43 protein-coding genes are annotated in these 46,921 nt (G+C 61.1%); 25 read left to right on the plus strand and 18 right to left on the minus strand.

Features of this window, described 5'->3' with window-relative positions; all coding sequences use genetic code 11:
- The first annotated feature begins 132 nt into the window (after window positions 1-132).
- Window positions 133-1,485, plus strand: a complete 1,353-nt coding sequence (locus I3J13_RS24550) for an LLM class flavin-dependent oxidoreductase (RefSeq protein ID WP_196380558.1) — start codon at window positions 133-135, stop codon at window positions 1,483-1,485.
- A gap of 16 nt (window positions 1,486-1,501) precedes the next feature.
- Here the strand turns inward: I3J13_RS24550 and I3J13_RS24555 are convergent, their stop codons facing one another.
- The 7 genes from I3J13_RS24555 to I3J13_RS24585 form a co-directional block, all read right to left on the minus strand.
- A complete protein-coding gene (locus I3J13_RS24555) occupies window positions 1,502-2,473 on the minus strand; it encodes a LysR substrate-binding domain-containing protein (RefSeq protein WP_196380559.1) in 972 nt (323 codons plus the stop codon).
- A gap of 37 nt (window positions 2,474-2,510) precedes the next feature.
- A complete protein-coding gene (locus I3J13_RS24560) occupies window positions 2,511-3,749 on the minus strand; it encodes an acyl-CoA dehydrogenase family protein (RefSeq protein WP_196380560.1) in 1,239 nt (412 codons plus the stop codon).
- Window positions 3,750-3,818: 69 nt separating this feature from the next.
- Window positions 3,819-4,874, minus strand: a complete 1,056-nt coding sequence (locus I3J13_RS24565; RefSeq protein ID WP_080857360.1) for an aldo/keto reductase — start codon at window positions 4,872-4,874, stop codon at window positions 3,819-3,821.
- 18 nt (window positions 4,875-4,892) lie between these two features.
- Complete coding sequence (locus tag I3J13_RS24570) at window positions 4,893-5,828, minus strand: ABC transporter ATP-binding protein (RefSeq protein WP_196380561.1); 936 nt, start codon at window positions 5,826-5,828, stop codon at window positions 4,893-4,895.
- A complete protein-coding gene (locus I3J13_RS24575) occupies window positions 5,806-6,804 on the minus strand; it encodes an ABC transporter ATP-binding protein (RefSeq protein ID WP_174057852.1) in 999 nt (332 codons plus the stop codon). Before I3J13_RS24575 ends, I3J13_RS24570 begins: the two co-directional genes overlap by 23 nt.
- Window positions 6,801-7,796, minus strand: a complete 996-nt coding sequence (locus I3J13_RS24580; RefSeq protein ID WP_196380562.1) for an ABC transporter permease — start codon at window positions 7,794-7,796, stop codon at window positions 6,801-6,803. The genes I3J13_RS24575 and I3J13_RS24580 overlap by 4 nt, the downstream gene beginning before the upstream one ends.
- Entirely contained in the window at window positions 7,793-8,782 is a 990-nt protein-coding gene (locus I3J13_RS24585; protein ID WP_080837719.1) for an ABC transporter permease, read from the minus strand. The genes I3J13_RS24580 and I3J13_RS24585 overlap by 4 nt, the downstream gene beginning before the upstream one ends.
- A gap of 269 nt (window positions 8,783-9,051) precedes the next feature.
- Here I3J13_RS24585 and I3J13_RS24590 point away from each other — a divergent pair, with 269 nt between their 5' ends.
- The 3 genes from I3J13_RS24590 (at window position 9,052) to I3J13_RS24600 (ending at window position 12,933) form a co-directional block, all read left to right on the plus strand.
- Entirely contained in the window at window positions 9,052-10,659 is a 1,608-nt protein-coding gene (locus I3J13_RS24590; RefSeq protein ID WP_196380563.1) for an ABC transporter substrate-binding protein, read from the plus strand.
- Between the two features lie 67 nt (window positions 10,660-10,726).
- The gene (locus I3J13_RS24595) at window positions 10,727-11,758 is read left to right on the plus strand and encodes an ABC transporter substrate-binding protein (RefSeq protein WP_196380564.1); all 1,032 of its coding nucleotides are present in this window, start codon (window positions 10,727-10,729) and stop codon (window positions 11,756-11,758) included.
- A complete protein-coding gene (locus tag I3J13_RS24600; protein WP_196380565.1) occupies window positions 11,755-12,933 on the plus strand; it encodes an acyl-CoA dehydrogenase family protein in 1,179 nt (392 codons plus the stop codon). The genes I3J13_RS24595 and I3J13_RS24600 overlap by 4 nt, the downstream gene beginning before the upstream one ends.
- 60 nt (window positions 12,934-12,993) lie before the next feature.
- Here I3J13_RS24600 and I3J13_RS24605 read toward each other — a convergent pair whose 3' ends face one another.
- Window positions 12,994-14,064 (minus strand): LLM class flavin-dependent oxidoreductase, encoded by a 1,071-nt coding sequence (locus I3J13_RS24605; protein WP_196380566.1) that lies wholly within the window; start codon window positions 14,062-14,064, stop codon window positions 12,994-12,996.
- Window positions 14,065-14,476: 412 nt separating this feature from the next.
- On the opposite strand from I3J13_RS24605, the gene I3J13_RS24610 reads away from it, so the two are divergent.
- From I3J13_RS24610 to I3J13_RS24640, 7 genes are all read left to right on the plus strand, one after another.
- A complete protein-coding gene (locus I3J13_RS24610; protein ID WP_196380567.1) occupies window positions 14,477-15,067 on the plus strand; it encodes an alpha/beta hydrolase in 591 nt (196 codons plus the stop codon).
- 262 nt (window positions 15,068-15,329) lie between these two features.
- On the plus strand, window positions 15,330-16,259 hold the full coding sequence (locus I3J13_RS24615; RefSeq protein ID WP_196380568.1) for a sulfurtransferase: 930 nt from the start codon (window positions 15,330-15,332) through the stop codon (window positions 16,257-16,259).
- A 78-nt stretch (window positions 16,260-16,337) separates the two neighbouring features.
- Complete coding sequence (locus I3J13_RS24620; RefSeq protein WP_196380569.1) at window positions 16,338-17,519, plus strand: YeeE/YedE family protein; 1,182 nt, start codon at window positions 16,338-16,340, stop codon at window positions 17,517-17,519.
- A 208-nt stretch (window positions 17,520-17,727) separates the two neighbouring features.
- Complete coding sequence (locus tag I3J13_RS24625; protein WP_003524684.1) at window positions 17,728-17,925, plus strand: hypothetical protein; 198 nt, start codon at window positions 17,728-17,730, stop codon at window positions 17,923-17,925.
- A 167-nt stretch (window positions 17,926-18,092) separates the two neighbouring features.
- Window positions 18,093-19,262: an FMNH2-dependent alkanesulfonate monooxygenase gene (ssuD, locus tag I3J13_RS24630; RefSeq protein ID WP_020808882.1), complete on the plus strand. Its 1,170-nt coding sequence runs from the start codon at window positions 18,093-18,095 to the stop codon at window positions 19,260-19,262.
- A 189-nt stretch (window positions 19,263-19,451) separates the two neighbouring features.
- Window positions 19,452-19,997 carry a flavin reductase family protein gene (locus tag I3J13_RS24635; protein ID WP_003524682.1) on the plus strand — a complete coding sequence of 182 codons (546 nt, stop codon included), beginning with the start codon at window positions 19,452-19,454 and terminating at the stop codon, window positions 19,995-19,997.
- Window positions 19,998-20,047: 50 nt separating this feature from the next.
- Window positions 20,048-20,992 carry an acyl-CoA dehydrogenase family protein gene (locus I3J13_RS24640; RefSeq protein WP_196380570.1) on the plus strand — a complete coding sequence of 315 codons (945 nt, stop codon included), beginning with the start codon at window positions 20,048-20,050 and terminating at the stop codon, window positions 20,990-20,992.
- A gap of 31 nt (window positions 20,993-21,023) precedes the next feature.
- Here I3J13_RS24640 and I3J13_RS24645 read toward each other — a convergent pair whose 3' ends face one another.
- Entirely contained in the window at window positions 21,024-21,473 is a 450-nt protein-coding gene (locus tag I3J13_RS24645) for an RrF2 family transcriptional regulator (RefSeq protein WP_059753414.1), read from the minus strand.
- A 302-nt stretch (window positions 21,474-21,775) separates the two neighbouring features.
- Between I3J13_RS24645 and I3J13_RS24650 the strand changes: the two genes are divergently transcribed.
- The 7 genes from I3J13_RS24650 to I3J13_RS24680 all read left to right on the plus strand — a co-directional run bounded on the left by I3J13_RS24650 (window position 21,776) and on the right by I3J13_RS24680 (window position 29,824).
- Complete coding sequence (locus I3J13_RS24650; protein WP_196380571.1) at window positions 21,776-22,780, plus strand: LLM class flavin-dependent oxidoreductase; 1,005 nt, start codon at window positions 21,776-21,778, stop codon at window positions 22,778-22,780.
- Window positions 22,781-22,802: 22 nt separating this feature from the next.
- Window positions 22,803-24,143: an LLM class flavin-dependent oxidoreductase gene (locus I3J13_RS24655; RefSeq protein WP_196380572.1), complete on the plus strand. Its 1,341-nt coding sequence runs from the start codon at window positions 22,803-22,805 to the stop codon at window positions 24,141-24,143.
- 82 nt (window positions 24,144-24,225) lie between these two features.
- A complete protein-coding gene (locus I3J13_RS24660; RefSeq protein WP_196380573.1) occupies window positions 24,226-25,413 on the plus strand; it encodes a M20 aminoacylase family protein in 1,188 nt (395 codons plus the stop codon).
- A gap of 21 nt (window positions 25,414-25,434) precedes the next feature.
- Complete coding sequence (locus I3J13_RS24665; protein ID WP_196380574.1) at window positions 25,435-25,989, plus strand: GNAT family N-acetyltransferase; 555 nt, start codon at window positions 25,435-25,437, stop codon at window positions 25,987-25,989.
- A 13-nt stretch (window positions 25,990-26,002) separates the two neighbouring features.
- A complete protein-coding gene (locus tag I3J13_RS26000; RefSeq protein WP_196380575.1) occupies window positions 26,003-27,796 on the plus strand; it encodes an amino acid ABC transporter permease/ATP-binding protein in 1,794 nt (597 codons plus the stop codon).
- Window positions 27,797-27,819: 23 nt separating this feature from the next.
- Window positions 27,820-28,758 (plus strand): ABC transporter substrate-binding protein, encoded by a 939-nt coding sequence (locus I3J13_RS24675; protein WP_196380576.1) that lies wholly within the window; start codon window positions 27,820-27,822, stop codon window positions 28,756-28,758.
- A 130-nt stretch (window positions 28,759-28,888) separates the two neighbouring features.
- Window positions 28,889-29,824, plus strand: a complete 936-nt coding sequence (locus I3J13_RS24680; RefSeq protein ID WP_196380577.1) for an ABC transporter substrate-binding protein — start codon at window positions 28,889-28,891, stop codon at window positions 29,822-29,824.
- A gap of 67 nt (window positions 29,825-29,891) precedes the next feature.
- Here the strand turns inward: I3J13_RS24680 and I3J13_RS24685 are convergent, their stop codons facing one another.
- Window positions 29,892-30,815: a LysR family transcriptional regulator gene (locus I3J13_RS24685; RefSeq protein ID WP_065657182.1), complete on the minus strand. Its 924-nt coding sequence runs from the start codon at window positions 30,813-30,815 to the stop codon at window positions 29,892-29,894.
- Between the two features lie 113 nt (window positions 30,816-30,928).
- Between I3J13_RS24685 and I3J13_RS24690 the strand changes: the two genes are divergently transcribed.
- From I3J13_RS24690 to I3J13_RS24700, 3 genes are read left to right on the plus strand one after another with little or no spacing between them, the layout of a single operon-like run.
- Complete coding sequence (locus tag I3J13_RS24690; RefSeq protein WP_196380578.1) at window positions 30,929-31,240, plus strand: (2Fe-2S)-binding protein; 312 nt, start codon at window positions 30,929-30,931, stop codon at window positions 31,238-31,240.
- The gene (locus I3J13_RS24695) at window positions 31,219-32,601 is read left to right on the plus strand and encodes an FAD/NAD(P)-dependent oxidoreductase (RefSeq protein WP_196380579.1); all 1,383 of its coding nucleotides are present in this window, start codon (window positions 31,219-31,221) and stop codon (window positions 32,599-32,601) included. The genes I3J13_RS24690 and I3J13_RS24695 overlap by 22 nt, the downstream gene beginning before the upstream one ends.
- Window positions 32,594-33,745: an NAD(P)/FAD-dependent oxidoreductase gene (locus tag I3J13_RS24700; RefSeq protein ID WP_196380580.1), complete on the plus strand. Its 1,152-nt coding sequence runs from the start codon at window positions 32,594-32,596 to the stop codon at window positions 33,743-33,745. The genes I3J13_RS24695 and I3J13_RS24700 overlap by 8 nt, the downstream gene beginning before the upstream one ends.
- Window positions 33,746-33,752: 7 nt before the next feature.
- Here I3J13_RS24700 and I3J13_RS24705 read toward each other — a convergent pair whose 3' ends face one another.
- Window positions 33,753-35,078 carry an NAD(P)/FAD-dependent oxidoreductase gene (locus I3J13_RS24705; RefSeq protein ID WP_196380581.1) on the minus strand — a complete coding sequence of 442 codons (1,326 nt, stop codon included), beginning with the start codon at window positions 35,076-35,078 and terminating at the stop codon, window positions 33,753-33,755.
- A 230-nt stretch (window positions 35,079-35,308) separates the two neighbouring features.
- Between I3J13_RS24705 and I3J13_RS24710 the strand changes: the two genes are divergently transcribed.
- The gene (locus tag I3J13_RS24710; RefSeq protein ID WP_003506856.1) at window positions 35,309-35,785 is read left to right on the plus strand and encodes an Lrp/AsnC family transcriptional regulator; all 477 of its coding nucleotides are present in this window, start codon (window positions 35,309-35,311) and stop codon (window positions 35,783-35,785) included.
- A 217-nt stretch (window positions 35,786-36,002) separates the two neighbouring features.
- On the opposite strand, the gene I3J13_RS24715 is transcribed toward I3J13_RS24710, so the two are convergent.
- The 7 genes from I3J13_RS24715 to I3J13_RS24745 all read right to left on the minus strand — a co-directional run bounded on the left by I3J13_RS24715 (window position 36,003) and on the right by I3J13_RS24745 (window position 44,449).
- Complete coding sequence (locus tag I3J13_RS24715) at window positions 36,003-37,658, minus strand: ABC transporter ATP-binding protein (RefSeq protein ID WP_196380582.1); 1,656 nt, start codon at window positions 37,656-37,658, stop codon at window positions 36,003-36,005.
- On the minus strand, window positions 37,658-38,509 hold the full coding sequence (locus I3J13_RS24720) for an ABC transporter permease (protein WP_196380583.1): 852 nt from the start codon (window positions 38,507-38,509) through the stop codon (window positions 37,658-37,660). The genes I3J13_RS24715 and I3J13_RS24720 overlap by 1 nt, the downstream gene beginning before the upstream one ends.
- Window positions 38,509-39,459, minus strand: coding sequence for an ABC transporter permease (locus tag I3J13_RS24725; protein WP_196380584.1), 951 nt, complete (start codon window positions 39,457-39,459; stop codon window positions 38,509-38,511). Before I3J13_RS24725 ends, I3J13_RS24720 begins: the two co-directional genes overlap by 1 nt.
- 92 nt (window positions 39,460-39,551) lie before the next feature.
- The gene (locus I3J13_RS24730; protein ID WP_196380585.1) at window positions 39,552-41,162 is read right to left on the minus strand and encodes an ABC transporter substrate-binding protein; all 1,611 of its coding nucleotides are present in this window, start codon (window positions 41,160-41,162) and stop codon (window positions 39,552-39,554) included.
- 93 nt (window positions 41,163-41,255) lie between these two features.
- Window positions 41,256-41,969, minus strand: a complete 714-nt coding sequence (locus tag I3J13_RS24735; protein ID WP_003524662.1) for an HAD-IA family hydrolase — start codon at window positions 41,967-41,969, stop codon at window positions 41,256-41,258.
- Between the two features lie 255 nt (window positions 41,970-42,224).
- Window positions 42,225-43,598, minus strand: coding sequence for an aspartate aminotransferase family protein (locus I3J13_RS24740; protein ID WP_020813308.1), 1,374 nt, complete (start codon window positions 43,596-43,598; stop codon window positions 42,225-42,227).
- Between the two features lie 14 nt (window positions 43,599-43,612).
- Window positions 43,613-44,449: a GNAT family N-acetyltransferase gene (locus I3J13_RS24745; protein WP_142780511.1), complete on the minus strand. Its 837-nt coding sequence runs from the start codon at window positions 44,447-44,449 to the stop codon at window positions 43,613-43,615.
- Between I3J13_RS24745 and I3J13_RS24750 the strand changes: the two genes are divergently transcribed.
- From I3J13_RS24750 to I3J13_RS24760, 3 genes are read left to right on the plus strand one after another with little or no spacing between them, the layout of a single operon-like run.
- Window positions 44,414-44,764, plus strand: a complete 351-nt coding sequence (locus tag I3J13_RS24750; RefSeq protein WP_196380586.1) for a hypothetical protein — start codon at window positions 44,414-44,416, stop codon at window positions 44,762-44,764. The two genes, I3J13_RS24745 and I3J13_RS24750, sit on opposite strands and share 36 nt — an antisense overlap.
- Window positions 44,765-44,771: 7 nt before the next feature.
- The gene (locus I3J13_RS24755; protein WP_035221404.1) at window positions 44,772-45,440 is read left to right on the plus strand and encodes a haloacid dehalogenase type II; all 669 of its coding nucleotides are present in this window, start codon (window positions 44,772-44,774) and stop codon (window positions 45,438-45,440) included.
- Window positions 45,441-45,455: 15 nt separating this feature from the next.
- Complete coding sequence (locus tag I3J13_RS24760) at window positions 45,456-46,730, plus strand: NAD(P)/FAD-dependent oxidoreductase (RefSeq protein ID WP_196380587.1); 1,275 nt, start codon at window positions 45,456-45,458, stop codon at window positions 46,728-46,730.
- The last annotated feature ends 191 nt before the right edge of the window (window positions 46,731-46,921 follow it).

Below are 46,921 nucleotides of genomic sequence, written 5' to 3' on the forward strand. Positions count from 1 at the left end.
GGCAGCGTGCGCATCAAGGATTATGCGACAGGCGCAGAGGGGCTGAGCGGCAATCTCGCCAAGGCCTGGGTGACGAAGGAGGCGTGAGAGCCTTCTCCCCCTTCGGTTCAGAGCGAATAAGAGGTCATTTCCATGAGCAGAAAATCCGAGAAGCTGGTTCTTAACGCCTTCATCTATCCGGGCGGACATCACGAGGCGGCCTGGCGGCATCCGGACTCCGAGCCGCATCGCGTCACCGATATAAAGCTCTATCAGGATATCGCCCGCAAGGCCGAGGCGGCGAAGCTCGATGCCATCTTCTTCGCCGATGCGCCGGTGCTGGACGCCAATATCCGCTATGCAGCCCGCCACCGGCTGGAGCCTATCACCATGCTTTCGGCTCTCGCCGCCGTCACGGAGAAAATCGGTTTCATCGCCACGGCCTCCACCACCTATTACGAGCCATATAATCTCGCGCGGCTGTTCGCGTCCGTCGATCATATCAGCGGAGGCCGCGTGGGCTGGAACATCGTGACGACTTCGGCGGATGCTGCGGCGGGCAACTTCAATCTCCAGAAGCATCCGCCGCATGCCGATCGTTATCGTCAGGCGATTGAGTTCGTGGATGTGGTGACGAAGCTCTGGGACAGCTGGGAAGATGACGCCATTGTTGCGGATAAGGAAAGCGGCCTTTTCGCCGATACCGACCGCATCCATCCGGCCAATCACGACGGCGAATTTTATCGGGTGCGGGGCGCGCTGAACGTGCCGCGTTCACCGCAGGGCCGGCCGGTCTATGTGCAGGCTGGCTCCTCGGAGGAAGGGCGCGGTTTCGCCGCCCATTATGCCGAGGCAATCTTTACCGCGCATCAGACTCTGGAGAGTGCGCGGTCTTTTTATTCCGACATCAAGCGGCGCGTCGCGGCCACGGGGCGCAATCCCGCCCATGTGAAAATCCTGCCGGGCATCAGCCCCTTCATCGCGTCAACCGAAGAGGAGGCACGCAGGCTCGAGGCTTCTTTCAACGATCTCATCCAGCCGGCCTTTTCGCTCGGGCAATTGCAGCGCATCACCGGCATCGATCTCTCATCGGCCGATCTCGACCAACCCTTGCCGAAGGAGGCCGTGGAAGCGACGCGGGCTCAAGCGGATAGCAGCCGCCATCAGCTGGTTCTCGATGTCATCGACCGGGAAAATCCGACGATCCGGCAATTGCTGCACCGGCTTGCCGGCGGACGTGGCCACAAGGTGATTTCCGGAACGCCGGAGCAGGTGGCGGACTGGATAGAGACCTGGTTCCGCGATGGCGCGGCCGATGGCTTCAATATCATGCCGCCATGGCTGAATGGCGGGTTCGACAACTTCGTCGACGGGGTTGTGCCGATCCTCAAACAGCGTGGGCTGTTCCGCGAGGATTATGAGGGCGACACGCTGCGCGACCATTATGGCCTGCCTCGGCCGGAAAATATCTACACGGCCAGAGAGTTGCAAAGGGAACGCGCCTGAGGTGGGACGGGCGTGTTCAGGCGGCGGCCTCGAGAGAGCGCATATCCTCGCGCAATAGGGCGAGTAGAGATGCGACCTCCGGCAGCCGCCGCCTGTCAGGACTGGTCAGCAGGTGATAACGGCTGGCGGTCGGTTGCGGTGCGCCAAAGGGAGCGATCAGCCGGCCGTTTTTCAGCTCTTCCGAAATCAGCGAATGGCGCACGAGGCCGATGCCGTGGCCGGATGAGATTGCCTCTATCAGCGCTGTCTGGCGTGAAAAACGCGGACCGGTTGCCGAAAGCCTGAGCGGAATGCGGCAGGCGCGAAGCCAGTTCGCCCATTCGAAGGCCGGGTCCAGGCCATTGCCACGCAACATCGCAAAGCTGAGATCCCGCAGCCGCTCCGGCTCGTCTGCAAGCCCATGGCGGGCAGCGAATTCCGGGGTGCACACGGCGCTGACGGTATCGGCGAAAAGCGGCTCATGAATGAAGCCCGGAATCTGCGCATGGGTGGCGACGATGGCGCAATCGGCATCGAAATGGGTGAGGTCGATGGTTTCGCTTTCAAGGGATTCAATGGAAAGCTCCACGTCTCCGAGCGCCGGAACGATACTGCCCAGCCGCGGCGCCAGCCAGCGGGCGGCAAAGCAACCTTCCGCCAGAACCTTCAGCTGCGGCCGGGCGTTTGAAACCATCAGGTCGGAAAGACTGCCGATCATGGTCTCGAAAGCATCGGCAAGCCCGGGATAAAGCGCGCTGCCGGCATCGGTCAGCAGCAATTCACCGCGCTGGCGGCTGAAGAGCGGCTGGCCGAGATGGGTTTCGAGAATTCGCACCTGCTGTCCGATGGCGGCGGTCGAGACATGCAGCTCCTCCGCCGCCCGCGAGAAGCTCGCATGGCGGGCGGCGACGACAAAGGCGCGTAAGGCGGTCAGCGGCGGCAGCCGGGAAAGTGTCGGCAAGCGAAAAGCCGCCCGGTTCCCGGCGGGAGCGATAAACTCCGTTCTCATTGCTGTTTCTCCTTTGCCGCCTGCATCTTCCGCATGGTCAGAACACCCGGCCTTCCCGGAGATGCGTCGTGGTGCCGTTCAGGTAATAGTCCCCAATCACCCGCGCCTTGTGGGCAAGCGGATTGTGATTGTAGACCGTGCGGATATTGCGCCAGTGGCGGTCGAAATTCCGCTCGCTCGATGTCGCCGAACCGCCGCCGAGTTCATAGAGATTGGTGGCGACCGTGAGCGAAAGCTGCGATGCGATGATCTGGGTACGGGCGGTGGCGAGCGAACCTTCCAGCAGGGCCGCCTCGATCGCCTCTTCGTCCCCGGTGGCGAAGGCGGCCGCGGTGCGGTCGAGCGTTCTTGCCGCTTCGCGGATCAGGGTCTTCACGGCGAAAGCGCCGGCGCTGATTTCGCCGAGCATCTTCTGCACGAAGGGGTCCTGATTGGCGGTTTCGGCGCTGCTGTGAAGTGTGGTGCGTGCCTGGCGCAGAACATACTCCACGCCGTCCTTCAGCGCCCCCTGAACAGCGCCGGCGGCCGAGGCGGCCAGATGCAGCTGCCGCATGGCCGAGCTGTGGCGGCCGATCTGGGTGCCGAGCTTGCGCGTCGTCAATTCATGCGGCATGACCTCGACATTCTCAAGCAGCACCCCGCCGCTTGCCGTCATGCGCTGGCCCATGCTGTCCCAGTCGTTGAGAATGGTGATGCCGGCGCGATCAAGCGGAATGAGCACGCCGATCGGTTGTTCGTCATCGCCAATGGCGCTGAAGGTGCCGAAATCGGCAAAGGCCGTGCCTGTCGCATACCATTTGCGGCCGTTCAGCCGGTAACGGTCACCATCCGCAATCAGCCGCGTGGTGATTTCGCCGGGGCGTTTGGTGCCCTGTTCAGTGCTGGCGCCTGCGAAGAGCTTGCCGGCAAGCACATGTTCGAGATGCCGTCGGTCCTCCAGCTCAATGGGTGTCAGAGCGAGGTTTTCGGTGAAATTGAAATGGCTGCGCAGCGCGTGTGGAATATTGCTGTCGGCTTCGCCGAGGATCATCAGCACTTCGATGTAGTCGGCAATCGAACCGCCCGGTCCGCCCTTGGCTTCGGGAACGCGCAGCGTGCCGATCTTCGCCTCCTTGATAAGGGCGAAGATATCGAAGGGCAGTTCCCGCTGGCGTTCGCGACGGGCGGCATCCTTGGCCGCGATGGCCGCAATGTCCTTTGCCCGGGCCAGAATCTCGTCACGGCTTGGCACGCCGGCATTGTCGGTGGTGGTTGTCTGCAGTTTCGGAGTGGACATTGCGGTTTTCCCTGAGCGGATGTGAGGGCCTGCGGCACGGGCGCGCCGCAGGCATGGTCTTCTGGACGATCAGGCGACCGCGCGCGGCTTGAGCGCCGGGCGGTGTGCGGGTTCGAGATTGCGCGGCACGCGGCCTTCGACGGGATGGCTCGGATCGTTGAAACCGGGTGTGGAGGGATGGCCGGTGGTGACGAGGCTGTCGACCAGCGCTTCATCTTCCGCATCGATCTTCACATCGAGCGCGCGGATATATCCGTCCCAGTGCTCTTCGGTGCGCGGGCCGGTGATGGCGGCGGTGACGAACTTGTTGTTCAGCACCCAGGCAAGCGCGAAATCCGCCGCCGAAACACCCTTCGAGGCGGCATGGGCTGCGACCTTCTGCGCGATCTCGACCGATTCCGGACGCCATTCCGTTTCCAGAACACGCTTGTCGCCACGGCCAACGCGGGTATCGGCGCCCGGCTGTTCGCCCGGCTGGTATTTCCCGGTCAGCACACCGCGTGCGAGCGGTGAATAGGACACGACACCAAGGCCATAATGATTGGCCGCAGGCAACTGCTCGGCTTCGGCCGTGCGGTTGACGATATTGTAGAGCGGCTGGCTGGCAACGGGCCGGTCGATGCCGAGCTGGTCGGCCAGATGCGAAATTTCGGCGATGCGCCAGCCACGGAAGTTCGACACGCCGAAGTAACGCAGCTTGCCGGCGCGGATGAGATCGGCGATGGCGCGCACCGGCTCTTCCAGCGGCGCATCGAAGACGGCGCGGTGGAAATAGAGGATGTCGATGTAATCGGTGTTGAGGCGGCGCAGCGAATTCTCGACGGTTTCGATCACCCATTTGCGCGAATGCCCGCCGAGGTTCGGGCCCTTGGTGTGGGAATTGACGAATTTCGTCGCCAGAACCCAGTGATCGCGCGTGGACTTGATGCCGCGGCCGACGACTTCTTCCGACTTGCCGTCGTGATAGACATCGGCGGTGTCGATGAAATTGATGCCCTGCTCGCGCGCCTTGTCGATGATGCGGAAGGCCACGTCATCCGGCGTCGGGCCTCCGAACATCATCGTGCCGAGGCTCAGCGGTGAAACTTTCAGCGCGCTGCGTCCGAGATAGCGATAGTCGACCATTATGGTTGCTCCTTCAGTTTATTGGGCATGGTGGCAGGCCACGGCGTGGTTCTTGCCGAAAAGGGTGTAATCCGGCGCTTTTTCGCGACAGAGATCGGTGGCGAGCGGGCAGCGGGTGTGAAACCGGCAGCCGGATGGCGGGTTATGCGGGCTCGGCAGGTCGCCGGAAATGGGGGCCGCCTGCTTGCGGCGAGCGGGATCGGGAACGGCGGCAAGAAGCGCGCGCGTATAGGGGTGCTTCGGGGAAGCCCAGAGTTCCGATGTCGGCGCGCTTTCGACGATCTTGCCGAGATACATGACCAGCACGCGGTCGGAGAAATAACGCACCACGGACAGATCGTGGGAAACGAAGAGATAGGAGAGCGAAAGCCGCTTCTTCATCTCCACCAGAAGGTTGAGGATTTGCGCCTGTATCGAAAGATCGAGCGCCGAAACTGGCTCGTCGCAGACCACCAGTTCCGGTTCCAGAACCAGCGCGCGGGCAATGCCGATGCGCTGGCGCTGGCCGCCGGAAAATTCATGCGGGTAACGGTCGAGCGAATCCGCCGGCAGGCCCACCTGTGCCACGATGGCCTCGATGATCTCTCGTTGGCGCGCCCGGTTACCGATGCCATGCACATTCAGCGGCCCGGTCAGGATGGTGCGCACCGTCTGGCGCGGGTTGAGCGAGGCGAAGGGGTCCTGAAAGATCATCTGGATGCGGCGGCGGATGCCGCGCAGTTCGGACGATGTCATTGCCGTGACGTCGGCACCCTTGAAGGTGATCCGGCCGGAAGACGGCTCGACCAACCGCATCAGCGATTTGCCGAGCGAGGACTTGCCGCAACCGGATTCACCCACCAGCGCCACGGTCTCGCCCGCCTCGATATCGAGGGAAACGTCATCGACAGCGCGCACGGTGCCGCGTCCGCCCGCATAATGGGTGGAAAGACTATGCACTGACAAGAGCGCCATCGGGTACCTCGTGGGAAGTGGGAGCAACGAAGGGGCAGGCGGCGTAACGGCCTTGCGAGATTTGCCGCAGCGGCGGTACGAACTGCCCGCAGAAGCCGCGGGCGCTCGGACAGCGCGGCCGGAAGGCGCAGCCGCGTTCCCCCGTGGCGGAAACGATGGAGCCCGGAATCTCGATGAGCGGCCCGTCGCGATAATGCTGCCCGTCTTCCGCGCGCGGCGAGGCGGCAAGCAGGCCGCGCGTATAGGGATGATAGGGATTGGAGAAAACCGGTTCCGGCAATCCCTCTTCCACCTTGCGGCCGGCATACATGACCATCACCCGGTCCGCCCATTGTGCCACGATGCCGAGATCGTGGGTGATGAGGATGACGGCCATGTTGAGGTCACGGCGCAGATTGTCGAGCAGTTGCAGGATTTGCGCCTGTATCGTCACGTCAAGCGCCGTCGTCGCCTCGTCGGCGATCAAGAGTTTCGGATTGCAGGCGACGCCGATGGCGATCATCACGCGCTGGCGCATGCCGCCGGAAAGCTGGTGCGGATAATCGTCCACCCGGCGGCGGGCGTCTGGAATATTGACCAGTTCCAGAAGCTCGATGGCGCGTTTGCGCGCCTGATGCCGGTCGATCTTCTCATGGATGCGCAGCACCTCGATGATCTGTTCGCCGACCGTCAGAACGGGGTTGAGCGAGGTCATCGGCTCCTGAAAGATCATGCCGATATCCCGGCCGCGAATGCCGCGCCACTGACGCTCGGAAAGCGGCAGCAGGTCGCGACCCTCGAGCAGAACCCGCCCGCCGGTCTTGGCGTGGGAGGGCAGGAGGCCAATCAGGCCAAGCGCCGTCAGGGATTTGCCGGAGCCGCTTTCGCCGACGATGGCGAGCATTTCGCCGGGGCTGACATCGAAACTGACGCCTTTGACCGGTTGGGCGGAGCCGAAGCTGACGGAGAGATCATGGACTTCAATCAGTTTGCTCATCGGCGTTCCTCCGAAAAACGGGGGTTGAGCGCATCGTTGAGGCCATCGCTGATGAGGTTCAGCGAAATGACGGTGAAGACGATGGCAAGGCCGGGTAGGGCGGTCAGATACCAGGCGGTGCGGATGACATCGCGGCCGGAACCGATCATCGAACCCCAGGACACGCGGTTTGGATCGCCAAGCCCCATGAAGGACAGTGCCGCCTCCATGAGGATCGCGCCCGCCACCATGACCGAGGAGGTGACGATGATCGGCGGCAGGGCATTGGGCAAGATTTCCTGAAATACGATGCGCGCATGGCCGTAACCGAGGCTGCGGGCGGCGAGCACATAGTCCTTCTCGCGGATGGCGCGGAATTCGGCGCGGGTGAGGCGCGCAACGAGCGGCCAGGTGATGATGCCGATGGCCGATGTGACCGTGGTGACGGACGGCTGGGCGATGGCGACGAGCACGACGAGCAGCACGAAATTCGGCAGGGTCTGGAAGATTTCGATCAGCTTGACGAGGATATCGTCAATGACGCCGCCGAAATAACCGGCGAAGGCGCCGACCGCGATGCCGATCGTCAGCCCGATCAGCGTCGCCACGACCCCGACGGTGAGCGAGATGCGCGCGCCGTGCACGATGCCAGCCAGAACATCCCGGCCCATGGAATCGGTGCCGAGCGGATAGGCGGCATTCTGGCCGGGCCACAGGAACGGGCGCGCCACCATTTCCAGGGGATCCCCGGGATAGATCAAGGGGGCGATCAGGGCGGTGACGATGACGGTTGCGAGAAACAGCAACCCGACGATGGCGTTGGGATTGGTAAGGAAGATTTTCAGTTCCCGCCGCAGGCCGCGCCGGGGCACGGAGATGGAGCGGGCCGAAAGCGCATCCGGCGCATGGATATAGGGCCAGGCTTTTTCTTCCGGTTTCTTCGGTTTGGGATTGTTGTCTTCGGCGCTGAGTTCGGCTGCGCCGAGGACAGCGGTGGTCTGGGAGGAATTCATCGGCTTTCTCCGATGCGGGGGTCAAGCCATGCCTGCAACAGGTCCACGGCTGCATTGACGATGATGACGACGAGGGAGGAGAGAAGCAGAATGCCGAGCAACACGCTGAAATCCCGCGCCATCACGGCTTCGAAAGCCAGACGGCCAAGGCCCGGCCAGCTGAAGACCGTTTCGACCACGACCGCGCCGCCGAGCAGGCCGCCGATATGCATGCCGGCCATGGTGGTGATGGGGATGAGCGCATTGCGCAGGATATGGCGCGTGGTGAGCCGGAGCGGAGAAACGCCCTTGGCGCGCGCCGTGCGCACATAGTCCTGGGATTTCACTTCCAGCATCGCCGCGCGGGTAAGGCGGGCATAGATCGCCAGAAAATAAAGCGCCAACGAAAGGGCAGGGAGAACGATATAACGCAGCCTGTCCAGCAGGGCGTCGAGACCGGTGAGGCTGCTGCCGATGGTGCTGTCGCCGCCGGAGGGAAGCCAGCCGAGCTTCACTGAGAACGTCAGGATCAACATCAGGCCGATCCAGAAACCCGGCACGGAATAAAAGATCAGTGAACCGATGGAAATGATCCGGTCCGGCAGCTTGCCGGAGAAAAGCGCCATGATCGAGCCGAGAAACACGCCGACGAAAATCGCAATGCCAAGTGCGGCGCCCATCAGGGCGAGTGTGCCGGGCAGACGCTGGCCGATGAGGTCTGCCACCGGCATGCCGTAACGTGGCGAAAAACCAAGGCTGAATTGCGCGAGATTGCCGAGATAGTTCATCAGCTGATGCACGACGGGCAGATCCAGCCCGAAGCGGTTGCGGATTTCGGCCATGGTCTCGACGGTCGCTGAACCCGCTTCCGCGGCCAGTACATCGGCGGCATCGCCGGGCGCCAACTGCAGCAGGAAGAAGTTCAGGATGACGATACCGAGAACCGTCGGAATGGCCTGAATGGCAACCCGCCTTGCCTGCGATAAAATCCGTTTCGAATTCGACATCGGCTCCAGTCCGTAAGCGTGGAAATATGAAATCGGCCCCTGAAGGCGGTGGTATTAGTTGACTAATTTTATGGAATTTGTCAAAGAGTAATAGAATTATTTTCTGAAATTTACGGAAATATGCGCCATAAAGAAAAGATAATTCCTGTTTATGAGAATGGTTGGTTCTTCATGCCAAGCTCGCTCTCGTCTGCGGAACAAACTTCTTCCTAAACGCGGCCGTTCAGTTTGCCGGTTTTTCGCCGGTTCAATCAAGGAGAGGGTATCGCATGACTATTTTCAACCAGACGACGCGGCGTGGATTTCTGCTGGCGTCCGTGGCGCTTGGCGTGGTGTCGTTGCCGGGGCCGAAGCTCAACGCGGCGGAGCCGGCAAGCGGTGGCACGGCTACCCTGCTCATCTCATCGGAACCGCCGGTGCTGACGACGATCGCACACACCGCCTATAATTCCGTCTATATATCACCCAAGGTCACCGAAGGGCTGTTGACCTATGATTTTGACCTCAATCCCAAGCCGCTCTTGGCCAAATCATGGGAAGTGAGCGCGGATGGTCTGCGTTACACCTTCAAGCTGAGGCCCGGCGTGAAGTGGCATGACGGCAAGCCCTTCACATCCGCCGACGTGGCCTTTTCCATCAACACCATCAAGGAAGTGCATCCGCGTGGACGCAATACATTCCTGAACCTCACTGCCGTCGAGACGCCGGACGAGCTGACGGCGGTCCTGGTTCTCTCCAAACCCGCGCCCTATCTGATCACGGCGCTTGCCGCCGCCGAAACGCCCATCGTGCCGAAACATCTCTATGAAGGTACGAAGGTGACCGAAAATCCGGTCAATCTCGCACCCATCGGCACCGGTCCGTTCAAGTTCAAGGAGTGGGTGCGCGGCAGTCACATCGTTTTTGAGCGCAATGCCGATTATTGGGATGCGCCGCGCCCCTATCTCGACAAGCTGATTGTTCGCTTCATTCCTGACGCGTCGGCCCGGGCGATTGCCATCGAAACCGGTGAGATCGATCTCGCGCCCAGCACGCCGGTCGCCTATAGCGATCTCGACCGGCTGAAGGAACTGCCGAGCCTCGGCTTCGAAACCAATGGCTATCAATATACCAATTCGATCAGCCGCGTGGAATTCAACCTCGAAAAGGACGTGTTCAAGGATGTCCGCGTCCGCCGCGCCTTCGCGCATGTGATTGACCGCAACGTCATCTTCAACACGGTCAATTTCGGTTACGGCGCGACGATCACCGGGCCGATCAACCCGAAGCTGACCAAATGGTTCGTGGACGATCTGAAGACCTATCCGATCGATCTGAAGGCAGCGGAAGCGCTGCTGGACGAGGCCGGATACAAGCGCGGTGCGGATGGCATCCGTTTCAAGCTCAATCTGGATTACGTGCCGAGCACAGAAGCCTATCCGCGCGGCGCGGACTATATTCGCCAGGCGCTGGCGAAAGTCGGCGTGGATGTGACGGTGCGGACGCAGGATTTCGCCACCTATACCAAGCGCATCTACACGGATCGCGATTTCGATTTTGCCTATGAGGGCATGAGCAATCTCTTCGATCCGACCGTTGGCGTGCAGCGGCTCTACTGGTCGAAGAACTTCAAGAAGGGCGTGCCCTTCTCCAATGGTGCTGCGTATAGCAATCCGAAGGTGGATGCGCTGCTGGAGGCCGCCGCCATCGAGATCGATCCGGACAAGCGCGTCGCGCAATGGAAGGAAATCCAGCAGATTCTCGTCGAGGACGTGCCGGCCATCGACATCGTCGCAGCGCCGGAGATCACCATCTACAACAAGCGCATTGCCGATCACACCATCGGCGCGGAAGGCGTGGCGGGAAGCCTCGCCTTCGCGCATATCGCCGCATCCTGATCGTCTCGCCAGACCCGGCCCCCTCTACGGCGGGCCGGGACCTTTCCTTTTCATCGAGGCCAAAGCCATGAGCACGACACTTTCTGAAATCTGGTACACACGCTGCCCGGTGCCCACACCCGTGGGGCTGGCGGCACAGCTCGGTTATCTCGAGCAGACCTTCGAGGAGGTCGGCATAGCGTTGAAATCCATCATCGATTCGCCTGACCGTTCCGTCCGGCAGAGCCATTTCAACCACACTCTGGAATGGTCCTTCCGTCATGGCGGCAATGTGCCACCCATCCGCGCCCGCTCGGAAGGACGCAATACGCGTCTCATCGGGGTGACCTGGACGGATGAGTTTCAGGCAATCATCACCCTGCCGGAGACCGGTATCCGCTCGCTTTCCGATCTCGTCGGCCGCCGTTTCGGCGTGCCGCGCCGGCCGGAAGGCATTGTCGATTTCATGCGCGCGACGGCGCTGAAGGGCATTGTTTCGGCGCTTTCGCTGGAAGGGCTAAAGGTCGAGGATGTCGAGCTCAAGGACATCGTCATCAAGGATTCGGTGCTGGCCTCGCAGGAAGGGCCGTCGCTATTCGGCCTGAAGCGCCGGCAATCCTTCGGCGAGGAAATCATTGCGCTGCTGCGGGGCGAGGTCGATGCGATTTTCGTCAAGGGAACGGCGGGCATCGCCGCCGCGAACCTGATCGGTGCGGTGCAGGTGGCGGAGTTCGGTTTTCATCCCGATCCCAAGATACGCATCAATTCCGGTTCTCCGCGGGTGCTGACGGTTGACGGACGGCTTGCCGATGAGCGCCCCGATCTGGTGCAGCGGCTGGTTGGCGCCATTGGCCGGGCCTCGCTATGGGCGGAACAGCACCCGGAAGAGACGCGCCGTTTCATCGCGCGCGAGGCCGGCGCGACGGAGGAGCAGGTTCTGGCCGCCAATGGCGCTGAGGTTCACCGCCATCTCGGTCTCGGCCTCGATGCCGATCTTGTCGGCGCCGTCGGCCATTACAAGGACTTCCTGCATCAATGGGGCTTCCTTGAAAACGACTTCGATCTTGGCGACTGGATCGACGACCGTTTCGTCACGGCAAATGAAAGGGCGGTGGCATGAGCGTTGCACTTTCCGCCGTTGCGAACGAGCCGGCGCAGCGGCCAGATCCCGTCGCCGTTGCAACCGCGCTGGCCGGGGATTTCAGCCTGACCGCAGCGGACCATGATAAAAGCGGCGAATTCGCCGCCGGTAATTTCGAGGCGCTTTTCAAGTCCGGCCTGCTGGGTCTCGTCACGGCTGAAAAGGATGGCGGCTGGGGCGAAGGCATGGAAACGGCACATGCCGTCATTACGGCCATTGCCAAGGGCGATCCATCGACCGCCCTCATCCTTGCCATGCATTACAGCGTTCATGCCGCGATCCGGCGCGGCAAGTGGCCGGCAGCACTTGCTGCAAAGGTACTGGCCGCCAATAGCAGGGAGCCGGCGCTCCTGAACAATGCGCAGGCGGAGCCGGGTGTCGGTTCGCCGGCCCATGGCGGCCTGCCGGAAACGACGGCGCGGATCGAGGGCGAATTCTGGGTGGTCAATGGCCGCAAGAGCTTCGTCACCGGCCTGCCGGGCCTGAAATGGGCAATCGTGCTTGCCGTGACGACGGAAGAGGCGCCCCGCCTCATCCAGCTTCTTGTTCCCCTCGATGCGGCTGGCATCGCTCAGGAAAAAGCATGGGAGGCGACCGGCATGTACGCCACGGCCAGCCATGATCTGGTGCTGGAAGACGTGCAGGTGCCGCTTGCCGACATTGTGGCCGAGCAGCCGGCGGATGAGCCGCTGCGGCGCGATGAAGCGGACGGGTATAATTTCTTCGTGCTACTGGCTTCCGTCTATCACGGTGTCGCGCTTTCGGCGCGGGACGATCTGTTGCGCCATCTGAATGGCCATGTTCCGGCAAGTCTTGGCGCACCTCTGTCCTCCATCCCCCGCATTCAGGAAGGTCTCGGCCAGATCGAGGTGCTGCTGGCGGCGAACCGACGCCTCCTTCTCTCGGTCGCCCGCGATGTCGATGCGGGGGAGCGGGTGGGAACCGATGCGCTGGCCGTTCGTCATGTGGTCATCGACAATGCAGTGGCGGTGACGGATCTGGCGCTGGAGCTTGGCGGCAATCGCGGCCTGCGCCGGGATTACGACCTTGAGCGCCATCACCGTGACGCGATAACGGCAAGGGCGCATGCGCCGCAGAGCCATATGATCCGAACGATTCTCGGTCGTCAGAGCATCAAGGCGGCGGGCGGTTGACCCATGAAGCAAAAGGGCGGCCTTGTCCGAGGCGGGCCGCCCATCTTCAAGCCACGCCCATCAATCCCGCAGCAGCGGCAGCAAGCTGTCGCCCTGCCGTTCGATTTCCTTGAGATAGGGCGTGTCGGAAAGCACGAAATGGCTGATGCCCAGCGCGCGATATTTGCGCAGTGACGCGGCGACATCTTCCGCCGAGCCGACAAGCCATGTGGTTCCCGCCCCGCCGCCGCCGAATTTGCCCGGCGCGGTATAGAGATTGTCGTCCAGCACGTCGCTCTGACGGTGCAAATCCAGCAGGCGGCGCTGGCCGACCGCCACGGCCTGAAGATGGTCGTTCCAGCGTACGCCATTATTTGCGGCCATTTCGGCAACTTTCGCTTCCGCATCGCGCCATGCCTCGGCCGTGGTTTTTCGCACCAGCGTGGTGATCCGCAGGCCGAATTGCAGCGGCGGCAGATCGCGGCCGAGCTTTTCGCTGAAGTTTCTCAGCCGCTCGATCCTTTCACGCACGCCGGCGAGCGGTTCTCCCCAGAAAAGCTGCACATCGGCCTCGGTTGCGGCAACCTGCTCGGCTGCTTCGGAAGCGCCCCCGAAATAGAGTTTGGGATGCGGCCGGCCTTCGCGCGCGGCGATGCGCGGCGAAACGGTGGAGTTCGTGACCCGGAAATGATCGCCATTAAAAGTGACGTTCTCCTCGGTCCAGAGCCGCCGCACCAGCCGCATGAATTCTTTCGTGCGGGCATAGCGCTGCGCCTGATCGCCTTCTTCATCGCCATAGGCGGCAAGCTCATCCCTGCCGGAAACGATGTTGATCCGAACTCTACCGCCGGAAAGCTGGTCGAGCGTGGCGGCGGCGGATGCGAGGTTGGCGGGCTTCCAGTAGCCGGGACGGATAGCGATCAGCGGCTCGAATGTGGTGGTGCGGGCCGCAAGCGCCGCCGCCACCGTAAATGTATCCGGACGTCCCCAGCCGGTGCCGAGCAGTGCGCCTTTCCAGCCATGGGTTTCAAGCGCTTTGGCATGGCTCGTCAATGTATCGAGACTGTTGTGATTTTCGCTGACGGCGTCGCCCCGGTGGCCGGGTTTGACGTCATTGGGGATGTACCAGAGAAATTCGCTTGTGCTGCTCACATTATCCGCCTGAATTTTCGTTTTATGGTGCGGTGGAATGGCCCTGCTGACGTTTGGCCTTCACCGCTTGTCGCTCCCGGGAGGCGCAAACCTCCGCAGGTGCGAGAATGGCAAAGCGGCGGCGGCCCGGCGAAGCAGCGACGTTTCTTTTGTCATGCGGCGGAGGAAAAGCTTTCCGTCTGGAAAGCCTATATTGCACATATTTTCTATATAAAAAATTTGAGGAAATGATTCCCTCTGGACGAAATTATTTCCGCCATGGAGAACGCATTTTCTGCATGATCGAAATTGTCTGGATCGATTTTTCGCAAGGCTTCGAAAGGTGAGCAAGGCAATAGTCGACGGAAATCGCGAAATTCACCATGCTTGCGACATACCGCCCACAACCCATGGAGCAGGCAAGTGTACCACCTTGATTGTCCCTGGCCTGAATGGTTCGGATGAAGGACATTGGCAGCGGCACTGGTTGCTGGATGATCCCGACTCGCGGCTGGTCGATCAGGACAATTGGCAATGCCCGGTTCTCAAGGACTGGCTCGATCGTCTCGAGGTAGCGCTGGCGACAGTCGAAAGCGCTTATATCGTCGCCCACAGCCTCGGTTGCCTGCTGGTGGCGAATATGGCCTCTCGCCCTTCGGCCACCAAAATCAAGGGCGCGCTTCTGGTCGCACCCGCCCATCTCGACCGCGTTGAGGCGATGCATCCCTGTATCGTCCGGTTCGGCGCGTTTCCGCAGCAACCGCTTGCGTTTCCCAGCCTCGTCGTGGGCAGCATGAACGATCCCTATATGGATTGCGAAGAGCTCGCGCGCAGTGCGAGCCTGTGGGGGAGCGATCTCATCAATCTCGGCGCCGTCGGACATATCAATATTGCCAGCGGCTACGGACGATGGCCTGAGGGTTATGCTCTTCTCGAACGGTTGAAGGCAGAGGGCGCGCCTGCAAAGGCGGTGACCGGATCGAGACTACACAGATTGACTGCCCTGGGCGATGCGCATTTTTAGAGAAAGGCCGAGGCTTTCCAGCCTCCTTGCCGAATGGGATGAGTGCGGGTTGGTTGATCGCTTCTTTTGGTTTTGGCATCGTTTACAACCTTTGAGAGATTTATTGGCGATTTTTACCGATGGAATTTTGAATTTCTCCTGAAGATTGTTTTTGAGTGGCCGCATTTATTTTCTATAAAAAATATAGAAAAGCATTTCTTCGCTCCGGTCGGTTTTGCCGTCACCTTTCATTGGTCATCAAATCAGGGAAAGGGGTAAGGAAATGTCCAGGATCAAGCTTGCAACGTCGGCTCTCGGCGGGTTGTTTTTGTCGGCGGTATCGTTGGCCACGGCTGGGGCTTCGGAAGCGCTGGTAACGGCCGACTGGCTGAAGGAAAATCTCGACAATCCGAAAGTTCGGGTCTTTGAAGTCAGCGTCGATACGGGTGTCTATGAGCGCGGGCATATTCCCGGTGCGGTGAACCTCAACTGGCATACGGATCTCGTCGACAAGGAAAAACGCGACATTGCCGCGCGCGACAATTTCCAGTCCCTGCTGCAGAAGGCGGGCGTGGGTGACGATACGACGATCGTTCTATATGGGGATAATAACAACTGGTTTGCCGCCTGGGGGGCATGGATTTTCGAAACCTACGGTCTGGGCGACCGGGTGAAATTGCTGGATGGCGGTCGCAAGCTCTGGGAAGCGCAGGGACTGCCTTTCGACACATCCGCACCGGCAACGGCCGAAACGAAACTGAAGCTTGCCGAGCCCGACACCTCGGTCCGGGCGCGCTTTGTGGACGTCGTTGCGGTGGCCGAGGGCAAGCACAACATCAAGCTGGTGGATATCCGCTCGGCGGATGAATATTCCGGCAAGATTTTCGCGCCGGATGGCGTCAAGGAGCTGTCCGTCCGGGCCGGCCACATCCCCGGCGCCGTCAATGTTCCGTGGGGCACAATCGTCAACAAGGATGGAACCTTCAAATCGGCCGAAGAGATCAAGGCGATCTATGCCGAGAAGGGCGTCGACGGCTCGGCGCCCATCATCACCTATTGCCGCATCGGCGAGCGTTCCAGCCACACCTGGTTCGCGCTGAAAAAGATCCTCGGTTACGACGTCCGCAATTATGACGGTTCCTGGACCGAGTACGGAAATGCGGTGGGTGTGCCGATCAGCAATCCGACGGGAACGGTCTGGACGGGCAAATAAGCCTTAGCTGCCTTCATCCGTGAGCCGGCGCGTCGGGTGGCGCGCCGGCATCCTTTTTTCCGACATTGCCGGTATTCCATGCGCTCGACCCTTTCCCGCCTCCTGGCGCTTGCCATCTTATGTGCCGTGACGGTTGCTGCTTATCGAGTGGAGCTGCTTGAGAACGGCAGGCCGCTTGCATTTTCCCTTCTGGCCGGGGCCGCTTTCGGCATCGTGATGCAGCGCGGACGGTTCTGCTTTCTCTGCAATTTTCGTGACTTCATCGACGGCAGGCGTTCGGACGGTGTTGTGGCCATTCTCGTCGCCCTGCTGGCGGGGGTGGTGTTTTACCAGATCGTCACCGCAGCGTGGATGCCGGTGCCGCAACCCGGCCGCCTGCCGCCCAATGCGCATATCGGCCCCGTCGGCTGGATTCTGGCGGTGGCGGCGACCGTCTTCGGTTTCGGCGCAGCGCTCTCCGGCTCCTGCCTGTCAGGGCATTTTTACCGGCTAGGCGAGGGGGCTTTCGGTTCCGTGCTTGCCATAGTGGGAGCGGGGGTCGGTTTCCTGCTGGCGTTTCTCAGCTGGAATTTTCTTTATACGGTCAGCATTTTCGACGATTGGCCCATCTGGTTGCCGCATCATCTGGGATACGGCCCGGCGCTGCTGATCGCCTGCACTGTGTTGATCGTTCTGATCCTTCTCGTTCTGTTTTTCGATAAAGCCGCCCCCGCTTCTGCGACTACGGCCCCGGAAAACCGGCTACAACAGGCGTTCCGAGGCGTCTTCATCGACCGCTGGCCACCCGTCGTCACAGGGGTTCTCGTCGCGGTCATCAGCGCCTTCTCCTATTTCCGTGTCGCGCCGCTCGGGGTGACGGCCGAACTCGGCAGCATCGTCAGAACGGCAGGGGCTGCGGCGGGCTGGGTGCCGGAAACGCTTGCGGGGCTGGACACGGTGCGGGGATGCATCAGTGCCGTTAAGACGACTATCCTGTCGCCGAATGGTCTCTTCGTTTCGGGACTGATATTTGCGAGCCTCGCGTCCGCGCTTTCATCAGGAAAATTTCAACCCGCATGGCCTTCCGCCGGTGGGTTGGCGACACGGTTTGCCGGTGGCGTGCTGATGGGCTGGGGCGGCATGACCTCGCTTGGCTGCACCATTGGCGTGCTGCTGTCAGGCATTCATGCGGGTGCGCTTTCCGGCTGGGTATTTCTTGTTTTTTGCGGTTTGGGCGCATTTGCCGGCCTTTTTCTCAAGCGCCGGTTTGCCTTGCCGTGAGGCCGGACACCTGAAAATTACCGCCGTCGCCAGATGAAGCGGCGATGGCCCCATTATCGGTGGTCGGAAACGGATTTTTTCCCGCTGCGGCAACCTTAGTCCACATTTGCCGGCGATCCTCCAATTATAGAATAGTAATTTTATGGAAAATATTGACGATTTCGGACGGTCGCCTGAGGATAAGGGGAGTTGAGCAAAGGAGGCGCACATGCCGCAGGGACTTCATGCGTTTACTTTCGATCTGTTCGGTTTGACCCGGCGTCAGCCGCGGGAAGAGGAACAGGTCAGCCTTCATCCTCTGGATCATTCCGGACGCATCAGGCAGGAGAAAAGCGATCTCGAACTCGAACGGGAAGAGATCTGCGAAATGAACTTTGCGATGCTCGGCCTCTATCCGGTCTTCTGACGACCATCATCGAGGGCTCCTTTTCCCTTCGCAGCGCGGTTTATCCGGGAGAGAAACTCTCCTCGCCGGATGGAAATTGGAACAAAATTTCTTAAACGCGCCGAGGAATTGGCTACCCTTTTATCATCAAGCGCATTGCCCGAGGGCAGATTGCAAAGGACCTGCCGATGAGCACATCCGATAAACCACTCGATTTTCTGTGGTTCATACCCACCTCAGGCGATGGCAGCTATCTCGGCTCGGATGATCTTTCGCGTCCTGCCGATCCCGGCTATTTTCGGGAAATAGCCCAGGCCGCCGATCGGCTCGGTTATTCAGGCGTACTCATCCCCACCGGTGTCGCCTGCGAAGAATCCTTCATCCTTGCGGCCAATCTCGCTGCCTATACCGAAAAGCTGAAATTCCTCGTCGCCATCCGTCCGGGCGTCGCTTCGCCCGCCTATTATGCGCGGCTTGCTTCGACGCTCGATCGCGTTTCCCATGGCCGGCTGCTTCTCAACATCGTGGTTGGCGGCAGCGCGCAGGAATTGGCCGGTGACGGCATTTTCCTGCCGCATGACGAGCGTTACGATCACGCCGATGAGTTCTTCCAGGTGTTCAATTCGCTGATCGAAACCGGCAAGGGAAGCCTCGACGGCAAATATATCAAGGCGGTGGACGCGAAACTCGGCCTGCCGCCGGTGCAGGAACCGCGCCCGCCGCTTTATTTCGGCGGCTCTTCCGATGCCGGCATCGAGTTTTCGGCCGGTATCACCGACAAATATCTCACCTGGGGCGAACCGCCGGCGCAGGTGGCGGAAAAAATCGCCAAGGTGCGCGCCGCTGCCGCCAAAAAGGGGCGCAAGGTTACGTTCGGAATCCGTCTGCATTTCATCGTGCGTGAGACCGACGAGGAAGCATGGGCCGATGCCGAGCGGCTGATCTCGAAGCTCTCCGACGAAACCATCGCATCCGCTCAGGAGGTTTTTTCCAGGGCTTCGGATTCCGTCGGACAGGCGAGAATGCAGGCGCTGCACAATGGCCGGCGCGACCGGCTGGAAGTCTCTCCGAATTTGTGGGCGGGCATCGGTCTCGTCCGTTCGGGTGCGGGCACGGCGCTGGTCGGTTCACCGAAGACGGTGGCGGCGCGGCTCAGGGAATATCAGGCGCTGGGCATCGATACCGTCATCGCCTCGGGTTATCCGCATCTGGAGGAAGCCTATCGGCTATCGGAACTGCTGTTTCCGGAAATCGGGCTCGGCGGACCCCGCAACCAGATACGATCTTCTTTCGGCGCGAAACAGGTTTTCGGCGGCGGCGGTCATGGCGGCAACGTCAAGCTGGTGTCCGGATCCTGATCCTTCGACGGGAGGCGACCTGTGCCTCCCACCTTTTCGGCAGATATCCTTCCAGCGGGGCGAAATCGGACGGCGGCACATAAAACATTATTTCTATAGAATATTAGCATTATGGAAAACGATGTCTATTTCACCCCCCGCCGCCGCTGCTAGCTATTGAACAATTCAGCTGTTTTCAGGAGCGACCCGATGACATTGCAATATGCGGCCAAGGATCAACAATTCATCAACCTCCGCGACCCGGTCGCCGGCAAGGCGGCGGATGCCGACAGCCTCAAGGCGGCGCTGAGAACGCTGGGCGGCGGTGTCAGTGTGATTACGGCGGGTGAAGGCGACGAACGAACGGGCGCGACCGTGACCTCGGCCACCGCTTTGTCGGTCGATCCGCCGCGCATTCTGGTGGCGCTCAACCGATCCTCATCCACATGGCCGGTGGTGCAGCGTTTCGGTCATCTCGCCGTCAACATCGTTGGGGCGAACCATCAGTTTGTCGCCAATCAGTTTGCCGGCATCGGCGGCCTGAAGGGCCCGGACCGGTATCGCGGTGCGGAATGGACACGGCTGTCGAGCGGTGCGCCCATTCTCGAAGACGCTGTTGCCGCGATCGATTGCACCATTGAAGAGACGATCGAACGGCACAGCCACGTCATCGTCATCGGTAAGGTGGAGGCGATCCGCATCGGCTCCGGCCATTCGCTGCTCTATCAAAACGGGCGTTATCATTCTCTGGACTGAGCGTCGGCCGTTCGGCGCTTTCACTTTGTCATTCTTTGAGGGAGTTGAGCATGGGATCCGTCACGCCTCTCGGCGAAAGACTTCGTTTCGTTCCTCCACGCCTCGGCGCGGATGTCGATGTGCTGACCGTTGCCCGGACGATCGCCGAAAACTGCGCCGTTGAAAGTCCCGGGCAAATCCATGCGCGGATCGCCCGTTCCGGTCTTCTTGCTCTTTCCGTTCCAACGGAACTGGGCGGGACGGACATCACCAATGATGTTCTCTCGCAGGCGCTCGCCATCATTTCCGCAGCCGATGCGGCGGCGGCGCATGATCTCGTCGAACATTTCACCGCGCTTGAATTCATCAGGAATGCGGGCAGCGAAGACCAGCGCAAGGCGCTTTTCGCCCGTCTCGATCTTGGCGAGACCTTCGCACTGGCAATATCTGCCGCGGATCTGGATCAGGCGGTTACGGTGACGGAAGACGACTACGCCCTGCGGCTTCCCGATGACGTTGCGGGGTCGGTGAAGGGCGACGCGGACTGGATCGTCGTGCCGGCCGTCAATACGGCCGGGCAGCCTTTGCTCGTCGTTCTGCGCAACCGCCCCAATACGTCATGGGAAGGTCTGTTACGCGCCGATCAGGTGGTGTTCCTGGCTCAGGGTGCCGGAAATCTGGCCGTTTCCGTTTCTACCCTTTTGAAAGCCGCCGTGGCTCTGGGGCAGAAGCAGCGTGAACTTTCGGCGCTGCTGGTCGACAGGCTGGCCGGCGATGGCGCGGCGCGACCCGTGATAGGCGAAATATTTCTCGCCATCGAACTCCTGAAGGCGCAGATATCCAGCCTTGCGGCCAATATCGATGCGGCGCAGGTGGGAGCGGAAAACGTCACCTTTCGTTCGGTTCGCAACAATGCCATCACGCTTGAAATCCTGATGGCGCGCCTCGGCCTTGTCGAAGGCGTCAGTGAAGCCGGGCTGATCGCGTCGCTGGACGACGATCTGCGCAGGCAATAGGCAAAGCTCGAATGAAGGGCCGTGCGGAATCCTATTCGCCGGCCGGAATGGAGCGGGCGTTCTGCCCGTCCTTCGCCACGAATTGCGCAAGCGTCATATTGTCCAGAATGGTTGCGATGGCGTCACGCACGTCCGTCATCGAAACCCTGACCTGACAGGTCTCCGGATCATCGCAGTCGTCACAGGCTTCAAAGGCCGTGCGGCTTGCACAGCGGATGGGGGCCAGAGGTCCGTCCAGCGTGCGGATGACCTGCCCGATCATGATTTCGGATGGCATTTTCGACAGCGAATAACCGCCATTCGGGCCCTTCTTGGAGCGCAGAATGCCGCTATTGCGCAGCTCCAGAAGAATAGTATCCAGGAATTTTTTCGGGATATTGTTGCGGGTCGCAATTTCGGTCACGAAGGCGGTCTCGCCCTGGGGCAGCCGCGCCAGATCGACAAGAGCCTTTAATCCGTATTTGCCTTTTTTGGTCAACATCGCATGATCCGAAAAGAGAGTCGGCACGTTTTGCAGCGCCGGGCCATATTATTCCTAACTTACTAAGTAGTTTTTAGCGAATTCCGGCGCAAGCCCGTTTCGTCCGGGTTTGGCGTTGAAAGCGGCCTGTTGCAGCCTTTTTGGGCCATTCCTCCCGCCTTGCCGATGGCTTTGTCAGGGCTGGCTTCCGAAAACATCACTGAAAACAATATTTTCTCTGATCGCGCTGCAACGTGGAACGATCATCCTTTATTAGAATATAAAATCGGTAGACAAAGTATGCATCAAAGACACACGAGGTGATGATGTATACGCTCAGTTTGCTGGACAAGAGCCCGGTTCCGACGGGTGAGGACGCGGCGAGTGCATTCCGCGACACGATCAATCTTGCCAGACGCGCCGAAGAGCTGGGTTACCGCCGTTTCTGGGTGGCCGAACATCACAATTCGCCGGAGCTTGGCGGCTCCGCGCCGGAAGCGCTGGTTGCATGGATATTGGCGAAGACCTCCCACATTCGCGTCGGCTCGGGCGGCGTCATGTTGCAGCACTATAGCCCTTACAAGGTCGCCGAGGTTTTCAACGTGCTGTCGTCGCTCGCGCCCGGCCGGGTCGATCTCGGCATCGGCAAGACACCGGGCGGGTTGCCGCTGGCGACGTCGGCCTTGCAGCAGGCCTATGATCCTGCCCGTAAACCCGATTTCGAAACGGCCTTTAGTGAACTCACCATGTTTTTGTCCGGCGCCGCGCCGCAGGACCACGCACAGGCCGGGCTGCGGGCAACACCTGCGCCGCCGGTCGCTGCGGAACGATTTTTGCTCGGCGCCAGCCCGGAAAGCGCAAGGCTTGCGGCTTCAAGGGGATGGAATTTCGTCTTTGCCGGCCACCTCAATGGCGATGCGGAGGTTCTTCGCCGCAGCCTCTCGGCTTTCCGGGAAGAAAGCGGCGGAAGCGCTCCAATCCTTGCTTTGTCGGCTTTTGCGGCCAGCGACCCCGCCCATGCCGCGAGACAGGTGGAAGGTCAGCGCATCTACCGGGTATTCCTCAGCGACGGCAGGGCGTTCAACCTCGGCCGCCGAGAACAGGCGGAGGAATTCGCCCGCCAGTCCGGCGATACCGATTACCGCATCGAAGAGCGAAAACCCAACGTCCTGCATGGCGGGCCGGAGGATATTCACAAGGCGCTTCGTGCGCTTTCCGAGGAGCACGGCATCGAGGAATTCATCATCGAGCCGCCGCATGTCGGTGCCGATCAGCGGCTTGCCTCGATAGAACTGCTTGCCACGCATCGCCTTTCCCGGGCGGCGTAATTTTCTCTGAGGAGGGAATGACATGACGAGAAAGAAAATCCGTTTCGGCATCATGCTTCAGGGCCCCGGCGGGCACATGAATGCCTGGCGGCACCCCAAAAGCCCGGTGGATGCCAGCGTCAATTTCGACTTCTTCAGGAAGACCGCGCTGAAGGCGGAAGCGGCGGGTATCGCCTTCGCTTTCGTGGCGGATGGGCTCTATATCAATGACAAGTCGATCCCGCATTTCCTCAACCGGTTCGAGCCGCTGACGATCCTTTCGGCGCTGGCCTCCGTGACCTCGAAGATCGGTCTCGCCGGCACCGTTTCGACCTCCTATAGCGACCCCTTCACCATTGCCCGCCAGTTCGCCTCGCTCGACCTCCTGAGCGGCGGCCGCGCCGGGTGGAATGCCGTGACGACGCCGCTCGAAGGTACGGCGAAGAATTACAGCCGCAACCACCCCGAACATGCGCTGCGTTACGAGATTGCCGACGAATATCTCGAAGTGATCAAGGGCCTGTGGGATAGCTGGGACGACGACGCTTTCCTGCGCAACCGCGAGACGGGACAGTTCTTCGACCGCGCCAAACTCCATACGCTCGGCCATAAGGGCCGTTTCTTCCAGGTGGAAGGCCCGCTCAATATCCAGCGTTCGCCGCAGGGGCAGCCGGTGGTGTTCCAGGCCGGCTCCTCCGATGCCGGCATCGGTCTTGCGGGCAAACATGCAGATGCCGTCTTCACCAATTCCGCTTCGCTGGAGGAAAACCAGACTTTCCTCAAGCGTGTGAAACAGAGCGCCGTCGCGCAGGGCCGGTCGGCTGCCGATGTGAAGATTTTTCCCGGTATCGGCCCGATTGTCGGCGAGACGCAGGAGGAAGCGGAGGCGAAATACGACGTCATCCGCAACCTCATCACCATCGAGGATGCGCTGGCCTATCTCGGCCGTTTCTTCGATCATCATGATTTCAGCGTCTATCCGCTGGATGAGCCTTTCCCCGAACTCGGCGAGATCGGCAAGAACAGTTTCCGCTCCACGACCGACCGCATCAAGCGACGCGCCAAGGAAAAGAACCAGACGCTGCGCGAGGCGGCGCTGGAGGCAGCGACCCCGCGCGAAGGTTTCATCGGCACCCCTGACAAGGTGGCTGACGAAATCATCCGCTGGGTGGAGCACGATGCGGCCGATGGCTTCATTCTGGGCTTCCCGGTGATTGCCGAGGGACTGGACGATTTCATCCGTCTCGTCATCCCGGTGCTGCAGCGGCGCGGTTATTTCGACCCGCATCTGGAAGGGGCGACGCTGCGCGACCATCTCGGCCTGCCTTTCAGGGAAAGCGTCTATTCCCGACGCGAAAACGGGTCGGACAAGGCCATCGCCTGAGCTTGCAGCCGGGCGGAGACGATTGCCGTCCGGTGCAGATTTCAAGACGCGGCGCGTAGCGAGCCGCGCAGGAGACAGAACCATGAATATCCGCATTGACGGCGCGCGTCCGCAGGACGACGCCGAACGGGGAATCCTTGCCTTCATCGACGAGAGCATCGCCATCCGGCATGATCTCCACCGGCATCCGGAGCTTTCGCTCAAGGAAAAACGCACGGCGGCGCTCATTGCCCGCTATCTGTTGTCGTTCGGATATGAGGTGACGGAAGGTGTCGGCGGCCACGGCGTTGTCGCCACGTTGAAACGCGGTCATGGCGACAAGCGCGTCGGCATTCGCGCCGATATCGATGCCCTACCGATTATCGAGGAAACTGGCCTTGCCTATGCCAGCCAGACGCAGGGTGTCATGCATGCCTGCGGTCACGATGGCCATACGACGATCCTGCTTGCCGCCGCCCGGTATCTTGCCGAAACATCGAATTTTTCCGGCACGCTGACGCTGATCTTCCAGCCGGCCGAGGAGATCGGCGCCGGGGCAAGGGCGATGATAAAGGACCGGCTTTTCGAGCGGTTTCCGGTCGATGCGGTCTTCGGGCTGCATAATTGGCCGGGTGTCGACACCGGGCAGTTCGGTTTCGTCGAAGGCCCGGCCATGGCCTCCGTCGACAAGGCGAAGGTGCGGATCGTCGGCAAGGGCGGGCATGGCGCCGCGCCGCATGAGACGGTCGATCCGGTTCTCGCCTCGGCAAGTTTCGTCACCGCCCTGCAGAGCATCGTTTCGCGCAATGTCGATCCGCGCGAGATGGCGGTGCTGACGGTCGGTTCCATCCATGGCGGAACCGCCTCCAACGTCATTCCCGAGAGCGTCGAGCTTCAGATCACCGCCCGGGCTTTTTTGCCTGCCGTGCGTGACAGGCTGGAGGAGCGGCTTCCGGCGCTGGCCAAAGCGCAGGCCGAGAGCTTCGGCGCCAAGGCCGAGGTCGCCTATTCCCGTGGTTTCCCGCCGGTCATTAATCACGTCCCTCAGACGGCGTTCGCTCGTGATGTCGCCAAACGGCATTTCGCCGCCGGGCAGATCGCCGAAGCGTTCCAGCCGCGCACGGCGAGCGAGGATTTCGCCTTCATGCTGCAGGAGCGGCCGGGCTCTTATCTCTTCGTTGGCAATGGCGACACCGCGCCGCTGCACAGCCCCCACTACGATTTCAACGACGCGATCATCGCGCCGGCAGCACGCTTCTGGGTGCGGCTGGCGGAAGCCTATCTCTCCTGACGCGAAAATTAGGACAAGGACATGAGCGACAGTTTTTTCTACACATCGGTCAAGGATCCGCTCGCAACCCCGCTTCTGGAGGAGTTGCTGTTCGAATATGACAGCCGCTACGGCACGTTCTTCAATGCGGAAGGGGCCAAGGCGGAGCTGAACAAATATCCGCCGGAAGCCTTCAGCCCGCCATCGGGCAATTTCCTGCTGCTTCTGCGTGACGGCAAAGCGATCGCCGGCGGCGCCTTCATGCGCTACGACGAGGAAACGGCGGAATTCAAGCGAGTCTGGACCCATTCCGCCCATCGCCGGCAAGGGCTTGCGAAAATCGTGCTCCGGGAACTGGAGCAGCAGGCGATCCGGCAGGGTTATGCCCGCGTTTATCTGACCACGGGTTTCCGTCAGCCGGAAGCGGTCGGTCTTTATCTCACCAATGGTTATCGCGCCTTGTTCGATACCGCGGCCGATCCCGAGACGATCCGGTCCTTGCCCTTCGAAAAATTTCTTTCCGACACGGCCACCTCCATCCCGGACGGTGCGCCAATACAGGCCGCCCGGCCGCAACTCTCTCCGGTTCATCCCTGAAAGGCTTTCTCCGATGACAATAGCCTCCGATTTTCCGCATGTTGCGGTGAGCGAACAGAAGGATGAGCCGGCCAGGCACGGCTATGCGCATTTTCGCGTCGTCCCCGCCCGTTATCCGCTGCGCACGGCGGGCACCGTTCTCGCGGTTCTCATCATTGCCGCCATCCTGCACTCCGTCTTCGGCAATCCCCGCTGGGGATGGAACGTGTTTGCGGAATGGTTCTTTGCCGAACCGGTGCTTGTGGGGCTCGGCCGGACATTGCTGCTGACCGTGCTCGGGGCTTTTCTGGGTTTCGTGCTCGGCACGGTTCTGGCGCTCGCCCGCGTTTCGGGTTCGCCCCTGCTGGTTGCGATCTCCTGGACCTATATCTGGATATTCCGTTCCATTCCGCTGATCGTGCTTTTGCTGATCCTCAACAATCTCGGTTATCTCTACGAGACCGTGACGATCGGCGTGCCTTATACCGGTATCAATTTCTTCAGCTGGAATACCACGCAGCTCATGACGCCCTTTGCCGCAGCGGTTCTGGGGCTGACATTGCATGCCGCGGCTTTCTCATCGGAAATCGTGCGTGGCGGCATCCTCTCGGTGGAGCAGGGTCAGCTCGAAGCGGCGGCCTCCCTCGGTCTGCCGCGCCGCCGACAGTTTTCCCGGATCGTGCTGCCGCAGGCGATGCGGACCATTTTGCCCAATGGTTTCAACGAGATCATTCTGCTCGCAAAGGGCACGTCGCAGGTCTATATCCTCGCGCTGCCGGAGCTGTTCTATACGATCCAGATCATCTATCGCCGCAATCTGGAAGTGATCCCGCTGCTGATGGTCGCCACCGTCTGGTATCTGGTGATCCTGACCGCGCTTTCCATCGTTCAGCACCACATCGAACGGCACTTCTCGCGCGGCGCGCTGCGCAATCCGCCGCCCTCACTTTTCGCCACGATCTTTCGCACCTTTTTGCCGCGTAAACCTGTGCCTGATGTGGTGGAGACGGCAGCTGTCAGGCCCGAGCATGCGGCGTCCGCCCGCGCCAGCTTCCAGCTCGGCAATCGTGGCGGTTCGGTCAATATCCACGGCGTCTCCAAGTCCTTCGGAACACTGAAGGTGCTGGACGATGTCACGCTCTCCATTCCGGCAGGCAGCGTCACCACCATTCTCGGTCAGTCCGGTTCCGGCAAATCCACCTTGCTGCGCTCCATCAATCATCTGGAGCGTGTCGACGACGGTTTCATCGCCATCGACGGTGAACTGGTCGGATATCGCCAGAAAGGCGACACGCTTTATGAGCTGAAGGAAAAGGACATTCTGAAGCGCCGCGTCGAAGTGGGCATGGTATTCCAGAGCTTCAACCTGTTCCCGCATCTGACGGCGCTTGAAAACATCGCCGAAGCGCCGGTCGTGGTTCGCGGCATATCGAAAGAACAGGCGGAAGCCGAGGCGCGCGATCTTCTGGCCCGCGTCGGACTGGCCGAAAAGGCAGGCGCTTATCCCCGTCAGCTTTCCGGCGGGCAGCAGCAGCGCGTGGCGATTGCCCGGGCTCTGGCGCTGCGGCCGAAGGTGCTGCTCTTCGACGAGCCGACATCCGCGCTCGACCCGGAGCTGGTCAATGAGGTGCTGGATGTCATCAAGGAGCTGTCCCGCTCCGGCGTCACTCTCATCATCGTCACCCACGAAATCGGCTTTGCCCGCGAAGTCTCCGACAGGGTCGTCTTCATGGAACAGGGCCGCATTCTCGAAACGGGCACGCCGGAAAAGGTGTTCAACAAGCCGGACCACCCGCGCACGGCCGAATTTCTCGCAAAAGTTCTCTAATCAACAACAAAGGAAACACTCACATGGCATTTTCATCGAAATTATTGTCCCTGCTTGCCGGCGGTCTTTTCACCGCCACCGCTGCGCTCATCCCGGCCGCGCATGCGCAGGAGGTTGACCTGTCGCCCGAACAGAAGGGGCGGGTGCGTGTCGAAAAGGTGGAAGAGGCAATCAAGCTTCTGCCCGCCGGCCACAAGTTCATTGCACAGGGAAAGCTGACGGTCGCGACCGTTCCCTTCCGCCTGCCGCTGGTGGATTATGCAAGCGACACGAAAACGCCGATCGGCGTGGAGCCGGATATCGCCCAGCTGGTCGCCGACAGCCTTGGCCTTGAGCTGCAGCTTGTGCCCATCGCCTGGGCGGACTGGCCGCTCGGTCTTGCATCCGGCAAATATGACGCCGTTACTTCCAACATCACGGTGACGGAAGCCCGCAAGGAAAAGTTCGATTTTTCCAGCTACCGCAACGATCTGCTCGGCTTCTACGTCGGCAATAACAGCAAGGTCACATCAATCGGCAAGCCGGAGGATGTCGCAGGGCTGAAGGTCATCGTCGGGGCCGCCACCAATCAGGAGCAGATCCTGCTGAAATGGATCAAGGACAACAAGGCGAAGGGGCTGGCCGATACCGAGGTGCAATATTACGACGATCAGGCCGTGCTTGACGTCGCCCTGCAATCCGGCCGCGCGGATGCCTATCTCGGCCCCAACGCGACCTCTGCCTTTCAGGCGGCGAGCCAGAAGAAGACGAAGCTTGTCGGCACCTTCTCCGGTGGCTGGCCGGAAGCGGCCGAGATCGCCGTCGCTTCGAAAAAGGACGCAGGCATAGCGGACGCCATCACCGCCGCGCTGAACGCCCAGATCAAGAACGGCAATTACGGCAAGGTTCTTGCCCGCTGGAATCTCGGTTCCGAAGCCATCACCGAATCCCGCACCAATCCGCCCGGCCTGCCCAAGAGCTGAGCGTGAAAGCTGAGTAGCCAAAAGCTGAGTTGAAGGTGGGACATCACTCAGCCGGTAGCGCGGGCATCCTCCCGTCCGCGCTACCTCCGTCCCGCAGTCATTCTATCGGGCATTCTATCGGGAAACCACAATGACCTTCACCTCTCGTCTCGCCACGGCCACGCTCGGCGTCGTTCTCTCCATCGCCGGTCTTGGGTCGGCTTTCGCAACCGATGTCTTCGACCTGTCGCCGGATCAGCCCGGCCGCATCCGGGTTGAGAAAGACCCCGGCGCAATTGCCGCCGTTCCGAAGGATTTCAAATTCGTCACACCGGGCAAACTCACCGTCGCGGTCGCACCCGGCGGACCGCCGCTCGCGACCTATGCGACGGATGCAAAAACGGTGGTCGGCGCAGATCCCGATTATGCGCTTGCGGTGGCCGACAGCCTTGGCTTGGAGCTGGAACTGGTGGCGGTGGCCTGGGCGGATTGGCCGCTGGGGCTTGCCTCCGGCAAATACGATGCGGTGATCTCGAATGTGGGCGTCACCGAGCAGCGCAAGGAGAAGTTCGATTTCTCCACCTATCGTCAGGGCCTGCACGGATTTTTCGTCAAGGCAGACAGCGGCATAACCGCCATCCGCGAGCCGAAGGACGCGGCCGGCCTGAGGATCATCGTCGGCGCCGGCACCAATCAGGAGCGCATTCTGCTGAAATGGAGCGACGAAAACGTCGCCGCCGGATTGAAGCCGATCGAGCTGCAATATTACGATGATGAAGCGACCCGGCTTGTGGCGCTTTCAGCGGGGCGGGCGGATGTGATCGTTCAGCCGCATGCGCAGCTGGTCTTCATCGCCGCGCGCGACAAGACCATCAAGCGTGTCGGAACACTCTCGGCCGGCTGGCCGGAGCGGTCCGATGTCGCCATCACCACCCGCAAGGGATCGGGACTGGCCGATGCGCTGACGCTTGCCACCAACGATCTGATCAAGAGCGGCGCTTACGCGAAGATTCTGGATCGCTGGCAGCTATCGGAAGAAGCCCTGCCGGAATCGCGGACCAACCCGCCCGGCCTGCCGAAAAGCTGACCGTTCGAACACATGCGGCGGACTGCAATACCCGCAGGCTCAGGCCTTGCGGGTATTGTTTTGTCCGTCAATTCTGCGCGGGAAGGGCGCGGAAAAGCTTTCGCAATTCACCGACGAAGGGTTTGAAGAAGCGCGAGAGCGGCCGGGCCGTGTTGGTGGAAACGGCGACATTCATCGTCACTTCAGGCATGAAAGGGCGTACCGTCACCCCCTCGAAACTGTTCCAGCGCACCAGGCCGTCGACAAGGGCGATGCCGATGCCGCCGCGCACAAGCGGCACGGCACCGACCGATGAGGTGACCTGCACCGAGACATCCCGCATAAGCCCGTCGCGTTCGAAGACCTCGTTCAGCTGCGGGCCGATCTCGTCCGCATGGTTGCCATAGGAAATCAGCGGCCTGCCGGCGAGGTCGCGGGGCGTCACCGTCATCATTTCGGCCAGGGCATCGTCATGCCGCATCACCGCCACGACCGGTACGGAGGCGAGAATTTCGCTGCGCACCGTTGGCGCCTGAATGGTGGACAGCGTTACCGCAAAATCGATGTCGCCCAGCAGCAATTGCTCGGCAATCTCTTTTTTGGGCAGGGCGTTGAGGTGGATTTTGACGGTCGGATGCGCCTGCCGGAAGGCAAGCAGCGCCTCCGGCAGCACGGAATAGGTGACCGGCAGGCTGGCCCCGATGCGCAGAAGGCCGAGCTTGCGCTCGCCGATGGTGCGCGTCAGCTTTTTCAGAACCTCAAGTTCGCGAAAAACCCGGTCGGCATCCTCATAGATCAGATGTGCTTCCATCGTCGGCACCAGCCGCCCGCCAATGCGCTCGAACAGCTTGTAACCCAGTTGGCTTTCCAGATGATGCAGCACCTTGCTGACACCGGGCTGGGAAACGGCAAGCGAATTGGCGGCCGCCGTCACGGAGCCGTCGCGCATGATGGCGCGGAAAATTTCAAGCTGTCGGGCGTTCATGGAAACCTCCAGCGTCATCTCTTCCATAACCCAAGGTTCTGTTCAAGCGACCATTTGCGATTGGCGGCAAACCTTCTGCCGTGGAAATCTGTGAGGGTGCAGGAGAGGTGCCTGCGAAGGTTTCGGGAAAGGAAACGCGGATGCTGGCCAGATTCAGGCGCATCGCCGAAGAGCGACGCGCGGCTTGCCCTGTCCTGATCGACGGCTTGCCGGTCGAGGCGCTGGAGGGCGACACAGTGCTGACGGCGCTGATGCTCTCGCGCGGTTTTGCCCGCTTGTCCGAGTTCGCCGATGGCGAGCGGGCGGGGTTCTGTCTGATGGGCGCCTGTCAGGATTGCTGGGTCTGGACGGGTGAAGGCGAGCGGCTGCGCGCCTGTTCCACCGCCGTACTCCCGGGCATGGATATCAGAACCGAGGTTCCGGAGGGGTTATGGCAGATTTGCGCGTCGTGATCGTGGGCGCCGGCCCCGCCGGTACGCGTGCCGCCGAGGCGTTGGTGCGGGCGGGGCTCCGCCCCGTCGTCATCGATGAGGGAGATCGCAGCGGCGGCCAGATTTATCGCCGCCAGCCGCAAAATTTCCAACGTTCCTATGCGGCCCTTTACGGCACGGAAGCGGGCAAGGCGAAGGCTCTGCACGAGGCATTCGACGGGCTTTCGGACCACATCGATTACCGCCCGCAGACCCTGGCATGGGCAATCCGCGACAATCGCATTCATATTCAGCGCGCCGAGACATCCGAAGCTCTCAATTTCGACGCCCTTATCATCGCATCGGGTGCGACCGACCGCATCATGCCTTTGCCGGGCTGGACGAGGCCGGGATGTTTTTCGCTTGGCGCTGCGCAGATATCCCTGAAGGCGCAAGCCTGTGCGATAGGCCGGCGGGTGGTTTTCATGGGTACCGGGCCGCTGCTTTATCTCGTGGCCTATCAATATATGAAGGCAGGCGCGGCCCCCGTGGCGGTTCTGGATACCACGCCGTTTTCCACGCAGATCAAGGGGCTGCCGGGGATGATGGCGCGGCCGGCGCAGCTCCTCAAGGGCATGTGGCTCGTTGGGGCGCTGTTGGCCGGCGGGGTGAGGATCGAGCGGGGTATCGTGCCGTTCGAGATTATCGGTCACGCCGAGAGCGGCGTGACCGGTATCCGCTACGGGGATGCGTCCGGTGAGGAAAAACGCCTCGCCTGCGATGCGGTCGGTACGGGCTATCATCTGCGGGCGGAAAGCCAGCTTGCCGATCTTGCCGGTTGTCGCTTCTCCTTTCATCCGCCGATCCGGCAATGGTTGCCGGATGTGGACGATATGGGACGCAGTTCTGTGCCGAATGTCTATCTGGCGGGCGATGGCGTGCGTATTCTCGGTGCAGATGGTGCGGAAGCCTCCGGCCGGCTTGCCGCCTTCGCGCTTCTTGAGGATCAAGGCTTGAAGCCATCCCGCGCGGAGATCGGCCGCTGCCGGAAACAATTGAAAGCGACGAGACGCTTTGCGCAGGGAATGGCCCGGGCCTTCCCCTGGCCGCACCAGTTGGCGCAGGCGCTTGCCGACGACACGATCATCTGCCGCTGCGAGGTTGTGACGGCGGGAGAGCTGCGCGCGAGCGTCACCGGCAAGGGCGCAACGGAAGTCAATCGCTCGAAAGCTTTCTCGCGGGCTGGCATGGGCCGGTGCCAGGGGCGGTTTTGCGGGCAGGCGGGACAGGAGATTGTCGCCGCCGCCTGTGGTCTGCCGGTGGAATCGGCGGGACGGTTGCGCGGGCAGGCGCCGGTAAAACCGTTGCCGCTGGCGATTGTGAGGGGAGACGATAATGCGTAACGCGCTTGCGGAGGCGGATGTCATTATTGTCGGCGGCGGCATTGTCGGAACCGCCACGGCGTTTTTTCTGCGGCAACGGGGCGTCAGCGTCATTCTGCTGGAGCGTTTCCTTGTCGGTCAGCAGGCGAGCGGCACCAATTTCGGCAATGTCCGCCGTCAGGGCCGTTACCTCGGGCAGCTTCCGCTCGCCAACAGATCCCGGGACATCTGGAGCCGCATCCCGCAACTGACCGGTGCGGATGTGGAATTCATGCCCGTCGGCCATATCCGGTTTCTCTGGGCGGAAGAACAGATCGCCACGGTCGAGAAATACCGCGACGATGCCGCGCAATACGGTCTGGAATTGCATGTCCTCCCGCGCGAGGTCATCCGGCAGAAATTCCCATTCATCGGACCGGAAGCGGTTGCCGGATCATGGTCGCCGCATGACGGTCACGCCAATCCGCGCCTCGTCGCGCCCGCCTTTGCCCGTGCGGCGCGGCGGGACGGTGCAACGATCGTGGAAAATTGCGAGGTTCTGGCCATCGAAAAGGCCGGCGAGGATTTCCGGGTGACGACGGCGGAAGGGGATTATCGCGCGCCCGCGGTGCTGGTCGCCAGCGGTGCATGGGGCGGCGGGTTTGCCGGCGCTTTGGGGGAGGCGGTGCCGCTGGAGGTTGCCGGCCCGCAAATGGGCGTGACGGAACCCTTGCCATGGTTCATTCATCCGGTCGTTGGCGTCTCCACCAAAATTCCCGGCGAAGTGATCTATATGCGGCAAATCCCGCGCGGAAATGTCATTTTCGGCGGCGTGAAACGATGCGCCGCCGCGCTGGACGAACGCCGGGCGAAATACGATCCCGCCGGGCTCGATGCCCAGCTGCGTCAGCTTCTGCGGCTGGCCCCCGCCTTGCGCCATGCCCGGCTGATCCGCACCTGGTCCGGCGTGGAGGGCTATATGGCCGACGACCTGCCTGTCATGGGAGACAGTGCCGCAACCTCCGGCCTCTATTACGCTTTCGGCTTCAGCGGCCACGGTTTCCAGATCGGCCCGGGTGTCGGCGACGTGATGGCGGAGCTGATAGCGACCGGAAAGACCACGACGCCGATTGCGGATTTTCACATCGGCCGTTTCCGTCGTGGTCAGCCTGCCGCATCCCATTAAGGGAGGATCAGAAATCCGCGACCTTGCCCCAGGACGAATTCAGGAAACGACTGGGGTGATAGGGGGCGGCATCGACGATCGGGTTCGAGCCCGTCACGATATCGGCAATCAGATGGCCGGCGCCCGGCCCTATGCCGAAACCGTGGCCGCTGAAGCCGGCGGCGAGGATGAAGCCGGGCAATTCGCTGGTTTCGCCAATGGCGGGCACGCCATCTGGCGTACTGTCGATGAAACCGGCCCAGGCGGCGGAAATCTGCGTTTTGCCGAGGGCGGGCAGAAGCTCCAGCGCCCTTCGATGAGTCTCGCGGATGGCGGCGGCATTGGGTTTTGGGTCGAGAATACGAACCCGTTCCATCGGTGTCGGCGCATCGAGCCGCCAGCGTTTCAGCGTCTCGTGGCCGCCGCGAATGCCTTCCAGCCCGCCTGGCCGCAGGCTTCGCCAGCGCTTGAGGAACATCGGGATGAATTCACGGGCAAACCGCATCTGCTGCGCCGTCGGGTCAATGCGCCCCAGCCCGCTGATGGCGAGCGTGTAGCCGCCGTCTTTTCTCTTCGTTGCCGAAACGGCGGCGGTGTGCAGCGCATCCGGCAGCCCTTCCGCACCCGGAGTGACGGAGAGGATGGAAGAGCGGACGGAGGCCTGTGGGAAACGAATGCCGAGCTGCCGGCAAAAGGACGACGCCCAGGCCCCGCCGGACATGATGGCGGTTTTGGTGCGGATCGTGCCTTTTTCGGTGACGACGGCGCTGACCCGGCCGCCTTCCGTCTCAAGCCCGCGTGCGGCGCAATTCTGATGCACCGTGCCGCCCAGCTTGATGATGGCGCGCGCCACGGCGGGCGCCGCCATGGAAGGATCGGCCGTGCCGTCGGTCGGCGAAAATACGCCGCCCTTCCAGCGCTTTCCCGTGGATCGGCCGCGTTCGCTCGCTTCATCGGCACTCAGCATATGGGTCGTCACCCCTGCGGTAATGGCAAAGTCGCGCCAGCGCGCCCAGCCGGCAAGTTCGGCCTCATTGTCGCTCAGGTAAAACAGCCCGCAGCGGCGAAAACCCGTGTCCTCGCCGCTCTCTGCGCCAAACTCTTCCCATAATGCCAAGCTCTTCGTGGAAATCGGCAATTCGCGGGCGTCGCGGTTCTGTTGGCGGCACCAGCCCCAGTTGCGGCTGGATTGCTCCGCCCCGATCAGGCCTTTCTCGACCAGCGCCACTTTCAGGCCGCGCCGGGCAAGATAATAGGCGGCGAAGACACCGACGATGCCGCCGCCGATAATGACGACGTCTGCGGATGTCGGCAGTTCCGGCGATGTCGTGATCTGTTGCAGCGGGGCGGGCATGGTCGGACTCCTTATATTCGTCCTAATTTACCTCAGCCGGCGTGTAAACGCTGCCAGACTGGGCCTGTTGCCGGAATCTCCTGCTGTTGGGCGACGCCTCTGCAACTCTTTATGCTGCATCAAAAAAATATCCCCACGTCGACAGGGCTCGCCCATGTGGTAAGATTTCCTTTGCCGCGCCAGAATTTTATGCCGCGTGTTCAAAAAACAAAAAAGGGGTTCCGCACGTGATGAAACTTGACCGGATCGATATCAAGATCCTCTACGAATTGCAGAAAAACGGTCGCATCACCAATGTCGAGCTGGCGGAGCTTGTCAATCTGTCGCCAAGCCCCTGCCTGATGCGGGTGAAGAAGCTGCAGGCGGAAGGTTATATCGAGGGTTATTCGGCGCAGATCAACATCAACAAGCTCGGCCAGACGCTGACGGTGTTTACGGAAATCACGCTCAAGAACCATCGCCAGATCGATTTCGCCCGCTTCCTCGGCGTTGTCGAAAAGATCGACCAGGTGGTGGAATGCCACCTTGTTTCGGGCGGTTACGACTACCTGCTGAAATTCGTCACCTCTGGCATCGTCGAATACCAGTCGATCATGGAGCGGCTGACCGATATGGACGTGGGCATCGACAAATATTTCAGCTTCGTGGTGCTGAAATCGCCGATCATCAAATCGCATATGCCGCTGACCAGCCTGTTTCCGCTTTGAGGTGGAGGGAGGGCCTCAGACATCCGCAGAACCGATGGATTTGGCACGGGCGTTGCATTCACATTCCGTCACCCCGGACTTGATCCGGGGTCCAGCGCGATCAAGTCTTTGATCGCATGATACTCTTTTCACGACGCAGACGCGTCGTGGCTGGATGCCGGATCAAGTCCGGCATGACGGAGGAGAGGTTCTCTTACCTGTTTGGCATTCGTCCAGCTCACCTTTTCGAAAACGCCCGCACCAGTTCCGCATCCTGCTGGAGATTGTCGAGCCATGTCGGGTCGAGTTTCGGCACAGAGGAGAACAGCAGTTTCGAATAGGGGTGGGAGGGCGATTTGATCGCTTCGGTTTCCAGATGCTCCACCTTCTGCCCGCCATACATCACGACGATTTCGTCGCAGATGGTTTCCACCACCGAGAGATCGTGGCTGATGAAGATATAGGAGAGGTTCAGCTCCCGCTGCAGTTCTCCGAGAAGATCGATGATCGCGGCCGCGACCACGGTATCGAGCGCCGAGGTGATTTCATCGCAGATGATGAGCGAGGGTTCGGCGGCTAGTGCGCGGGCGAAATTGACGCGTTGCTTCTGCCCGCCGGAAAGGCCGGAAGGGTGGCGGTGACGCACCGAGCGCGGCAGCTTCACCATATCGAGAAGCTCATCGATCCGGGCGTCGCGCGCTTTGCCTTTCATGCCGTGATAGAAGGTCAGCGGCCGGCCGAGAATATCCTCGATGGGTTTCGACGGGTTGAGTGCGGTATCGGCATATTGGAACACGATCTGCATCCGGCGCAGCTGGTCGCCGGTTCGACGCCGTGCATCCGCATCCAGCTCGCGGCCTTCGAAGATGACATGGCCGCCGGCCGCCGGCAGAATGCCGGCAATGGCGCGCGCCAGTGTCGATTTTCCGCAACCGGATTCGCCGATGATGCCGAGATTGCGACCGGGATAGACCGAAAGGCTGACGCTATCCACCGCACGCACCAGCGGCATCTTGTCTTCGCCCTTCGTTCCGTAACCGGCAATCAGCTTTTCGATATCCAGCAGCGGCGTTGCCTGCTCCTGTTTGGCGGGTGTGATGACGCGCGCCTTGTCATGAAAGGCCGTCAGCAGTTCCCTCGTGTAGGGATGCTGTGCATTTTTGAGGATATTCGTGGTCGTACCGGTTTCCTGAACCTCGCCGCCTTTCAGCACAACGATCCGGTCGGCGATCTGGGCGACGACGGCAAGATCGTGCGAAACATACACGCCGCCGATGCCGTTCTTGCGCATTGCCGATTTGAAGGCGCGCAGCACCTCGATCTGGGTCGTGACGTCGAGCGCGGTGGTCGGCTCGTCGAAGATCACCAGCTTCGGGTTGCCGATCAGCGCCATTGCGGCGGAGAGGCGCTGAAGCTGGCCGCCGGACACCTGATGCGGGTAACGCTCGCCGATGGTCTCGGGGTTGGGCAGCGACAGCGCCTTGAAAAGTTCCACCGCGCGTGTGCGTGCCTCCTGCGGCGGCATCAGATGGTGGATGCGGGTGACTTCGATGACCTGATCGATGATCTTTTGCGCCGGGTTGAAGGCGGCGGCGGCGCTTTGCGGCACATAGGCCACTTTCGTGCCGCGGACTTTGGCGCGTTCGGCCTCGGAAAGCTGCGCCATGTCCTGGCCCGCCACCTTGACGCTGCCGCCGGAAATGCGGCAGCCCGGCCGGGCATAGCCCATCAGGGTCAGCGCGATGGTGGTCTTGCCGGAACCGCTTTCGCCGATCAGCGCGACGATTTCGCCATCGGCGATGTCGATGTCCACGCCCTTGATGATGTCGATACGGCGACCGGAATCGGTGGTAGCCTCGACTTTCAGTCCACGGATTTCAACGAGATTGCTCATTATTCGCTCCTGTCGCGGATTTTCTGCGGCAGATTGTCGATCAGCAGGTTGACGCTGATCGTCAGGCTGGCAATGGCCAGCGACGGGAAGATGACGGCGGGGGCCGCAAACGGCAGGCCGCCGATGTTTTCACGCACCAGCGCGCCCCAGTCCGCATTCGGCGGTTGCAGGCCGAGGCCGAGGAAGGAGAGGCCCGACAGAAGCAGCACGATGAACACGAAGCGCACGCCAAGATCGGCCAGTACGGGCCGAACGATGTTCGGCAGGATTTCAGAGCCGATGAGGTAGAACAGGCTTTCGCCGCGCACCCGGGCGACGGTGACGAAATCCATGGTGTTGACATTGACGGCGAGCGCCCGGGCGAAACGATAGGCGCCCGGAGTATAGATGACCGAGAGCGTGATGATCAGCACCGGAATGGAAGAGCCGACGGCGGCGACGACCACGAGGCCGAAAAGCTTGCTCGGAATGGAGTTCACCGCATCGAGAAACCGGCTGAGCGCCGCATCGAACCAGCCGCCGATGACGGCGGCGCACATGCCGAGCACGACGCCGGAGGTGCAGGCGATGGCGACGGCGGCGAGCGATATGCCGACCGTGAAACGCGCGCCCATGAGAATGCGGGAAAACACGTCGCGACCGAGATAATCGGAACCGAGCCAGAGATCGGAGGTCATCGGCCCGAAATAATCGAGATCGACGATCTCACCGACCGGATGCGGAATGAGATAGGGCGCGAAGATTGCGACCATGGCCCAGAAAAAAATGACGAGAAAGCCGAAAACGCCGACTGCGTTGATCTTGTAACCCAAACGCGAGGTCCCCGAAGTTGTTTTGATATTGTCGACCATCAGCGCAGCCTCGGATTGGACATGATGGCGATGATGTCAGCCGTCGTGATGAGGAGGAGATAACCGACGCAGAAGATCATCGCGCAGCTCTGGATCAGCGGCAGGTCGCGGGTCGCGACGCCATCGACCATCAGCTTGGCGATGCCGGGATAATTGAAGATCGTCTCGACGATGATGACGCCGCCGACGAGATAGGAAAGCGACAGCGCCACCGCATTGACGATGGGACCGAGCGCATTGGGAAGCGCATGGCGAAGCACGATGCGCATGCGCGGCGCGCCCTTCAAAAGCGCCATTTCCACATAGGGCGTATCCAGTGTCTCGATGACGGCGGCGCGGCTCATGCGGATCATCTGTGCGGAAACAACGAAGGTCAGCGTGATAACCGGCATGGCATAGACCCGCAGAACATCGAAAAGCGTGTGAACTTCGCTGACCAGCGACAGCGCCGGAAGCCATTTCAGATAGACGGCGAAAAGCAGCACGGCGAGTGTGGCGATCATGAATTCCGGCACCGAGATGACGCCGATGGTCAGCACGGTGACGACCCGGTCATAAAGCGTTCCGCGCAACATGGCGGAGCTGATGCCGAGGGTGAGCGCCAGCGGCACGGCGATGATGGTGGTAATGCCGGCAAGCTTCATGGAGTTGACGAAGCGCGGGCCGATAAGATCGGCAATCGCCATGTTGTTGGCGTAGGACGTGCCGAGTTCGCCCTGCAGCAGGCCGAGAAGCCAGCGGACGAAACGCAGGAGGGCGGGGTCGTCGAGATGCATGGCGGTGCGCAGGCCGGCCACGGCCTCCGGCGTCGCCGCCTGGCCAAGAAGGATCGTCGCCGTGTCGCCGGGCAGCAGGCTGGTAGCGGAAAAGACGATAAACGACACGATAAGCAGCGTCGTCAGCATGACGACCAGCCGCCTGGCGATAAGGGATAATATCCGGCTGTTCATTCACATGCTCCTGCGACGTGCCTGATTGTGGAGGCTTTCCGCAACGACGGAAAGGCTGCCGGGCGCATTTTCGCGCCCGGCTCCATGGTCTATCAGGCTTCGAGCCAGACGTATTCCGCAAAGGCATAACCCATCATGCCGCCGAGCGGATTGGCTTCCAGCCCCTTCAGCTTGGAGGTGATGGCGTCAACGTTCGAAATATAGGCGGGGATGATGGTGCCGGCTTCGTCGGCGATCATCGTTTCCAGCTCGAAGTAGATCTGCTTGCGCTTGTCCATATCGAGCATGCCGCGTGCTTCGAGCATCAGCTTGTCGAATTTCGGCGACTTGTACTGGCTTTCGTTCCACGGTGCGTCGGAAGCATAGAGCAGGGAGAACAGGATGTCCGGCGTCGGGCGCGGGTTGATGTTGCCGAAATGGACCGGCGCTTTCAGCCAGTAATTGCTCCAGTAACCGTCCGAAGGCACGCGCTGCACATCCAGCTTGACGCCGATTTCGGCGGCGGAAGCCTGGATGATCATCGCCATGTCGACGGAAGAGCTTGCCGCATCCGATGCGATGACCGGAATGGACTGGCCGATGAGGCCGGCTTTTTCAAAGTGGAACTTCGCCTTGTCCGGATCGAAGGCTTTCGGCTTCAGGTCCGGATTGTGGTAGGGGTTCATCGGCGGAACCGGCTGGTCGTTGCCGACTTCACCCAGACCGCGCAGCGCCGCCTTGACGATCTGCTCGCGATTGACGATCGACTTCATGCCGGCGATGAAATCGGCATTGTTGCCCGGCGCCTGGTCGAGACGCATATTGAGGTTGGTGTAGTTTCCGGACGTCGTCTTGGAAAGAACGACACCGTCCTGCTTGTCGAGCAGGCGCAGCGCACGCGGGTTGATGGAGGCTGCGAGCTGGATGTCGCCGGAAAGAAGCGCGTTCACGCGGGCATTGTCGTCCGAGATCGCGAAGAACTCGAAGCTGTCCACATGCGGCCCGCCCGATTTCCAGTAATTGGTATTCTTGGCCATGATCGAGCGCACGCCCGGCTCGAATTTTTCGATCTTGAAGGCGCCCGTGCCGTTGCCCTTGGAAAAATCGGTCGTGCCGTCGGCGACGATCATGAAATGGTGCATGGCAAGGATCGTCGGCAGGTCGGCATTGGCGCTGGCCAGCGTGATTTCGACGGTGCTCTTGTCGACAGCCTTGAAGCCGGTCATCTGGGCGGCGATCTTGGCGACCTTGGAGCCGACGGCCGGATCGAGATGGCGCTTCAGCGAATAGACCACGTCATCGGCGGTCAGCGACTTGCCGTCATGGAAGGTAACGCCGGAACGCAGCTTCACCGTCCAGGTCTTGGCGTCCTTGGATTCGATCGACTCGGCCAGCTCCATCTGTGGCGTGCCCGAAGCATCGAGGAAGCTCAGGCGGTTATAGAGCGCGCAGCAACGGACGTAGTCCGTCGACAGCGAAGCCTTCGCCGGATCGAGCGTATCGGCGGTGGAGGAGGACCAGCCGGCAGCTTTCAGCGTGCCGCCGGATACCGGCGTTGCGGCAACGGCGCCAGAGGCGCGGCCGAGGATGGCCGAACCGGCGGAAAGGGCGACGCCGCCCGCCAGCAGCATGTGAAGCAGCTCACGCCGCGTTGCGCCGCGTCGGATCGCCTGTTCAACGGCGGCATCGTCGGAGCGGCTCCAGTTTGTAATCCTGTCACTCATGGTCTTCCCCTTTTGTATGATTTGTTGAAATGCGTCTGAAGAAATTTCCGGCATGCCGCATCCCAGTTCGCGGCACGCCATTGGCGGGGCGGCTCAGCCGCCCGTCTGTTTCACTGCTTCGGCAAGGCCGGCCATGGAGGTGAAGTGGTAGTCCGGCTCGGTAAAGTTTTCCGGCTCGATCGTACCGCCATATCCTTTCTGGGCGTGGCGACGCTCGATCCAGCAATTGGTCATGCCCAGTTTCCGGGAAATGCCGATATCGTGGTACTGGCTTTGCGCGACGTGCAGAATGTCGTCCTTCGATGCGCCTTCGCTTTCCACAAAGGCAAAGACCTTTTCGAAGAAGGCGGGATCGGGTTTTTCGGTGCCGGTGTCATCCGCCGTGAAAGCGGCATGAAAGGGATTGCCGAGTTCCTTCGAGAAATATTCGAAGGCCCAGCGCTGGGCGTTGGTCATCGCGATGAGGCGATGCGTCTTGGCAAGCTCGGCCATGGCGGCGCGGCTGTCTTCAAAGCCTTTCCAGCTTTTTGCCGCATCGCGCAGGCGTTCACCGAATGCGCGTTCCGCCGGCAGGCCGAGTTCGGGAGCGATGATCAGGTATACGCGGACGAGGTCATCCGGAAACAGGTCGGTCGCGTCGGAATAACGGGCCGCGCGGTAAAGCGCGAGCGCCTTTTCACCATCGACCTCCACGCCGTTTTCCGCGCCGATTGCGGCCAGCGTCGATTTCAGGCCGCCTTCGAAATCGATGAGGGTTCCCACCACGTCGAAGCTCATATATTTGAAGTCGCTCAGTTTTTTGGGCAATGTCGGTCTCCGCTTTGCCGCCTCGGCCTCTTGGGGAGCCTGCGGCAGATTATTCTGTTCCCGGACGGGATCCTTGCCCCGTTCCCATTTGCGATTACGCCCTTTTTTATGGCGTTTAGTGCCGTTTGCATTAATAGTTTGGCACTTTCGGCACGCCGGATTCGCCGAAATGGATCGGCTCTTCGGCAGAATATTGCGAATATGCGGTGCATTGCGACATTTCGAGAGGGTGCCGCAACGCCACCAGCTATCGCCTCAGGCCATGGCGGCTCGTACCGCGGGGTCTTCGAGCGTCTGGTCGAGGGTCTTCAGCGTCCGCTCGATGATGGCGTCGATCTCGCTGTCGGTGCAGCAGAGCGGCGGCGCGTAACCCAGAATACCGTTCGCAAAGGCGCGCACGATCAGGCCGTTTTCCCAGGCGCGGTCGAAAACCTTGCGGGCGGGGGCCGCAGCGGCCGGCAGCGGGGTCTTTTTGTCCTTGTCGGTCACGAGTTCGACGGCGGCGAGCATGCCGCGCCCGCGGACATCGCCGACCAGCGGATGGCTTCTCAGGCTCTCAAGACCCGCCATCAGCCTTTCACCGGCGCGGCGGCCGTTTTCCAGCAGCCCGCCCTCGTAAAGTTTCAGCACTTCGAGACCGACGGCGGCGCTGACGGGATGGGCGGAATAGGTGTAGCCATGCCCGATTGCGGCCTCGCCTGCGAAGTCGGCTATTGTATCATAGACGTGGTCCGCCATGAAGACGGCGCCCATCGGCACGTAGCCGGAGGTGAGACCCTTGGCGGTGGTGATGAAGTCCGGCACGATATCCTCGTCGGCACAGGCAAACAGCGGCCCCGTGCGGCCAAAGCCGGTGATGACTTCGTCGGCGACGAAAAGGATGCCATAGGACCGGCAGAGGTCGCGCATGGCCTTGACCCAGCCGGGAGGCGGCACGAGAACCCCGCCGGAACCCTGGATCGGCTCCGCATAGAAGGCGGCGACGCGGTCCGGACCGATCGTCTCGATCTTGTCCTTCAGGATTTGCAGGGAGGATGCGATGATGGCGGCCGGGTCGCTTCCCACTGGGTTACGGTAGGCGTAGTGCGACGGGATTTTGTGCTGCCAGTCGTAAGGCACGCCGAAACCGGCATGGAAAGCGGGCAGGGCGGTGAGGCCCGAACCGGCGGTGGTGGAGCCGTGATAACCCTGTTCGATGGAGATGAACTGGTCGCGCTGCGGCTGGCCCTTGGCATGCCAGTAATAGCGGATGAACCGAATGGTGCTGTCCACCGCATCGGAGCCGCCAAGCGTGAAATAGACGTGGTTGAGATCGCCCGGTGCGCGGTCCGCAAGCTCCGAGGCCAGCCGGATGGCCGGTTCGCTGCCAATGTCGAAATAGGCCGTCGCATAGGGCAATTCCCGCATCTGCTTTGCCGCCGCCTCGACGATGCTGTCATGGCCGTAACCGGCATTGACGCACCACAGGCCGGCAAAACCATCGATGAGCTGATGGCCGGTAATATCGGTGACGGTTGCGCCGCGTGCCGATTGCAGTACCCGCACGCCCAGCTTCTCATGGCCGCGGAAGGAAGAGACAGGGTGCACCAGATGGGCGCGATCCAGTTCGATGAGTGAATTGCTTAACATGGGTCTCTCCGGATTCAGCCCAGCGCCTGGCTGGTCAATGCGAATGTTTTCAGTTTTTTGTCAGCGGGGATTTCGGTTTTCGACCGGCGCATGGCGATGCCGCCGCCGACATGGCCAAGACCGCGTTCGGCAAGCCAGGGGGCAAGGCCCGTATCGGCGGTAGTATCCACGCGCAGGAATGCGCCGGGACGTTCAGAAAACACGAATGCGATCAGTTCTTTCGCGATTTCAGCATTTTCCGCCACGACCGGGCCGATGACTTCGCCGCGCCCGAAGGCGCGAAGTGCTGCAAAGCCCTTGATGACGCCCTGTTCCTGCACGAGTGCGAAACGCGCCCTTTCGGCAAGTGCTGCAAAAAGGGCCGTGCGATCCGCACCGAAAGCCTGCGCATCGAGCGCGGCGAGTTCGGCCGGATCAATGGTTTCCGCCCAGGTGACACCTTCCGGCCTGTCGGTTGCGGCCGGAATGCCCTGATGCTGGAGCACTTCGCCGCAGGCGGCGAAGCCCAGCTTTTCATAAAGGGGCAGGCCGTCGGCCGTGGCTACAAGACGGCACTCGCGATTTTCTGCTGCGTCCATTGCCGCGCCCATCAATTGGCGTCCAAGGCCGCGGCCGCGCATGCTCTCGTCCACGATCACCATATTGACGGTGGCGCAGGTGTCTCCGAGAATTGTCGCCATGGCGGTTCCGACGACACGCCCGTTTTCCAGGGCGACGAACCCCTTGCTCAGGGAAAGGACCAGCGCCCAGTCTTCTTTCCGGTGCGGCCAGCCGGCCTGGCGGGAAAGTTCAACAGCCGCGTCGAGGTGGTCCGGTTGAAACGTTTGGATATCGATCAGGCTCGCCTGCATGCCGGAACTCCGTTTTTCTGCTTATTCATTGATAGACCGATGCCGAAAGAAGATTGTCCCGACAAATGGGAAGGTTCGATATGTTTCGCTGTTGCTTTTATCCGCCGCCGCATCTTATGCCGCATCTTGTCCGCACCCGGCCATAAACCGGGGACCGGCGGCGGCTTCCTGTTTGCCTCAACGCAACTCTCTGCCAAACTGGCGGCTGCATACGCAACAATCTGCTTCCGCGAATGGCAATTGCGGTGCGTCGACCGGGCAAAGGCTTTCTATGATCAATTCATTCCGGCACGGCCGATCCCCAAGCAAGGATGACGACGACATGACCATCTTCCGCCCGAAATACATCTCCTTCGATTGCTACGGCACGCTGATCAATTTCCAGATGGCAGAGGCCGCCCGCGATCTTTATGGCGATCGTCTCGATGAAGCGCAGATGCAGCAGTTCATCAAAAATTTTGCTGCCTATCGTCTGGATGAGATCATGGGTGACTGGAAGCCCTATGCCCAGGTGGTTCACAATTCGCTTTCGCGCAGCTGCAAGCGCAATGGCGTGGCCTTCAAGGATGAAGATGCCACCTTCGTTTACGAGCGCGTTCCGACCTGGGGCCCGCATGCCGATGTTCCGGCCGGGCTTGCCAAGGTTGCGAAGGAAATTCCCCTCGTCATCCTGTCCAACGCCATGAATTCACAGATCATGTCGAATGTCGAAAAGCTCGGCGCGCCCTTCCACGCGGTCTACACCGCCGAGCAGGCGCAGGCCTACAAGCCGCGCTTCAAGGCTTTCGAATATATGTTCGACATGCTGGGCTGCGGTCCGGAAGACATGCTGCATGTCTCCTCCTCGTTCCGTTACGACCTGATGTCGGCCCATGATCTCGGCATCAAGAACAAGGTCTGGGTCAATCGTGGTCACGAGCCCGCCAATCCCTATTACGGTTATGTCGAAATCGCCGATATTTCCGGCCTGGCAGGCGTCGTTGGATTGTAAGGAAAGGTCGGGACCATGAAGTTCGTCTCCTATTGGCACGATACCGCGCCGCAATTTTCAGGTGCCGCGCAAGGTCCCGTCGAAGGTCATTACGATGTCGCCGTCATCGGTGGAGGTTTCACCGGTCTCGGGGCCGCGCGCCAGCTGGCCAAGGCCGGCGCGCGGGTGGTCGTTCTTGAAGGGGAGCGGGTCGGCTGGGGCGCCTCTGGCCGCAATGGCGGGCATCTCAACAATGGTCTCGCTCATTCCTATCTCTCCGCCAAGGCCGAGCTTGGCAAGGAACGCGCGATCGCCCTCTACAGGGCGCTCGATTCCTCAATCGATACGCTGGAGGGCCTGATTGCTGAGGAAGGCATCGATTGCAACTTCCGCCGCTCGGGCAAGCTGAAGCTCGCCTCCAAGCCGCAGCATTTCCAAGGTCTGGCGAAGAATTTCGAGGCGCTGCATGCCGAGGTCGATCCCGATACGGCGCTTCTTTCCGCAGCCGATCTCAAGGCGGAGATCGGCTCGCCCTTTTATGGCGCCATGCTCTCGAAGAAGAGCGCGATGATGCATATGGGCCGCTATGTGGCCGGCCTTGCCGAAGCCGCCAGCCGTCATGGCGCGGTGATCTTCGAAAATGCGGCGGTGACGAAGCACATCCAGAACGGCAGGACCCATGAACTGGAAACTCCGCGCGGCAAGGTGACGGCCGACAATCTTCTGGTGGCGACCGGCGCTTACACGCCGTCCGGCTTCGGTTATTTCCGTCGCCGCATCATCGCCGTCGGCAGTTTCATCATCGCCACGCGGCCGCTGACGGATGCCGAGGTTCAGGCCTCGGTTCCGGGCAATCGCACCTATGTCAACTCGATGAATATCGGCAATTATTTCCGGCTCGCGCCGGATAACCGGCTGATCTTCGGCGGCCGTGCGCGCTTTTCCGCCACGTCGGACCAGCGTTCAGACGCCAAAAGCGGTGCGATCCTGACGGAAAGCCTGCATCGCATCTTCCCGCAGCTTTCGCATGTGCCGATCGATTATTGCTGGGGCGGTCTGGTGGACATGACCAAGGACCGTTATCCGCGCGCCGGTTTCCATGACGGCGTCTGGTACGCCATGGGCTATTCCGGCCACGGTGCGCAGCTTTCCACCCATCTCGGCATGATCATGGCCGACGCCATTCTCGGACGGCCGGATAACAACCCGCTGAAGGGACTGGAATGGCCGGCGGTGCCGGGTCATTTCGGCAAGCCGTGGTTCCTGCCGCTGGTGGGCTTTTATTACAAGATGCTGGACAAGATTCAGTAGAGTGCGGTCGCTTCCTGTCGCTCAGGCTTCTTACGAACCATCCTCCACATTCGACGTCATCCTCGGGCTTGTTGTAAAGACCGGAGACATCCCTGACATGTGTTCGGAGACATCCCTGACAGTCAGAGTTTATCTTCGAGATTGATCTTTGCGATTTGAGTTGCCCCGAAGAAAACGCCGAAGAGACCTGA

The sequence above is a fragment of the Agrobacterium leguminum genome (genome assembly GCF_015704895.1).
Classification (GTDB): Bacteria; Pseudomonadota; Alphaproteobacteria; order Rhizobiales; family Rhizobiaceae; genus Agrobacterium; species Agrobacterium leguminum.

Coding starts and splice junctions, on each gene's coding strand:
- I3J13_RS24675 (WP_196380576.1), top strand. CDS start 27,820: ATGGCATTTTCATCGAAATTATTGTCCCTGCTTGCCGGCGGTCTTTTC.
- I3J13_RS24755 (WP_035221404.1), top strand. CDS start 44,772: ATGACCATCTTCCGCCCGAAATACATCTCCTTCGATTGCTACGGCACG.
- I3J13_RS24595 (WP_196380564.1), top strand. CDS start 10,727: ATGAGCACGACACTTTCTGAAATCTGGTACACACGCTGCCCGGTGCCC.
- I3J13_RS24745 (WP_142780511.1), bottom strand. CDS start 44,449: ATGCAGGCGAGCCTGATCGATATCCAAACGTTTCAACCGGACCACCTC.
- I3J13_RS24740 (WP_020813308.1), bottom strand. CDS start 43,598: ATGTTAAGCAATTCACTCATCGAACTGGATCGCGCCCATCTGGTGCAC.
- I3J13_RS24725 (WP_196380584.1), bottom strand. CDS start 39,459: ATGAACAGCCGGATATTATCCCTTATCGCCAGGCGGCTGGTCGTCATG.
- I3J13_RS24660 (WP_196380573.1), top strand. CDS start 24,226: ATGAATATCCGCATTGACGGCGCGCGTCCGCAGGACGACGCCGAACGG.
- I3J13_RS24615 (WP_196380568.1), top strand. CDS start 15,330: ATGTCCAGGATCAAGCTTGCAACGTCGGCTCTCGGCGGGTTGTTTTTG.
- ssuD (WP_020808882.1), top strand. CDS start 18,093: ATGAGCACATCCGATAAACCACTCGATTTTCTGTGGTTCATACCCACC.
- I3J13_RS24590 (WP_196380563.1), top strand. CDS start 9,052: ATGACTATTTTCAACCAGACGACGCGGCGTGGATTTCTGCTGGCGTCC.
- I3J13_RS24700 (WP_196380580.1), top strand. CDS start 32,594: ATGCGTAACGCGCTTGCGGAGGCGGATGTCATTATTGTCGGCGGCGGC.
- I3J13_RS24730 (WP_196380585.1), bottom strand. CDS start 41,162: ATGAGTGACAGGATTACAAACTGGAGCCGCTCCGACGATGCCGCCGTT.
- I3J13_RS24565 (WP_080857360.1), bottom strand. CDS start 4,874: ATGGTCGACTATCGCTATCTCGGACGCAGCGCGCTGAAAGTTTCACCG.
- I3J13_RS24685 (WP_065657182.1), bottom strand. CDS start 30,815: ATGGAAGAGATGACGCTGGAGGTTTCCATGAACGCCCGACAGCTTGAA.
- I3J13_RS24555 (WP_196380559.1), bottom strand. CDS start 2,473: ATGAGAACGGAGTTTATCGCTCCCGCCGGGAACCGGGCGGCTTTTCGC.
- I3J13_RS24620 (WP_196380569.1), top strand. CDS start 16,338: ATGCGCTCGACCCTTTCCCGCCTCCTGGCGCTTGCCATCTTATGTGCC.
- I3J13_RS24570 (WP_196380561.1), bottom strand. CDS start 5,828: ATGGCGCTCTTGTCAGTGCATAGTCTTTCCACCCATTATGCGGGCGGA.
- I3J13_RS24695 (WP_196380579.1), top strand. CDS start 31,219: ATGGCAGATTTGCGCGTCGTGATCGTGGGCGCCGGCCCCGCCGGTACG.
- I3J13_RS24710 (WP_003506856.1), top strand. CDS start 35,309: ATGAAACTTGACCGGATCGATATCAAGATCCTCTACGAATTGCAGAAA.
- I3J13_RS24715 (WP_196380582.1), bottom strand. CDS start 37,658: ATGAGCAATCTCGTTGAAATCCGTGGACTGAAAGTCGAGGCTACCACC.
- I3J13_RS24655 (WP_196380572.1), top strand. CDS start 22,803: ATGACGAGAAAGAAAATCCGTTTCGGCATCATGCTTCAGGGCCCCGGC.
- I3J13_RS24650 (WP_196380571.1), top strand. CDS start 21,776: ATGATGTATACGCTCAGTTTGCTGGACAAGAGCCCGGTTCCGACGGGT.
- I3J13_RS24600 (WP_196380565.1), top strand. CDS start 11,755: ATGAGCGTTGCACTTTCCGCCGTTGCGAACGAGCCGGCGCAGCGGCCA.
- I3J13_RS24645 (WP_059753414.1), bottom strand. CDS start 21,473: ATGTTGACCAAAAAAGGCAAATACGGATTAAAGGCTCTTGTCGATCTG.
- I3J13_RS24585 (WP_080837719.1), bottom strand. CDS start 8,782: ATGTCGAATTCGAAACGGATTTTATCGCAGGCAAGGCGGGTTGCCATT.
- I3J13_RS24635 (WP_003524682.1), top strand. CDS start 19,452: ATGACATTGCAATATGCGGCCAAGGATCAACAATTCATCAACCTCCGC.
- I3J13_RS24720 (WP_196380583.1), bottom strand. CDS start 38,509: ATGGTCGACAATATCAAAACAACTTCGGGGACCTCGCGTTTGGGTTAC.
- I3J13_RS24575 (WP_174057852.1), bottom strand. CDS start 6,804: ATGAGCAAACTGATTGAAGTCCATGATCTCTCCGTCAGCTTCGGCTCC.
- I3J13_RS24550 (WP_196380558.1), top strand. CDS start 133: ATGAGCAGAAAATCCGAGAAGCTGGTTCTTAACGCCTTCATCTATCCG.
- I3J13_RS24705 (WP_196380581.1), bottom strand. CDS start 35,078: ATGCCCGCCCCGCTGCAACAGATCACGACATCGCCGGAACTGCCGACA.
- I3J13_RS24560 (WP_196380560.1), bottom strand. CDS start 3,749: ATGTCCACTCCGAAACTGCAGACAACCACCACCGACAATGCCGGCGTG.
- I3J13_RS24625 (WP_003524684.1), top strand. CDS start 17,728: ATGCCGCAGGGACTTCATGCGTTTACTTTCGATCTGTTCGGTTTGACC.
- I3J13_RS24760 (WP_196380587.1), top strand. CDS start 45,456: ATGAAGTTCGTCTCCTATTGGCACGATACCGCGCCGCAATTTTCAGGT.
- I3J13_RS24580 (WP_196380562.1), bottom strand. CDS start 7,796: ATGAATTCCTCCCAGACCACCGCTGTCCTCGGCGCAGCCGAACTCAGC.
- I3J13_RS24690 (WP_196380578.1), top strand. CDS start 30,929: ATGCTGGCCAGATTCAGGCGCATCGCCGAAGAGCGACGCGCGGCTTGC.
- I3J13_RS26000 (WP_196380575.1), top strand. CDS start 26,003: ATGACAATAGCCTCCGATTTTCCGCATGTTGCGGTGAGCGAACAGAAG.
- I3J13_RS24665 (WP_196380574.1), top strand. CDS start 25,435: ATGAGCGACAGTTTTTTCTACACATCGGTCAAGGATCCGCTCGCAACC.
- I3J13_RS24640 (WP_196380570.1), top strand. CDS start 20,048: ATGGGATCCGTCACGCCTCTCGGCGAAAGACTTCGTTTCGTTCCTCCA.
- I3J13_RS24680 (WP_196380577.1), top strand. CDS start 28,889: ATGACCTTCACCTCTCGTCTCGCCACGGCCACGCTCGGCGTCGTTCTC.